This is a genomic window from Mycoplasma sp. Z386, assembly GCF_054343375.1.
The window spans coordinates 1-40,675 of sequence record NZ_JBTGVC010000006.1 but is presented as its reverse complement, the minus strand read 5'-3'; the positions used below and the strand labels follow the sequence as shown (position 1 = coordinate 40,675).

General features: G+C 25.6%; 30 protein-coding genes. 24 read left to right on the top strand and 6 right to left on the bottom strand.

Features of this window, described 5'->3' with window-relative positions; translation table 4 throughout:
• Positions 1 to 107 precede the first annotated feature (107 nt).
• Positions 108 to 260 (bottom strand): hypothetical protein, encoded by a 153-nt coding sequence (locus ACXX85_RS01430; protein ID WP_436358351.1) that lies wholly within the window; start codon positions 258 to 260, stop codon positions 108 to 110.
• A 234-nt stretch (positions 261 to 494) separates the two neighbouring features.
• The gene (locus ACXX85_RS01425; RefSeq protein ID WP_458560435.1) at positions 495 to 2,615 is read right to left on the bottom strand and encodes a hypothetical protein; all 2,121 of its coding nucleotides are present in this window, start codon (positions 2,613 to 2,615) and stop codon (positions 495 to 497) included.
• A gap of 43 nt (positions 2,616 to 2,658) precedes the next feature.
• Between ACXX85_RS01425 and ACXX85_RS01420 the strand changes: the two genes are divergently transcribed.
• From ACXX85_RS01420 to ACXX85_RS01345, 16 genes are all read left to right on the top strand, one after another.
• The gene (locus tag ACXX85_RS01420) at positions 2,659 to 3,471 is read left to right on the top strand and encodes a hypothetical protein (protein ID WP_458560434.1); all 813 of its coding nucleotides are present in this window, start codon (positions 2,659 to 2,661) and stop codon (positions 3,469 to 3,471) included.
• A 67-nt stretch (positions 3,472 to 3,538) separates the two neighbouring features.
• Entirely contained in the window at positions 3,539 to 3,955 is a 417-nt protein-coding gene (locus tag ACXX85_RS01415; RefSeq protein WP_458559656.1) for a hypothetical protein, read from the top strand.
• Positions 3,956 to 4,351 (top strand): hypothetical protein, encoded by a 396-nt coding sequence (locus tag ACXX85_RS01410; RefSeq protein WP_458560433.1) that lies wholly within the window; start codon positions 3,956 to 3,958, stop codon positions 4,349 to 4,351.
• A 1,308-nt stretch (positions 4,352 to 5,659) separates the two neighbouring features.
• Positions 5,660 to 5,953 (top strand): HU family DNA-binding protein, encoded by a 294-nt coding sequence (locus ACXX85_RS01405; protein WP_436358342.1) that lies wholly within the window; start codon positions 5,660 to 5,662, stop codon positions 5,951 to 5,953.
• 231 nt (positions 5,954 to 6,184) lie between these two features.
• Complete coding sequence (glpO, locus tag ACXX85_RS01400) at positions 6,185 to 7,342, top strand: type 2 glycerol-3-phosphate oxidase (RefSeq protein ID WP_458560432.1); 1,158 nt, start codon at positions 6,185 to 6,187, stop codon at positions 7,340 to 7,342.
• 16 nt (positions 7,343 to 7,358) lie between these two features.
• A complete protein-coding gene (locus ACXX85_RS01395; protein ID WP_458560431.1) occupies positions 7,359 to 8,750 on the top strand; it encodes an MFS transporter in 1,392 nt (463 codons plus the stop codon).
• Entirely contained in the window at positions 8,743 to 9,474 is a 732-nt protein-coding gene (locus ACXX85_RS01390) for a glycerophosphodiester phosphodiesterase family protein (RefSeq protein ID WP_458560430.1), read from the top strand. The genes ACXX85_RS01395 and ACXX85_RS01390 overlap by 8 nt, the downstream gene beginning before the upstream one ends.
• An 8-nt stretch (positions 9,475 to 9,482) precedes the next feature.
• Complete coding sequence (glpK, locus tag ACXX85_RS01385) at positions 9,483 to 11,000, top strand: glycerol kinase GlpK (protein ID WP_458560429.1); 1,518 nt, start codon at positions 9,483 to 9,485, stop codon at positions 10,998 to 11,000.
• A 10-nt stretch (positions 11,001 to 11,010) separates the two neighbouring features.
• Positions 11,011 to 11,769 (top strand): MIP/aquaporin family protein, encoded by a 759-nt coding sequence (locus ACXX85_RS01380; protein ID WP_458560428.1) that lies wholly within the window; start codon positions 11,011 to 11,013, stop codon positions 11,767 to 11,769.
• A gap of 50 nt (positions 11,770 to 11,819) precedes the next feature.
• Positions 11,820 to 12,803, top strand: coding sequence for a dihydroxyacetone kinase subunit DhaK (dhaK, locus tag ACXX85_RS01375; protein WP_436359203.1), 984 nt, complete (start codon positions 11,820 to 11,822; stop codon positions 12,801 to 12,803).
• Positions 12,794 to 13,405, top strand: a complete 612-nt coding sequence (gene dhaL / locus ACXX85_RS01370; protein ID WP_458560427.1) for a dihydroxyacetone kinase subunit DhaL — start codon at positions 12,794 to 12,796, stop codon at positions 13,403 to 13,405. The genes dhaK and dhaL overlap by 10 nt, the downstream gene beginning before the upstream one ends.
• The gene (locus ACXX85_RS01365; RefSeq protein WP_436359200.1) at positions 13,405 to 13,794 is read left to right on the top strand and encodes a PTS-dependent dihydroxyacetone kinase phosphotransferase subunit DhaM; all 390 of its coding nucleotides are present in this window, start codon (positions 13,405 to 13,407) and stop codon (positions 13,792 to 13,794) included. The genes dhaL and ACXX85_RS01365 overlap by 1 nt, the downstream gene beginning before the upstream one ends.
• Before the next feature lie 262 nt (positions 13,795 to 14,056).
• A complete protein-coding gene (locus ACXX85_RS01360) occupies positions 14,057 to 15,217 on the top strand; it encodes a DUF4116 domain-containing protein (RefSeq protein ID WP_436359199.1) in 1,161 nt (386 codons plus the stop codon).
• A gap of 7 nt (positions 15,218 to 15,224) precedes the next feature.
• Complete coding sequence (locus ACXX85_RS01355) at positions 15,225 to 16,589, top strand: DUF4116 domain-containing protein (protein ID WP_458560426.1); 1,365 nt, start codon at positions 15,225 to 15,227, stop codon at positions 16,587 to 16,589.
• Between the two features lies 1 nt (position 16,590).
• Positions 16,591 to 17,643 (top strand): DUF4116 domain-containing protein, encoded by a 1,053-nt coding sequence (locus tag ACXX85_RS01350; protein ID WP_458560425.1) that lies wholly within the window; start codon positions 16,591 to 16,593, stop codon positions 17,641 to 17,643.
• Positions 17,644 to 17,646: 3 nt separating this feature from the next.
• Entirely contained in the window at positions 17,647 to 20,430 is a 2,784-nt protein-coding gene (locus ACXX85_RS01345) for a DUF262 domain-containing protein (protein WP_458560424.1), read from the top strand.
• Between the two features lie 28 nt (positions 20,431 to 20,458).
• Here the strand turns inward: ACXX85_RS01345 and ACXX85_RS01340 are convergent, their stop codons facing one another.
• Genes ACXX85_RS01340 through ACXX85_RS01330 form a run of 3 tightly spaced genes read right to left on the bottom strand, consistent with a single transcriptional unit; the run spans position 20,459 to position 23,593 of the window.
• Positions 20,459 to 21,250 (bottom strand): MAGa3780 family membrane protein, encoded by a 792-nt coding sequence (locus ACXX85_RS01340; RefSeq protein ID WP_458560423.1) that lies wholly within the window; start codon positions 21,248 to 21,250, stop codon positions 20,459 to 20,461.
• Positions 21,251 to 21,259: 9 nt separating this feature from the next.
• Positions 21,260 to 21,952, bottom strand: coding sequence for a glycerol-3-phosphate 1-O-acyltransferase PlsY (plsY, locus tag ACXX85_RS01335; RefSeq protein WP_458560422.1), 693 nt, complete (start codon positions 21,950 to 21,952; stop codon positions 21,260 to 21,262).
• 12 nt (positions 21,953 to 21,964) lie between these two features.
• The gene (locus ACXX85_RS01330) at positions 21,965 to 23,593 is read right to left on the bottom strand and encodes a potassium transporter TrkG (RefSeq protein WP_458557548.1); all 1,629 of its coding nucleotides are present in this window, start codon (positions 23,591 to 23,593) and stop codon (positions 21,965 to 21,967) included.
• 74 nt (positions 23,594 to 23,667) lie between these two features.
• Here ACXX85_RS01330 and ACXX85_RS01325 point away from each other — a divergent pair, with 74 nt between their 5' ends.
• A complete protein-coding gene (locus tag ACXX85_RS01325; protein ID WP_458560421.1) occupies positions 23,668 to 24,345 on the top strand; it encodes a potassium channel family protein in 678 nt (225 codons plus the stop codon).
• Between the two features lie 65 nt (positions 24,346 to 24,410).
• Here the strand turns inward: ACXX85_RS01325 and ACXX85_RS01320 are convergent, their stop codons facing one another.
• Positions 24,411 to 25,229, bottom strand: a complete 819-nt coding sequence (locus ACXX85_RS01320; RefSeq protein WP_458560420.1) for a Cof-type HAD-IIB family hydrolase — start codon at positions 25,227 to 25,229, stop codon at positions 24,411 to 24,413.
• Between the two features lie 387 nt (positions 25,230 to 25,616).
• On the opposite strand from ACXX85_RS01320, the gene ACXX85_RS01315 reads away from it, so the two are divergent.
• Genes ACXX85_RS01315 through ACXX85_RS01285 form a run of 7 tightly spaced genes read left to right on the top strand, consistent with a single transcriptional unit; the run spans position 25,617 to position 40,553 of the window.
• A complete protein-coding gene (locus ACXX85_RS01315) occupies positions 25,617 to 30,986 on the top strand; it encodes a PDxFFG protein (protein WP_458560419.1) in 5,370 nt (1,789 codons plus the stop codon).
• Positions 30,987 to 30,998: 12 nt separating this feature from the next.
• Positions 30,999 to 34,052, top strand: coding sequence for an ABC transporter substrate-binding protein (locus tag ACXX85_RS01310; RefSeq protein ID WP_458560418.1), 3,054 nt, complete (start codon positions 30,999 to 31,001; stop codon positions 34,050 to 34,052).
• Positions 34,053 to 34,055: 3 nt separating this feature from the next.
• Entirely contained in the window at positions 34,056 to 35,111 is a 1,056-nt protein-coding gene (locus ACXX85_RS01305; protein ID WP_458559544.1) for an ABC transporter permease, read from the top strand.
• A 1-nt stretch (position 35,112) separates the two neighbouring features.
• On the top strand, positions 35,113 to 36,141 hold the full coding sequence (locus ACXX85_RS01300) for an ABC transporter permease (protein WP_458560417.1): 1,029 nt from the start codon (positions 35,113 to 35,115) through the stop codon (positions 36,139 to 36,141).
• Positions 36,142 to 36,151: 10 nt separating this feature from the next.
• Entirely contained in the window at positions 36,152 to 37,375 is a 1,224-nt protein-coding gene (locus tag ACXX85_RS01295) for an ABC transporter ATP-binding protein (RefSeq protein ID WP_458560416.1), read from the top strand.
• On the top strand, positions 37,353 to 38,693 hold the full coding sequence (locus ACXX85_RS01290; protein WP_458560415.1) for an ABC transporter ATP-binding protein: 1,341 nt from the start codon (positions 37,353 to 37,355) through the stop codon (positions 38,691 to 38,693). Before ACXX85_RS01295 ends, ACXX85_RS01290 begins: the two co-directional genes overlap by 23 nt.
• Before the next feature lie 3 nt (positions 38,694 to 38,696).
• Positions 38,697 to 40,553 (top strand): hypothetical protein, encoded by a 1,857-nt coding sequence (locus tag ACXX85_RS01285; RefSeq protein WP_436359175.1) that lies wholly within the window; start codon positions 38,697 to 38,699, stop codon positions 40,551 to 40,553.
• The last annotated feature ends 122 nt before the right edge of the window (positions 40,554 to 40,675 follow it).

Genomic DNA, 40,675 nt, shown 5'->3' with positions numbered 1-40,675 from the left:
TTAAACTATTATATACATTTTTTGCATACTCTTTTTTGTTTTGCAATTTCATAATAAACATCTCCAATAATTAATTATTGGAGATATTTTCTTTAGTTATAAATAAATTATAATTTAGATAAGTTTTTCATGCATTCTTGCATTCTTTTTCAGGAACCTTTTTCATTTCTTTCCATAATTTGTGGTAATTCATTAATATCTTTATTTTTTAAATTGTCTATTGCTTTTTTTATTAATGAATTTCTTTCTTCTTTACTCATTTTATCACCTAAATATTATATTATTTTATATAATTATAGCATTTTAAATTAAAATATTAGTATATAAATTATTAATACTTATTTTTACTTAAATAAAGATATAAATATTATTACTTATATATTAAACAAAATATTTAAAAACCCCTAGTATAGAAATCTATAACTCTTTAATTATTTAATATTTATTAATATATAAATAAAGAAAAACACAGATTTATTCTGTGTTTTTGGATGTTATTTCAATTCTGTATAATTTTGTCCATCATAGAATCTAATATTTGTATTTTGTGGAAGTGAATTAGGGATAATATTGTCATAAGAATGATTTTTACTCAATCAATCTGTGAAGTCAAATAATGATGTTACTTGACTTAATTCATTGAGTGCAGTGTATTTTCTTTCTATTGTCATATTAGTAGATTGTTTAACAAGTCCTTTTGCTCATTCAATTGCAGGTTCTTGGGCTCATTTATGTCAATCTCTTAATAAATCTTTTCTAAACTCTTCACTTGATTGATTTTCTGGTTTACCTATATTATTATTTTGTCTATAGTTAACATATTTTTTACCAAGTTCATTAATAGATGGTGCTGGTAAAATATCTGTTCTTCAATAACTACGTCAATTATCAACTTGATTGCTACTTAATTTAGCATTAATATCGTTTGTAACTTTATTTTTAAGATGTGTAAGTCTTCTTGTATCAAATACTGAATTAAGTGCATATTCAAGTTCAATAGCATTAGCATCTTGAATTGTTGAAGCTTCTTTAACTCTATTAATATAAGTTTCAATTTCTTGTGGACGTAAAGCATAAGATATTACAGAAGAAGAAGAAGAAGAACCGCTTGGTGGAGTTATTCCTTGAGTATACATTCTGTCTATAATTGCTTGTTTTTCGTTTGTTAAAGGATCGTTTGTTGAATTATATGAATCAACCGCTTTTTCAACACTTATTATTCCTTCAATATCTGTTTTACTATTTAATTCATTATATTTAGCAGTTTTTTGATCTTGACTATAATCATTTTTATTAGTAATTTTTGCTTTAACAGCAATTAATTTATCATTAAAGATTTTTTCTGCTTCAGTTTTAATTCTTTCTATTTCACTACTATCAATTGTTGAATCTAATAGTTTTGTTAATCTATCTTTATCTGCTTCATCTCCATTAAGTTTAGCGATTGCATCTCTTGCTGGTTGTCTTAAAGCAGCATATTGGTTGTTTTCAGTTGTTACATCATTTTTTATATAATTCATTTGTTGTTTCAATGCATTAATATCATATGCATTATTAATTTCATTAATTCTTGACTCTCTTGTAGTAGCATTTTGAATATTTAAAGCTTGAGCAATTGCTTCATCTTTGATAGGATTTCATATTTTTTCTGCATCTTCTTTAATATGTTGTAATTCTTCGAGATTTTTCTCACTTTTTGCTCTTTTTAGTCTTTGCTCTAATGCAACACCTTTATTATAATATGTATAATCAAAATTTCTTTCACTATCTTGAACACTCACTTTTATTTTATTAACAGAATCATTAGCAGCATCATAGGCAGGTTGTATTTTAGCTTGATCTTCCTGTTGTTTTAAAGTTTTTGCTTGTGCTAAAATTTGATTTAATCTTTCAATACTTTCTGCTGGTTGTACAGAACCATCACTATTACCATTTACTTTTTCAGTAATAGTATTTTTATTAGCATCACTTAATTTTTCAGCATATAATAATACTTCTTCTTTTTTAGTATTAAATATTTCATCTGCTTGTGTTTTTTTAGTTTTAATATCAGCTTGACTTAATACATGTCTATCAAGTTCTGCAATTAAAGTTTCTTTTGTTCCACTAGTATCACCAGCTAATTTATTAGTTATATATGTTTGAGCTTCTCTATTTAATCTTTCTAATTCATTAGTTATTTGACCTTTAACATCTCTAACATCTTTTCCTGTTGCAGTTGAATTAGGTTTAATTGCATTATTATAGAATTCGTTGGCATTATTTTTAATAGCATTTCCATCTTGTAACATATCTATATATTGTTTAAGTGAAGGAAGTTCTCTTTCTCTGTCGATTTTGTTAATTACTGCTGTTACTTCAGCATCAATTTCTTTTACCTTAGTAATTGTTTTATCATCAGCAGGTCCATTTAACATTTGTTGTCATTTTCTTACTAAATTGTTTTTGTCTTCACCATCTGGTAATCCATTAATTTTACCTTCAGTAACACTTGCTACAGTGTTAAATTTATGTTCAGCTTCATCTTTAAGTCTATCTAGTTTTAGTTGATTATTACCAGCTTCTGTTAATTTGGTATTGTATCTATCATAAGTTTGATCATTACCTTCATCCAACCCCCTTAGTTTAAGGACTTTAGTTTTTGCTGCTTTTCTAGAATTGTCAATTAAAGTTTGTGCATTTTGTTTTAATGTATTTACTTCTGAAACTGATGTAGCTGCTTCGATATTTTTTAAAACTTGTTCTCTTGTACCACCTTCATTTTGTGGTTTTAAGTTATTAGCTACTCCAAGAGCTGATGCTTTAGCGCTTGCTAATTCTTCTGCTTCTCTGTTTTTAACTTCTGCATTACCAACAATAGTATTAATTGAATTAATATCTGCATTTTCAGTAGCTAAAGTATTAGTAATTTCATTTTTAAAATGATTTTTTCTTTCTTCACTTAAATGACTTAATCCATCAATGGTGTTTTTAGCTGCATCTTGTTTTTCTTTAAATTTATTAGTTGCTTCAGTTACTGTTGTTTCATACTGTTCTTGTGTTCTACCATCAGCAGATTGTCCATTAAAGGTTCCTATTTTGAAAGATTTAAGAAATTATAGAAAGAGAGAAATAAAAATGAACATATGAAAATTAAACGAAGTCTTATTAGAAAGAGCAATTGGTAATTATAGACGTTTAATAAGAGAAAATAAAGTAGTTGCAGAAGAAAATTGAGAAAAAAAAGTAAATAGTGCTTTAAATGAGGTTGACTATTTATGACCAAAAGCAGCAAACGAGAAAATGATTAAAATAATGAAAGAAATAGAAAAAATTAGTTTTTATAAATGACTTAATTGAAATCATAAACAAACAATAAAACTAATGATGCTAGGAGGACTTGGGTGCCCAAGCCTTCAACAAAAAACAATGGAATTATTACCAGCATTAATTGAAGCAGCAGAAACAAACGATATTCAACCTATTATATAAATGTATATTTCAGTTAATTTTGGTGATTTATATATTTTATTAGAAACAGAACAAGGAGAAAAATAAAATGAATATAGACCAATTATATAGATGACTGCTAAACGAAGCAATAAAAGCTTATAAATATTATACAGATAGGGCATTCTATATGACTGCAGACGATGAAGACTGAGAAATAAAATTAATGAAACAAGGAATGGAATATTTATGACAAAAAGCAGCAAGCGAGAAAATGCTTAAAATAATGGAAGAAATAGAAAGTTCAGTTTTAAGCAATAGAAAGTTCGGTTCTGACGAAAGAAGACTAATAAAAGTAATGCTCCTAGCAGGTATGGTTGACGAAGAAAGACAAAAAACAATGGAATTATTACCTACCTTATTTAAGCAAGTAGGGTATGAAAAATTCGACTCCATTATAAGTATGTATGTTGCTGTTAATTTTAACTTAAATATTGTAATAATTAATAATTTTTTAAGAGCATAAATGACTAAACAATTAAAAGAGAAGTACATCAATGAACGGGCATATTTTGCATTTGTTTCCTTGCTTGTAATGTTTAAAAATAAATATATCAAAATCAGCAAAGATACAGAAAAAAGCATAGAGAGAAGAGCAATCAAAGAGGCAAAGCAGGAGTTAAAAGAAAATCAGCAAGAACTAGGAATGGACTTTTTACTAAATGACAAACAAAAAAAGACATTTAGAAAATGAAGCAAGAAATACCACCTTACAGAAGAACAGCAAGAGAGCGTAGCATTTGCTTTGTATTACAAAGTAGCAAAATTTAGAACAATTAAAAAGTTAATTAAAAAAGCACCTAATAAAGACATTTTAGATACTTATTTTATTGACTATTTTAAAAAAATGGAGACAAATTAACAATTACCGGAAACAAAAGAAAGAAACGGAGATAAAGTCCGGAGACAACTTAAAATATCAGAAATAAAGAGCGGAGAGAAAATGAAAAAAATACTGAAAGAAATAATGGACTTTAGACAATATTAAAATTTATTAAAAATCATTAATGACCATAGTGAATTATGAAATTGAGAGTATTCAATCAATTTCAAAAAAAATAAAAAAGATGAAAGTCCTTTCTTTTAAAATTAAAAAATTTCTCGGTGGTAACACCGAGAAAATTATTCCACTTAGTTAAAAAAAGTGGAGAGAATTTTAATTTTAATAATTATAATTCTAATATTAATTAAATTATAAAGTAATGTAATACATTTTCCACCAACCTTATATAAAAACTCCCATTACGCCAAATGGCGTTTTTTCATTAATTAAGTTAATCTTAATTAATTGGGAATCTGAAAATGTATTACACTATTATTGTAGCACTTTTTCCAAAATTTTTATAAAAAATTTGCAAATTATTAATCAAAATGCCATCGTTAGTAATATATAATAATAATTAAAATATTTTTTGTTTCTAATGCCAAAAGTAAATCAGATATTATAACTAAGTTTTAATTCTTTGATGATGAAAAAATATTCTTCTTTATTGAAAATAAAGAGATAAAAAATAATCATAATATTTATAAATTAATTTTAATTAAATGAAATAAAATTTTAGGAAAAACAAACCAAAAATCCCAATTTTTTCCGTATTTTCGTAACAAAATAAATTCTGTGGTAATATTAAAATGTGACTAATATTTTAGTCACATAAGGAGGTGAAAAATGTATTTAAAATAAAGGTTGAAAAGTGGAACGAATTTTAATCTTGTTGATTATAATTTTATTATTAATTAAATTATAGAAAAAATTAATACATTTTCCACTAACCTTATATAAAAACTCCATTACTGCAATTAATGGAGTTTTTTCATTAATTAAGTCAATCTTAATTAATTTGGATTGTGAAAATGTATTTATACTATTATTATAACACTTTTTTGCAATGTGTTCAATTTTTTTGTAGAAATTTTTTTAAATAAAAAACATTATCTTTAAAAACATTATTTAAATTTAAAAAAATAAACTTTATATTAACAAAAGAAGCATAACAAATTTCTTCTGTTTTAATAAAAAAACAATAAAAATTTGATATATTTTTAATTTTTGTATAAAATTAGAATAACTAATTATTAATATTTTTATAAAAATATCTATAAAAATATATTTTTAGTATAAAATTATATATATTTAAATTTTATAAAATAAAGCAAATTAAAGGAAAATATGACAAAAAAAGAATTTATAAACGATGTAGTTGATAGATTAGATGAAAATTTAAAAGTTAGTCCAAAACAACTAGATCATATTTTAGAAACAATGTTATTTGTTTTAAAAGAACAATTATTAGCAGAAGAAAAAGTTACATTAGCTGATTTTGGAATCTTCTCTACTGTTGTTAGATCACAAAGAAAAATCGTAAATAGTTTTACAGGCGAAGAACAAGTTGTTCCACAAAAAAGAGCAATTAAATACAAACCATCAAAATATTTACGTGATTTAGTAGACTTTAAATCATAAAATATATCAATATATTTATTAAATAAGCATAAACTGCATTTGTGGTTTATGTTTTTTATTTTTATCAAAAAATAAAAAACACTTATTTTGCCCATTTTTTTAAGCATTTTTCAAATAAAAAAATTATTTGTTCATTATAAATAATATTTTTTGAACAAATAAAAGAAAAATTTGAATTTTTATCAATTTTTATATATAATATTATTACCACAAAAATTGGGAGGTGGTATTGTGAAAAACGAAAAATACGATGTAATTATTATAGGTGGGGGAATCATAGGTGCTTCGATTGCTTATGAGTTGTCTCAATATAATATGAAAAATCTATTATTAGAAAAAAATCCAGTATTTGCAGATGAAACTTCCAGAGGAAACTCAGGTGCAATACATGGTGGTTTTGATCCTGATCCAGGAAAAATCGAAGCTAAACTAAATGTTCTTGGAAATCAGTTATGAAGAGAGAAAATTTTTAAAGATTTAGATTTTCCAAGAGCACAAGTTGATTCATTAATTTTAGCTTTTAATGAAGAAGAAATGAAGCATGTACATATGTTATATGATAGAGGTTTAACAAATAAAGTTCCAAAAGAATTTTTAAAAGTGCTTTCTAAAGAAGAAGTACTAAAAAAAGAACCAAATGTTAATCCAAAAGTTCATGGAGCACTTTTATGCACAAGTTCATGAGCAATTGATCCAGTAAGAGCGACATATGCTTTTCTTGGAGCAAGCGAACAAAATGGTACAACATTAAAAAACAATTCTGAAGTTACAGATATTAAATATGTAAATGATGAATTTGAAATCACTTTAAAAAGTGGCGAAAAATTACATTCAAAAGTTGTAATTAATGCTGCTGGTCACTATGCAGATGTCCTTGCACAAAAAGCAGGATATGGTGACTTTAAACAAACAACAAGACGTGGAGAATACAGAATTTTAGCACGTAGTGAAGGTGGAATAGTAAACTCAATTTGTTTCAAAGTTCCTACAATTCACGGAAAAGGTGTTATTGTTGCACCAATGCTTGATGGACATGTTTTAGTGGGACCTACTGCTGAAGAAGGTGTACCAAAAGAAGAAACAAGACTTGTTACAAAAGCAAAATTTGACTATATTGGAGAAATTGGAAAAGAAATTATTCCTTCAATTAGACTTGAAAAAACAATTATGACTTTAGCAGGTTCAAGACCTATTGATGTAGAAACAAATGATTTTGTTATTAGATCTGCTAAAGATAACAAAAAATTTATTAACGCAGCTGGAATGCAATCACCAGCTATAGCCTCAGCACCTGCAATTGCTATTGAAATTGAAAAATTAGTTGAAGCATCAGGACTAAAATTAACTAAAAAAGAAAACTTTAATCCTAAATATACAGTTAGATTCTAAATTTTAGGAGGGCAAAATGTTAGCTAAATTAAAAGGTTTAACCTGAAGACAAATTATTGCCTTAATCATTTTAGCGGCTTCTGATGTTTTTGTTATAGCAGCACCCTACTATATTAAAAACATCATTCCAAACTTACACGAATACTTAAACATTAAAGAAGATCAAGTTGCTACTTTAACATCAATTATTGGTTATGTAACACTAATTACTCAACTTCCTGGCGGTTTTTTAGCCAATAAGTTCAGTTCAAGATGGTTGTTGTCTATCGCTGTCTTTTCAACAGGAGCAATAACTTTCTGATTTGGAGCTACAATTTGAAATTCAAAAAGTTTAGATCCAAATTCATTATTTATTCAATACTCAATAATTTGAGCGTTATGAGGTGTTAGTTCTACTCTTGTATTCTGAACACCTTTATGAAAACTTGTTTCACAACAAACAACAAAAGAAAATCAAGGTTTAGCATATGGAATTCAAGGAACAGCAAACGGAATTATCGGTTTATTCTTCGTATTTCTATTAGGACTACTTGTTACTAATGTATGAGTTCCAAGAGCAAATGGAAGTGCAATACCTTTTGCTGTTTATGCTTTCTTAATTGCAACCTTTTTAGTTGCTACATCAATCTTTGTACTAATTCTTGTTCCGGAGAAAAAACAAGAGAGAGATACAGAAAAAGCTTCATGAGCTAGATTGAAAAAAAGTATAATTTCTGTTTTTAAAGCATTAAAAAATTGAAAATTATGAGCATTATCAATTTTTGTAATGGGTATGTATACATTCCAAAGTGTTTTTGCTTACTATTTAATTCAATTAATGCAAAACGGATACTTAGCACCAGCAATTCTTGTGACTATTTTAGGGGGAATTAGAACTTATGGATTAAGAACATTGGTTTCCACCTTCATAGGAAGATGAGCTGATAAATTTAGATCATATGTTCTTTTCTTAATTATTGTTACAGGAATTGGAATTATTCTACTTGGAGCAATTATCTTACTTGGTTTTGTTCCAAAATCAGCAAATGTTTGAGTAATTGTTTTCAGTTCAATTCTCTATCTATTAGCAGGAATTCTTTCATGAGCAATGGTTACTTTAAGATATGCTCAAATTGGTGAAATCCACTTAGAAAAAAATTCTTATGCTTCAAGTGTTGCTGTTCTTTCCTTTATTGGTTTTTCAACAGATGCTTGACTATACCAAATAACCGGAGCAGTTGGTAAATATTACACACCAGCTGGAGCAGATAATACTTCAATAAAAGGTTACCAAATTATTTTAGTTATTACTTTAGCAATCGCACTTCTTGGACTACTTGCAGGACTTGCTGTGCATATTGCTAACACAATTGAACTTAAAAAATTAGGTAAAACAAACTACAGATGGAGAACATTAGAAAATGCATAACAAACAATTAATTTTAGGACACAGAGGATACTCTGCAATTGCCCCAGAAAATACCGAATTAGCCTTTGAAATGGCTTATCAATTCAATTTTGATGGTGTTGAACTTGATGTTCATTTAACTAAAGATAAAAAATTAGTTATTATCCATGATGAAACGACAAACAGAACAGCATTAACTAAAAAAGAAATTGAATTTTGTACTTTGGAAGAACTTAAAAAAGATGATCACAGCCTCTTTTTTAAAAAAAGTACAAGAAAACAAACAATACTCACATTAGAAGAATTTTTAGATAAATACTTAAATTTATTTAAAATTATTAATGTTGAAATTAAAACTGATCAAAAAGAATATAAAGGAATAGAAGAAGAATTACACAAACTTGCAAACAAATATGGACAAGCATATTTTCAAAAAATAGTTTTTTCATCTTTTAACTTTCAAACGCTTAGAAATATGCGCAAGTTAAGTTCAAAATACCAACTTGGATTTCTATTTTGAACAGAAACTCAATTCCAATCAGTTTCTATAGATGAAATGAAACAAGTGTGTCAATTCTTAAATCCTTGAACGGTTTTATATGATAAAGATAAAAAACGTTATCAAAAAATTAACATGCCTTTAATGTTATGAACTCTTAAAGATCAAAAAAAATACAACGAATATTTAAACGATAAAATTGTTTATGCTCAAATTAGTAATTACAAATTTGAAAAAAACAAATAAGGAGAAAAATGAAAGATAAATTTATTATCACATTAGATTCAGGTACCACTTCCTGTAGAACACTAGTGGTAGACCATGATGGAAATATTAAAGCAAGTAGTCAAAGTGAATTTACACAATACTTCCCAAAATCTGGTTGAGTGGAACATGATCCATTAGAAATTTGAAATACACAACTTTCAACAATGCAAAGTGCAAAACACAAAGCAAAAATTAAATCCCACGATATTGTCGCTTTAGGGATTACAAACCAAAGGGAAACAATTGTTTTATGAGATAAAGAAACAGGATTACCTGTATATAACGCGATTGTGTGACAAGATAGAAGAACAACAGATTATTGTGAAACATTAATTGAAAAAGGATTATCAGACTTCTTTAGTGATAAAACTGGATTAATTATTAACCCATATTTTAGTGGAACAAAAATTCGTTGAATTCTTAAAAATGTAGAAGAAGCAAAAACAAAATTAAAAGAAGGAAAATTACTTGCAGGAACAATTGACACTTGATTAATGTGAAAATTAACCGATGGTAAAGTTCATGCAACTGACGTTTCTAACGCTTCAAGAACTATGTTATTTAACATTCACACTTTAGACTGAGATCAAGAAATTTTAGATTTACTTGAAATTCCAAAAGAAATTTTACCAGAAGTAAAATCTTCATCCGGACACTATGGAGTTGTAAGTCCTCATCATTGATCTAATAAAGCAAAAGGACAAGTACCAATTACTGGAGTTGCAGGAGATCAACAATCAGCTCTCTTTGGACAATTATGTACAGAAGTAGGAATGGTTAAAAATACTTACGGAACAGGATGTTTTACACTTGTAAATACAGGACACACTCCAGTTAAAAGCAAAAATAAATTACTAACCACAATTGCTTGAAAACTTGGAGACAACAAAACAGTTTATGCTCTTGAAGGTTCAGTGTTTATTGCTGGAGCAGCAATTCAATGACTAAGAGATTCACTAAGAATTTTATATAACTCAGCAGAATCAGACTTCTTTGCTTCACTTGTAAATGATGACCAAAGAGTATATATGGTTCCATCGTTTACAGGACTTGGAGCTCCTTATTGAGATTCATATTCAAGAGGTGCGATTTTTGGTTTAGAAAGAGGAACCAAAAGAGAACACTTAATTAAAGCAACTCTTGATGCGATTGCTTACCAATCAAACGATTTAATTAAAGCAATGGAAAAAGATTTAGAAAAACCAATTATTTTATTAAAAGTAGATGGAGGAGCATCAAATTCAAATTACTTAATGCAATTCCAATCTTCAATTTCTAATTTAAAAGTAGAAAGACCTTCAAATATCGAAACAACAGCTTTAGGTGCTTCATATCTAGCTGGATTAGCTGTTGGTTACTGAAAAGATCTAGAAGAAATCAAAAAAATAAACAAAATTGACAAAGTATTTAAACCACAATTAGCACAAAATGAAATTGATGCTTTAATCAAAGGTTGAGATACAGCTGTTAAAAAAACTTTAAACTGAACAAAAGATATAGAATAGGAGAAAAACAATGAGATTAGATATTTTATCAGAATTTTTAGGAACTTTAGTTCTAATTCTTCTTGGTAACGGTGTTGGATACAGCGTTTCCATGAAGAGAATGTTTGCGAACCAATCTGGAAAATGGATCGTTATCATTTTAGGATGAGGTTTAGCTGTATTTGCAGGGGTAATAGTTTCATTATCTCTTGGTGGATCAGCTCATTTAAATCCAGCAGTCACATTTTTTGTTGCTGTAAGTAGCAAGTTAAGTGATCCATTAATTTTAACATATATTCCTGTGCAAATTTTAGGTGCAATGACAGGACAAATGCTTTTAAACTTCATTAATTGAAAACACATTCAAGAAACAGATTTAGCTACATTAAGAGGAGTACACTGTACAGGACCTGCTTTTGCAAATAAAGAAAAAGCAACTATTTTTAACTTCTCTTATGAATTAGTAGGAACATTATTACTTGTTGGATTAGTATTAGCATTTGGTAAAGGTGGGAATAAAATAGGATTAGCATCACTTGGTCCAGTTCCAGTAACATTAATTGTTGTAGCAATTGGTGCTTCACTTGGTTCATCAACAGGTTATGCAATTAACCCAGCAAGGGATTTAGGTCCAAGAATGGTTTATGCTTTAATGGAAAAAACATTATTAGCAAATAGAAAAAGCGAACATGTTGGAGGAAACTGATCATACTCATGAATTCCAGTTGTTGCTCCTTCATTAGCTGGTGCAATTATTGGTGCTTTAGCTTTAATTCCAGTTGCAGCTTAATTACCAACTTATAAAAAATAAAATAATTAATCAATAAAGGAATTTATTATATGAAAAAAATATTAAATAAAAAAGAAGATATAGTTTTAGAAATGATTAATGGGATTGTAAAAACTAACAAAAAAGTTAAAAAGGTTGAAAACTTTAATGTTATTTACAATACTGAATTTAATAAAAATAATGTTGCTTTAATTTCAGGTGGTGGTTCAGGACATGAACCAGCACATATGGGATTTGTAGGTAATGGTATGCTTAGTGCTGCTGTTGCAGGAGAAGTATTTACCTCTCCTACACCAGATCAAGTTGAAGCAGCAATAAATGCTTTAGATTCAAAAAATGGTACTTTATTAATTATTAAAAATTACACAGGAGACAAACTAAACTTTGAAATAGCACAACAACTAGCTCAAGCAAATGGTAAAAATGTAGAAACTGTATTAGTTGATGATGATGTTGCAGTAGAAAATTCCACTTGAACTATTGGAAGAAGAGGGATCGCTGGAACAGTATTTGTACACAAAATTGCAGGAGCATTAGCTCAAAAAGGAGCTTCATTACAAGAAGTAAAAAGAGTAGCACAAAAAGTAATTCAAAATGTTAGATCATTTGGAATTTCTTTAAACTCTATTTATATTCCAACAACAGGAAAAGAATCATTTTCATTAGCAGCAGATGAAATTGAATTTGGTCTTGGAATTCATGGTGAACCAGGAATTAAAAGAGAAAAAATTAAATCATCAAAAGAAATTGTTAAAGAAATGTTAGATTTAATTTTAAAAGATTATGATTATAAAAACTCAGAAGTTGCTTTAATGGTGAACGGTTTAGGTGGAACACCTGAAATGGAATTATTTATAGCAACTAACGATATTCATGATTATTTAGCAACTAAAAATGTTTCTATTTATAGTTCTCATGTTGGAAATTTTATGACTTCACTTGAAATGCAAGGATTTTCAATTTCTTTACTAAAACTAGATGATGAGCTTAAATCATTATTAGATGAACCAACAGAGGTGAAAAGTTGAAAATAAGTTATTCTAATTTAACTGATGCAATGAAAAACATTGCCAAAGAGTTAAAAGAAAATGAAGATTATATTTCTACTTTAGATCAAACTATTGGTGATGGTGATCATGGATTTAATATGGTTAGAGGTTTTACTGAAGTTTCTAACATTCATTTTGAACAAGTAGATTTACCTACATATTTAACTTTAGTTGGAAGATCACTAATGTCAAAAGTAGGAGGTGCTTCTGGTCCTTTATATGGAATGGCATTTATGAATTCTGCTAATGCATTAAAAGGACATGAAACTTTTACATTTAGCGAATTTAAAATTTTAGTTTCCAGTTTTACAAAATCACTTGAAATGCTTGGAAAAGTAACTTTAAATGAAAAAACAATGTATGATGTTTGAAAACCACTTGAAACTTATTTAGCTTCAAAAGAAACATTAGATGCAAATGAATTTGATTCAACAATTGATTATGTTTATTCTTTAGTGCAAAATACTAAAGATTTAGTTGCAACCAAAGGAAGAGCATCATACTTAAAAGAAAGATCATCTGGCACAATTGATCCAGGTTCTTATTCAAGTTATATTATTATTAAAAACTTAATTAAAGGATTATAATGAAGAAATTATTTATTATTATTTCTCATTACAATAAATTAGCACAAACAATTAAAGAATACTTAACTAAAATGCTTCCTATTGATGAAAATAATATTAAAATAGAAGCATTAGGTGGAATTAATGATGGAAAAGATTTAGGAACTGAACCTTTAAAACTACTTGAAATCATCGAAGCAAACAACGATATCAAAGAAGTAGTAATATTTTCTGATTTAGGTTCAGCTACTTTAAGTGCACAAGCAATTATCAGTATGGTAAGTGACAAACAAATTCACGTTTCTCACGGTTCTATTGTTGAAAATTGTTTCTCTGCTTATGTGCTTGCAAACTCTGGAGCGAATTTTGACTCCGTAGTATCAGCAAGTGAAGAACAAATTGTAAAATAATCTTACTTTTAAGCCCACTTTATAGTGGGTTTTTCTATTTTTAGAACCAAAAAATGATATAATTAAAAAGTATTAAGGAGAAAAATGAAAAATGAAAAAGGACTATCTCTTAAAATAACTCATATATATATATATATATATCTTAGCAAATTAAAATTTGCTAATTTTTCATTCAAATTTTATAATACAACCAAATTAAATTATATAAAAACCTTATTAAACAAATTAATAGGGTTTTTTACTATTATTAAAGGAGAATAATATGGAAAATATAGATTTTAAAAAAGAAAAAGAAAGATTAAAAGAGTTAGGTATAAAATTAGAAAATGAACAAACTTTAACTGATGAAGAATTCGTTTTTAATGTATTAACTAATAAAAAAATTGGATATAGTGAAAAAGGATTATATTTTTCATTTTTATCAGACCAAGCAAAAGAAAATAAAAATTTCATAAATAATTTATTTCAGATAACTAAAAATAACTTATTTATATTTTATGCTTCAAATAAACTAAAAAATGATAAAAACTTTATGTTGAAAGTTATAAAAAAAGATAGATGAATTTTTGATTATTGTTCAGATGAACTAAAAAACAATAAAGAATTCGTTTTAAAAATTGTTCAACAAAATGGTTTAAATCTTAAATATGTTGCTGATGATCTGAAAAATGATAAAGAAGTAGTTTGAGAAGCTGTTAAACAAATAGATTATGCATTAAATTATGCTTCAGATGAAATAAAAAATGATAAAAAATTTGTTGTAAAAGCACTTAAGCAAAATATAAGAGTTGCTAAATATATTTCCACTAGTTTAAAAAACGACAAAGAATTTGTTTTAGAAGGAATGAAAAAACTTTATTTTATGTTTGAATATGCTTCAGAAAAACTGAGAAATGACGAAGAAGTTGCTTTAGAAGGATTCAGACAAAATGGTTTTGCTTATAGATATATTTCTGATAAGTTAAAAAACGACAAAGAATTTGTTTTAAAAGTAGTTAATGTTGCTAATTTTTATGACTTTCCTGATAACTTAAAAGATAATAAAGAATTTATTTTAGAACTTGTAAAGAAAAAAGGTGAATATTTTGAACATGCTTCTGATAAGTTAAAAAACAATAAAGAATTTGTTGTTGAAGTTATTAAACATAGTTGAGAAGCTTTGGAATATGCATCAAATAAAATTAAAAAAGAATTAAAAAATAATAAAGACTTAGTGATTTTACCATCTATTAAAGATGATGCAAGAAATTTTGAACTAATTGCAAGTGAATTAAAAAACGATAAAGAATTTGTTTTACAAGCATTAGAAGTAAATCCTTATATTTTTGCTTCTATACCAGCAGAATTAAAAAATGATTTAGAAATTAAAGAATTATTTAAACAAAAAATGAAAAATATTGTATTAAATGCTTGAGAAAAATAATAAAAATATGGATAATATAGATTTTACACAAGAAAAACAAAGATTAAAAGAATTCGGTTTAAAATTAGAAAACGAAGGTGCTTTAACTGATGAAGAATTTGTTTTTAATGTCTTAACTAATGAAAAAATAGAATACAGTGAAAAAGGGTTATATTTTTCATTTTTATCTGAAGAAATTAAAGAAAATAAAAATTTCATAAATAAATTAATTAAGAAAACAAAAAATTTTTGATTTTTATTTTATGCTTCAAATAAACTAAAAAACGATAAAGAATTTGTTTTAGATTTAGTTAAATCAAGTTATGAATACAATTCTAATTACTTTAAAAACCAGAAAGAAGTTATTTTAAAAGCAGTTAAAGAAAAAAGTGGTTATTTATTACAATTTATTTTAGGTGATTTAAAAAATAACAAAGAAGTTAGTAGGAATTTAAAATACGCTTCTTATAACTTAAAAAACGACAAAAAATTTGTTTTAGAGGTTGTTAAACAAATTGGTTATGCATTAAAATATGCTTCAGAAGAATTAAAAAATGATAAAGAAGTTGTCTTAGAAGCAGTTAAACAAATTGGTTATGCATTAAAATATGCTTCAGATAATTTAAAAAACGATAAAGAATTTGTTTTAGAAGCGGTTAAAGAATCTGGTATTTCATTAGAATTTGCTTCAGATAGCTTCAAAAATGACAAAGAAATAGTTTTAGAAGCAATTAAAGAATCTGCTTGAGCATTACAATATGTTTCAGGTGAACTAAAAAATGATAGAGAAATAGTTTTAGAAGCAGTTAAAAACGTTGGTAAAAGTTTTCAATATGCCTCACATAATTTAAAGAATAATAGAGAATTTATTTTAAAAATAGTTAAAACATCAGGTCTTGCATTAAAATTTGCTAATAATTTTAATAATGATAAAGAAGTAGTACTAGAAGCAATTAAACAAGATGCTCACGCATTAAAATATGCTTGTGATAACTTCAAAAACGATAAAGAAATAGTTTTAGAAGCTGTTAAAAAAGATGGTCTTGCGTTAAAATATGCTTCTAAAGAATTAAAAGATAATAGAGAAGTTGTTTTAGAAGCTACTAAAGACTATTGAAAAGCTTTTGAATACGCTTCAGAAGAATTGAAAAAAGAATTAAAAAATAATAAAGAGTTAGTGATTTTACCTTCTATTAAAGATAATGCAACAAATTTTGAAACAATTCCAAATGAATTAAAAACCAACAAAGAATTTGTTTTACAAGCATTAGAATTAAATCCTTATATTTTCCCTTCTATACCTGTAGAGTTAAAAAACGATCTAGAAATTAAAAAATTAATTAAACAAAAATTACAAAGTATTTCACTAAATACTTATAAAAAAGAGGACTAATATGAATACTATAGATTTTAAAAAAGAAAAAGAAAGATTAAAAGAATTAGGTATACAATTAAAAAATGAAAATGCTTTAACTGATAAAGAATTTGTTTTAGAAGCAATTAAAACTAATTCCTTTTATTTTTCTTTATTATCTTCTGATATAAAAGACAATGAAGAATTCATTTTATCATCACTAGATGAATATATGGAAGCAATCTTTCTTTTTATTTCAGATAGATTAAAAAATAATAAAGAGTTTATTTTAAATTTATTAAAAAAAGATGTTTTGTCTATTGAAGTAATTCCAAATCATTTTAAAAACAATAAAGAAGTAATGTTACAAGCAGTAAAACTAAATGGAGTCAATTTATATGCTGCTTCACAAGAAATTAAGCATGATAAAGACATAATTTTAGAAGCTATTAAAAATAACGAACAAGCATTTAAATATATACCTTATTGTTTGAGAAACAATAAAGAATTTATGCTTGAATTAGTTTCAAAATATGGTTCTCATGCCTTACAATATACTTCAGATAACTTAAAAAATAATAAAGTATTTATTTTAGAAGAAGTAAAAAAACATTGATTAAATATTAAATATGCCTCAGATAAACTCAAAAATGATAAAGAAGTAATACTAGAAGCTATTAACAATAATTGATTTGCTCTTGAATATGCTTCAGATGAGTTAAAAAATGATGAAGATGTTATCAATGCAGCTATTGATAATGGAATGAAATATTTAAATCTTGCTTCAAAAAGAATAAGAAATAATAAACAAATAATTAAAAAAGCAATTACAAACAAATTCTGAATTGCGCTTGAAAATAAAAACACAATTGAAGAATTATCTAAATTTTATGAATATGCAACCATTATTTATTTTCTAGATTCAGAATTAATACATAATAAAGATTTTATGTTAGAACTAATTACATTAAATCCATTAATTTTTAACTTTGTTTTGCCTCAATTTAAAAATGATGAACATTTTATAAAAGAAGTAAAAAAGATTTGCTCAAAAAGAAAAGATTTATTAATGATTCTATTTGGAGATAATTAAAATATGGAAGAAAATCAAATTAAATTATTAACAAAATGATCTCTTAGTGGTGGAACAAAAACTTTACTAGAAGATCTTTATTTATTTTTTAAAAGACTATGAGAATTACAAGTTACAGAAGAAGATATTTTAGTTACTGAAAAAATAAAAATAGATAAAGCAAACTCAAAAATAAAATTTTATATTGAAAGAATTCCAGATAAACAACTTAAAATAAAAAACAAAAACTTTAATAATAAAAATATTTATTGAGATAATACTTTTCAAAGATATAAAATTCCATTAATTGCTTTAAAAATGATTATTGAATTAGAACAACAAGAAAAAAATGTTTCAAAATATAAAATTAATTCTAAATTATTAAAATCAATTGAAGAAAAAGAATTTAAAAATTATATAAATGATTTAATTGCTCAAAATAATGAACCAAGAGATAAGGATGATTTTTCTTTAAGATTTTGAAATACCATTATTAAAGAGCAAAATGATAAAGGAACAACAATTTTAAAAGACTTTTTAGAACAATTAAAATCTGATGATTCTATAATAAAATCAAATACAAGTGAAAAAATCGAAAAGACAGTTCAAGAAATTGATTGAATAAAAATTAATCCATTAGATGAAAAATATTGAAAATTTTTAAATTCTAAAGAGAATAAACCTAAAGATATAGAATTTAAAGAAATAAATAAAAAAGGAATCATTTCAAATTTTATTAATATAAAAGAATATTTATCATATTATTCAAAACGAAAAATAAGAATACCTATTTTTCAAAGGGATTATTCTTGAGATAAAGACAATATAATAGCACTATTAGAAATGATTTATAAGAGTAATAATTCAGATAATACAGATAAACCAGAGTTCATCAAAATCTTCTTAAATAATATAATATTAACTAGAGATGATGATGATTGTTTGAATATAATTGATGGTCAGCAAAGAAGTATAACTTTTTTCTTAATTTTAATTGCTTTTGCTAAGTTATATTCATATAAAGCAGCTAAATTAGAAAACTCAGATGATGCTAATAAAATAAATCTTTCTTTTTTAAATTTTTCAGATGAAAGTGAAGAAAATCAAAACAATTCACTTTCTGTTTTAGCAAAAATATTAGTAAAATGAACAAAAGATGAAAATAATCATATAAAAAATGCCTTTAGTTGAATTTGTGAATGAATTGAAGATAAATATAAAAATAAAGAAATAAAAGAAATTAAAAAAGTAATTGATTTTTTCCTAACTAAAATAGCATTAAATTTAACACAAATAAAACTTTCAGATTTTTTTGAAACAAGCAATATATTTAAAAATATCAATTTATACACAAAACCTTTAGAGATTTTAGATATTTTCAAAAATGATTTATATTTAAAGTTAGAACCAAAAGAAAAAGAAGAAGATAAATTTGTTGAAGATAGTATAAAAATATATGAAAATACTTGAAATTTATATTTTAGATATGAAAATAAAAAAGAAAATAAAACTATAAAAGAATTATTAGAAAAATTTCTATATTCTTTAAAAGTGTTTTATAAAATAAAATATAAACAAGAAAAAAATTCAAATAGTTTAGTTTATCAAGAAAAAATCTTTTCTGACATTTTAGATAAAATTTTAGAAAATAAAAAAAGTAATGAAAATTATTCTGAACTATTGTTGGAAATTTTATTAAAAGACTTTATCATATTTGAATTTATTATAAATAAAAAATTAGATATAGATATAAAAAAAACAGAAAATAAAAAAATATATATAGATACAATAAAAACAAACTTGCAAAATAACTCTGTTTCAAATGATAATATAAGATATACTAATTTTTTAGATCAATTAAAAGATAGTTTAAAAAATTTAAATTTTATTAGAGAACAAATAAGACATATAACAAGAAAATCAACTAAAGATATTTTTGTTTATCCTATATTCGTTATAATTAAATCTCTAAAAATATTCGATGGTAATACAGAGAATTTAAAATTAGTTAGTCAATTATTATATGAACTTGAAAAGTTATCATTAAATTGAACTTGATTCCATTTTGATAAACATTGAGGTAGAAAATATTTAATAGAATTTGCAGAGAAAATTTTGGAAATATTAGAAAATCAAGATACATCAAAAGAAGACAAAATAGAAAAATTTAAAAACGTTTTAAAAGAATTAAATCAACAGTTGCAATTTTCAGATTTCTCTTCTAAATGAACAAGTATTGTAAAAGACAGTCAAATGGAAAATGAATTCAAAAATAGAGGATGAACAGAAAATAATAATGAAAAATTTATAATTTTAAGAAGAATAATGGCACATTTTTCTAATGGATTAAAAAACACTTACAATAGTGATGCTAACAAAAATAATTTTATTAATTATGATGATGATTATTCTTATGAACACGCAATACCTCAATCTCTTTTAAAAGATAACGAAAATAATAATGATATAAATAAAAATATACAACAGCTTGGTAATGGAATTTTACTAACAAAAGTGGATAACTCTTCTTTACAAAATAATTTACAAAAAAAACAAAAAATAGCAATTAATGACTTTAGAATAAGTGATTCAAATTATAGTTTTAAAGGTTATTCAATCACCGATAAAAATAATAAAGAAGAAACAACACTACTAAGACCAGGTAAGGATATTTATTTAACTTTTTTAAATAAACCAAATGAAACTCAAGAAATTATTGAAGAACGAACCAAACAAATATTTAAAATTTATTTTGATATATTCAATGAAGAAAGTGATAATAAAGAAATAGAAAACTCACTAGATTAGTAGTGAGTTTTCTTTATTGAATTTTTAATTAGTTATTAGTTTTATAACTTTTATCCTTTATTTTTCTTTTTAAATCCTTTAAATAGCAATTATTTTTATTATAGGAAATTCGATATACTGCTTTTCAAAATAAACCTAAAGTCATTGGAATGAATAAAGCAATAATAAACATTAATATATCTAAAAATATTACTACTGCAATATTTCCGCCTTTATAAAAGAAAGGTTTAGTGAAATTTAAGAAAGTATATATAACTACTCCATCATTATATTCTTTTGCATAATATGCATATGAAGCAAAATATAAAATAAAAGCAAATAAGAAGTAACCAAAAACATATAATGAAGTATGGAATAAAAGTTTATTGTCAATAGTTAATGATTTTCTTATTAAAAATAAAGCAATAAAACCAAGAATTGGATTAATTAAATGGGTAATTAATGAAACAATGCTTCCATATACATTAGTTCAATCATTAGTATAGGAAATTAGTGCTCAGTAAATTATAAAAGTAATGGTAATTAAAGTTGTTGCTGCAAATAATCATCTTTTAATTTTAGTACTTTTTCTATTTGCTGCTAAAAGAATTAAAACTACTCCTAATAAGAAATTACTTTGATATGTAAAGTAAATTAAAGAACTTGCATTTTTAAAAATTACTTGCATTTTTATTGCTTTTCCTACCTGTGCAACTGATGGACTAAATTTTGCCATTTCAATAATTAAAAAAATTGTTGAAGTTAATAGAATAAAAAGCCCCATTATTAAAAAGGGTAAACTTTTTGAACTAATCATGTTTTTTAAATAATGTTTTTTCATTATTCTCCTTTATTTTTTAAATTTAAATTTATTTTCGTTTTTGTTAATAAGTCTTTTGATATTAGACTTATGTGAATAAATAACAAAAATATGGGAAATCAAGATTATTAATGGATTTATTCAATATAAATCTGGATATATTTTTCAGTTAAATCAAGATAACTGTCCAAGGGCAAATCAAGGAATAAAAGATAAACCTATTAAAATTAAAGGAACAAAAATTGAACCTACTGAAATATATCTTGTAAAGTATACAACTGTTATAAAAATAATTACACCAATTGCTACAATTACTAAATTATAACCAAAGAATAAACCAAGTAAGCTTGCTGCTCCTTTTCCACCTTTAAATTTAAAAAAGATTGGCCATATATGACCAATAATCACTCCTAAACCCGCTATTTGCGGAATTAAGTATTTAAGTGATGTATCATAAATTGGTGAGCTTTGAATTTGTGAATGTATTATTCAAGCAATTATGACTGTTATATAAGCTTTGAATATGTCAAAAATAAAGATTGGAAGTGCTATTTTAGCTCCATAAACTCTTAAGGCGTTTGTAGAACCTGCATTTTTAGAACCTCTATCGCGAATATCTTCTTTTCTTTTTGTCCTGCTAAAAATAATCGAAATGTTCACAGAACCAATTATATAACCGATAATTAAAGCAATAAAATTAGTTATGATGATGTTAAATGTCATTATACCTCCTTGTTATCCAATTGTAACATCTTCTTCAATATATTCATATTTTGAAAACTTGTGATTGTGACTTCCTCAAATCAAAATTGTGGAAGATATTCCAAGTTGCCCTACAAACATAATGAATATTAAAGCAATTTTACTAATGGAATTTAAATGACTTGTAATTCCTGTAGACAATCCTGTTGTTCCAAAGGCTGAAGTGATTTCAAAAAGAACATTAATAACTCCATATGTTCTTCCTGAACTTTCACTTACAGCAGTACTTATGGTTGTGTTGTCTCATGGAATTTTACCACCAAATGTATTAAATGATGTTGTTAAAAATAAAAAAACTATTAAATTAAGCAAAATTGAAATAATTAATACGACAGAAGATTGATTTACAGTTTCATCTTTTATTTTTCTTTTAAACATATGAGTGGAATTTTTTCCACGCATTTTGGAAATTAAATTTAATAAAATAATTGCAAGTGTTGTTGAACGAATTCCCCCACCTGTTGAAGAAGGTGCAGCTCCAATAAACATCAAGATAGAAAGAATTCCAAGTGATGTATCAGTTAAATTATAAAGATCAAATGTAGCATATCCTGCGCTTCTTGTAGAAAAAGAAGTAAAGATAATTGCAAAGACTTTATCAAAGTGTGTTCCATAACTATAACCTATTGTACTTGTTTTACCTCAATAAGTAGGATCGGATTGACTAAGATTTCAAAAACTAGATTGATCTTTGCTTAGAAGTTCAAAACAAAGCACGAGTGCAACCCCAATAATTGCAACAGCAAAATAAGTTACTAACGAAATTTTTGAAAATAAAGAGAATTTGTGTCTTTTTCTTTTGGTAATAAGACAATAAAAGTATTTATAAAAATCATAAACAACTGGATAACCAATTCCACCAATAATAAATAATAGTAGTAATCATACTTGTAAAAGATGATTGCTATAATAAGGCGCAAGTGAGTTATCACCAATAATATCAAATCCTGCGTTATTTAAAGCGGTTATAGAGTGAAATATCGCAAATCTTAAAGATAAATTAAAGTTATGATAAGGATTATTGAATTCTGTATCTATAGCAAAATCGCCTTTGCTATAGTAAAAAAGAAAAGTTAATCCAAAGGAAGAAATCACTAAAACAGTAAACATTATTGTTACAGAAACTAAAATTACCTTTTTAATATCTCCCATATTATTAGAACTTCTTTCTAAAGCTAGCACATCTCTTGAAAAGATTCCTAGCTTGAGTCCAAAAATATAATTAAAGATATAGACTTTAATAGCAAAAACCCCAATTCCCCCTATTAAAATCAAAATTGCAATTACAGCTTGCCCAAACATCGTTCACGTGCTATGAGTTGCTTTAGTTACAAGTCCTGTATCACTAAAAGCGGATGCTGAAGTAAATAAAGCATCTACATAGGAAACAGAACCTGGTTCTGTTTGCGAAACGTTTCAATACAATAATAATGAACCAGTAATGGTTATTATTATGTAAATAAGAAATAAGTACCTAATTTTTCCAACTTTTTTGTTGAATTTAGATCTTAAATTCCCAAGAGCATTTCACAAATGGATTCATTTAAATTTATTCAATTTTTTTGTTTTTTTTGAAAAAATTCTTTTATTGTTTCTTTTCATATTATTTTATTTTATAATAATAATTACAAAAATAGTAAAATTATTTTAATTTAAAATTACATTTAAGGAGAAAAATGAGAAAAAATAACGGAATTTGTGTAATTGGTGCTGGAAGATTTGGTCAATCTGTTATCACACAACTTTCAAAATTAAATAAAGAAGTTGTTGCAATTGATAGAGAAGAAAGAAATTTAATTTCCATAAAAGATTACACTGTAGCTAACTATGTTGCTGATGCAGCTGATTTAAAAGCTTTAGAAGCTCTTGGAGTTGGAAACATCGATACAGTCATTGTGGCTTTATCAGAAAATATTGAAATAATTGCAGCACTTTTAGAACTAAAAGTAAAAAACATTATTGCAAGAGCTAATAGTCACAGACACGCTCGCGTTTTACAAAAAATTGGTATTCAAATGATTATTAGACCAGAAGAAGAAGCAGGAGTTAGAACAGCTTTATTTGCTACAAATAAAAGCTTTATTAAATATACTAATGACTTGCAAGAATTAGGAGATGGTTATGTTGTTGGTTCTGCTGTTTTAACTGCTGATAGTTATGATGGTTTAACTTTAAAGAAAACTAATTTCACTGCATTAAACGTAATTGCAGTTATGGTTAAAAGAAAAAATAATTCTTATTTACCGGATGGAAATTTTAAATTATTAAAAGAAGATTTAATTACTTTTATTGGTAAAATCGATGATGTCACAAGAGTTTTTGAAATGATTTCAAGTCAGGAAGAAAATAAATAATTCTTAGTAATAAAAAAACCGTTTATCTGCTTAAAATAGGCATAAACGGTTTTTAATCCAAAAAATTAAGAGTTGGAATTATTTTTGGATTTAACTCTATCCATATAATCTCTAAGTGCTAATCCTACTCCATTTTGCATACAAGTTGCTGTGTAAAATTTAGTTTTTTCTCTTGTTTGATCAGTTCCATTTTCCATTGCATAGGAAAAATCACTAATTTCTAACATTGACCAGTCATTAGGGCTATCTCCGATTGTCATTGCATTTTTAACATCTTCATCATAGAGATTTTGACTAAATCATTTAGCTGCATTACCTTTGGAAGAACCAAAATTTGTGATTTCTAAATGATTTTTTCTCATAAATACAACATTAATAGGTAAGTTTTTGATTTCATTATAGATTACTAAAATGTCATTTTCATTTCCAAAAACTTCAATTTTAACAATATTTTTTTCACTTTGAGAACTATTAATAACTCGATCTCTTGAATATAAAGAATAATCATAACTATAGTTATATTCTTCTTTAGAATTAAAACTAAAATAGTTTTTATCGTTTCAAAAATTTACTTGTGCATTATATTTTTTTGCTAAATTGAAAATTTTTTCTTGTATTTCAATAGGAAAAGGATTTAAATAAATATATTTTTTTTCTTTGTTGTCGAAAATTCCTGCTCCATTTGAAGTAATTAAATATCTTATTGATAATTCATCTGCAAGATTTTGATGTCTTTCAAAAGCTGGATTTCCTGTTGAAATAACAAATTCTCCCCCGTTTTTAATAAATTTTAAAATATCATCTTTAGTTTCTGATGAAACTTTAAAGTCTCTTCCATAGATGGTTCCATCTACGTCTGAATAACAAATCATTTTCTTTATCATACTTTTCAATTATATACTTTTTATGCTTTTAAATTCAAGATATATAAAACTTTTTTATTTTTTTGAATTATTAATTATTTTTATTTTATAAGAAATTTTGGCAAAAACTTGGAAAATTGTAAAAAAAGTGTATAATTTAACATATTAATATAAAAGAAAGGAATTTATCATGAATAAACGTTCATTAAAAACTATTGCGATGAAAAAAGTATTTTTTGGCAAAAAAAATACTAATGTTTATTTATATGGTTAATTTCTGTAAAAATATTATTAATGAATTTATAATACACATAATTTTAAATTAAATATTAATAAAATCTTTATTAGAAATTAGGGTTCTGATTTTTAATAAAGATTTTATTTTTGAGAAAAAGAAAGAGAGAAAAAATGTTAAAAAAGAAATTGAGTTTAACTGCTAAAGTATTAATTTCTGCTGGAATTATTATAGGAGGTTCAACGGCTGCAATCGGTGGTGTTTTTCTGCACAGTTATCTTTCAGATGAAGTAAATGGATCTAATTCTAATTTAAGTAAAGAAGATTTAAAAAATGATTATTCAAAAATTTATGATGAAAATAGGAATTTAAAACCTATTTTAGCAATCAAAGATCCTTTAAAGAAAAAAGACATTGCATTTTTAAATGAAAATGGAACAGAATTTTGATTTAAAGAAAATCCAAAAGAAAAATACGATTTTGATACATTTTTTAAAAAATACTATCAAAAATATGAAGAAAGCTTTATTTTAGAAGTTAAATATGGTTCATTTAGTTTTTATGATGAATACGTTTTAGCAGTGCAACCAGAGCAGTTTATTGAATTTACAAAATGATTCTTCAAAAATGTATCTTGAGGGCCTGATTTAGTTACTCTTGAAAGTTTTAGATTAGTTCCGGGAGTAGAGCAAAATGGTAATGCTATTACTTTAGGTTCCCATACTACTTTAAATAAAGAAGTTAGTGAAATTAAATTTTTCCCTGATGCATTTTTCGGTTCAATGCCTTTATATTCAGAACTTTCAGGTTCAGGAAATGCTTCTGATTCTCTAACTTATTTAGCATTTAGAAATCTTGAAAATAAAAAGACAGTTGATACTTTTTTACAAAGCATACCTTTAGCAAGTGCTATTAAAAATTCAATTGCTCATAATGCTAATGATAACGCCTTTCTCTCTTTAAATATTCCTTCTAAATTAAAAGATAAAGAGTTTTTAGCGTATATAAATCGTGAAGAAGGTGAAAACGGAAGAGGAACCTTACTTTTTGATAAAGATATTAGTGAACAGCAATTTAAAGAATTACTTAAAAAGCACTCTTTAGAAAAGGAAAATATTGCTTTTTCAGCTCTTGAAAAAGTTCAAATATTAACTATTTCTTCTGAATTAAATGATAGCAATCCAATTTTAGCTTTAGGTTTAAAAGTGCTAAATTCATCTAAAAATGAAGTTGTAAACTTTAGAATGTCAGAAGGAGAAATTAGCAATAAATGACTTTTAATTTATGAATTATTAAAAGAAACTATTGATTCTCAAATTGTACACTTTTTAGATTTTTATGACGTAAAAGCATATGAAAATAAAAAACTTTATAAATTTATAAATGAAGGAAAAACCTTTTTCTATAAAAATAAAATAGAAGCATTAAATAATAATGATGCACTTAAAAACTATGCTTCTTTAAGTGATGAAATTAAAAGTAACTTAAAAGAATATACAGTTAAAAAATTAGAAGTTATTGATGGAAAATTACACATTACTTTAAGTAATAATAACCAAGATGAAACTTTAATTTATGAATCTAAAAATATGTCAGATGCTGCTCATGAACAATTTATTGAATTTAAAGAAGCAATTGGTTATCAAGGTTCAATTAATCCTATTACCATTTCATACGGTCCAGAAAATTTAGGAATAAAAGATGAAAATGGTAAAGAATTAAAAGGAATGGATTCAAGAAATTACCAAGTTTATTATGAAACTTATAATGGATTAATTGAAAAAGTAACTAAAAAATATCCACACTTATTAAAAAGACAATTTGGACCACATATACAGAAAAAACTGAATGAAAAAGGATATTATGAATATTCTCTTACTGATGGAGAATATTACGGATTACAACACACTGATAGAATCGGTTTACCTTTAGTTTTAGGTGCTACTATAGAAAACTTTAAAGGTATTTCCATTGACTTTTTAAAATACGTAACAGCCCATGAATACGGACACCACTTTACTTTAGAGCAAAATCAAGCTTTAAATAATAATGAAAATGCTTTAATTGTTGGTGGATTATCAACAAGAGGTGGAATTAACATTTCTTCATACTATTCATACAAAGGTTTAGAAAATTACTTACTTGCAAGAACTAATTTATCTATAGAAAGAGTAAACGCATTAGGAAAACCTTCTGCAAAAGGTGAATATGTAAGATTTAAATACTTACAAAAAGATGGTGTAGAACATTTAGAAACTGATGATGAAATTTGAGGAGATGCAAATCCAAAAGCAAGTATTTTTGAAGTAGCAAAAAATACCAAAAGAAGATTTTTACAAACTTTTGAAGGTCTTATGGAAGCTGCTAAAGAAAGAAAAGTTGATCTTAAAGATTTATTTTTAGCTAATTCCTTTGATGAAAATTCAGGAACTTTAAACCCATTTATTACAGGAAACACCAAAGCATTTGCTAAAAAAGAAACTGATGTTAATGGAACTAAAAAACAAGTATATAAATTAGAAGAAATTTCTCTAAAAAATATTCTTAGCGAACTTAAAGATGGTAAAGGGAAAAAACTTTCAGAAATAGTAACTTTAAATGCTGCAGAAACTGATTTTACTTTAGAAGTTGTTAAATTAGAAGAAGTGAAAGAAAACAATCAAACTATCACTTATGCAAGAGAAATTAAAATGTTTAACAATGATGGTTCTCCTGTTATTAATGTTCCTTTAAACGAACCACTTGATAAAGCTACATTAGACTTTATAACAGCAAAAACACAGGAAATTAAAACAGCGATTGAAAATGCAGTAATTAGAAGATTCTCTCAAAGTGGATGAAATGATTTAAGTTCTTCACTTGGTGGAGTTGTTTCTCCAAATCTTAGAAATGTTTTAAATGCATATGATACTGATAATATTGCAAATAACATTATTAACAGAAGTGCAAATGATGAACTAAATCCTGAATACAACGTAGTAACAGCTGAAAATAACCCAAGAAAAGCAAAAGAATACTTTGCTTTAAATAGTTCAGATTCACTTGCAAACCAAATTAAAGACACTTTAAAAGGAGCAAAAGCTTTTGTTGATTTAATTAATTCAAATCGTGGTTATGAAGGACAATTAACCAATGTTTTAAGTTTTGTTACTAAAAATGGAGACAATTATTCCGGTGATGTTCGTTTCACTTTCCCGAATGTAGCAAGAGCAGAATCAAGATTTTTAACAAGTGTTTATACAAGTAATATTGAATCTAACTTAAAAAACACTCTTGAACGATTTGAACTTAATCTTGAAGGAAAATTACAAGTTAATCCTTTAATGGTTTTTGCAAGAGAAGGAACAAGAATTTTAGGTTCAACCAATATATTACAAAGTGCTGATTTTGTCTTTATAAACGATCAAAATAAAGTATCAGATCACGTTGCTATCAATGATGCTTTTACTAAAAATAATGATGCTGAATTAGCTAAATTAATAACAAAAATTGGATTTAATACTAAAGATAACATTTTTGATGACAAAAGAAACGGAATTTCCCTTTATGAAGCATTCAATTCTTCATTAGAAAAACTAAACATTTCTACAACTGCAACTGAATATAATACTGTTGTATTTAATAACTTTAAAAACTTCTTTGAATTTGCTTCATTAGATTATTCCAAAGCAACTTTAGTTTCTGTAACTAAAGATGTTGCAACAGGCAAAGAAAGTGCAGTATTTAACTGAAATATTGATTATGTTAAAACTAAATTTGATCTAAATAAATTTAAAGAAGAATTACTAAAAAGTTCTGCTGAAAGTGCTAAAACAAAAGAAATGATTCAAAATGGCGATGATCAAGTAATTGCTAATGAAATGATGTTTAGATTTAGAAAAAGTCATTACTTTTTAGCAATTAAAGACTTTAATCCACTAACTGAATTAGAACAAAATAAAGCTATTTTTTCAGAAAAATACGGAATTTCCTTTTTAAGTTCTTCATTTAAAACGGGTCTTGTTTATGATTTAAGTAAATATTCAAAAGATGAACAATATATAAAATATGATGCAAATAAATTGCAAACAATTTTAAAAGAATACGTTACTAAAATTTTAGGTAAACAAGAAAATATTGATCAAATATTAGCTAATGTTAATTCTCAAGATTTATATTTACTTGTAGGAAATATTATAACTTGAAATAACAATGGGCTAATCAATCAAATAACTTTAGGTGATGTCATCTTTAATGAATTCAATAGCGGGCAACCAAGTTCTGATGTTCTTAACTATAATCTTTCCAGAGTTGAAGCATCTATTGGTGATAAATTTACAGATTATATTTACAACATTGCTGAAACTTTAACAAGAGATTATGTACAAACAACTTATGTTCCAAGTTTTAAAGATTTTGGTAATCTACCTGGATATTTGAGTAATTTAAATGAAGCAACTACTGGTTTAGACTATATTGTCGATGCAACTAAATTAAAAATTTGAAATGACAGAAAAAATAATTTTAACAACTCTTCTTCAAGTATTACTCAAGCTGGGAGATCATTAAAATTCGAAGAATATTTACCAAAAACAAAAGATACTTATGTTGAAATTTCAAATCAAATAGATAGATTAAAAGATTTGGCTAAGTCTTTTGTAGAACAAATTTTAATAATAGCAACAACTTACACAGGAGATAAAGAAGAAGAAGGTAAAAAATTAATAGAAAAATTAAGAGAACAAATTAACAAAATTAATGAGCAAAATAGTGACTTAACAAATAAAAGATTCAAAAAAGTTATTGACATTAAAAACAAAGTTTATGGTTCATACATTTCTAGAACTACCTTCTCACCAAGAAATGAAGATAGAACTTCTTCTTATTTTGGAAGATTCATTACAAGAAATAATGGATATTTCAAAGATACAGTTGAAAAAGAAAAAATTGGTTTAGAGTTATATGATGAAAATAGAAATGAAATAGTGGATGATTCAATTAGATTAAAAGACTTTGATGGAAATAAAATTAATACAAGAGCAAAAGCATTCTTTGTCTCTCAAATTTTAAACTACGGAGTAGGAAGTAGAAACATTTCAGGATTATTTAGAAATAAAGAAAAAGATGCTGTTGTTCTTTATGGTTTTGTAAAAAATGAAAAAGCAAATAAAATCAAAAAAATTAGATTTACTGATGTTATTACAAAAGAAATTAAATATCTAGATGTTAATTTTAAAGATACAAATAATTTATTTTATTTATCAAAACAAGGAGATGAAAGTTCTAAAGTTACTTTATCTGACTTAGGTTATTCTTCATGAGTTTCAGACTATGCAATTATGGCTAAATATCGTGATACCTTGCTAAAACCAAAACACAAATACTTTGTGGAATTTGTTGATGAAAATAACGAATTTGTCGAAGAATTAGCACTTGGTGATTTAGAAGTAATTTCTGAAAACGGAAAAACCGATACACAATCTTCAATAAAAATTTACAAAGATAAAACAAAAGAAAATAAAGCAATAATAGATATTGACTTCCAGTTCAATATAACAGGATAATAAAGGAGAAATATGAGAAAAAAAATTAAGAAGAACCTATTAATTTCTGGTTTAGTTTTATCATCAACTTTAAGTTTATCTATTATTTCTTGTTCAACAAATAATGAAAATCAACATTCTTCAACAGTAAGTAAGAAAAATTACGACTTTGGTTTAGCAACTGAACCAATTAACAACTTAAACTACATTAGATATAAATCAATGGACAAAATTTTACCTGCTTTAATTGATCCTTTTGTTAAATCAGGGCCCACTTCTAGTTTAAAGTCAATTATTCGTGTTAATGATTTTAATATGGTTATGATTGATACAAGTAATACTAAAGATGCTAATGGTAATGATTCTAATAATTTCAATGATTTCTTTAAAAATAAAGGAGAATTAGAGCAAACTGATGGTTATGGAAGAGTTACTGGATCATTTTTAAGATTAGCTGACTTTGGGTTTGTTGGTGGTCTTGGTAAAGGATCTTTAGGTGATTTAAGAAGAGGAGCATCAATTTATGGTTTTAGAAGTCCTAAAAACTCAAATAACTATTTTGCTTTTACAGGATCTTTAAACAATAAACAAAATTTATGAAGTAATAACGATGTTATAAATGCTCAAGATTTAAGAGATTATCTAGAATATATTTTAGACTTAAACACCGGTTCACAAAGACTAGATCAAGTTAAAAAATATGGTTTTAGAAGTGCTGAAAGATTTATTAATGCTCAAAAAGACTATTTACAAAAGTTTAATGAGAATTATAAAAATCCTTGAGGTCGTAGAAAATACATTTTAAATGATAAAAAAGAGTGAATTCAAGATCCAAATCAAAAAGTTTGAGAATCTCAAATCAAAAACGAAAATGGCGAACCTTTAGATACAAAAGAAATTGAAGAAATTAAAGCAGCAGCTCTTGATTTTGGATTTTACACAGGTCAATTATTTTTAGATTATACTAACGAAGAAATTGAAAAAAACTTAGAACATAATCCTTCTTTCTTTATTCCAAATAAAGATAAAAAAGATAATCAAACTTTTAAAATTTTAGTAGATGCAAATGCAACTAAAGAAGCAGATAAGTTTAAAACAGTGACTTTAGTAGCGAATCCTTTTGTTAATCCTTATCAAGAATTTTCACTTTCAGATAACAAAATAAAAACTAAATATAATCAAATTGCAAATAGTGAAAACAGTTTTACTGCAATTTTTGATGAAAATAAAACTCCCAACTTAAGTTATTTACTTCAAAATATTTTTATGAATTTATATCCAGCAAATAGAAAATATATTGAAACTGTTGCTGGTGGAATTGATAAATTCGGTTCAGATACTAAACAATTTTTAACAAGCGGACCTTTCAATATGAATAAAGATGATATTATTTTAGGACCACAAGGACAAATAGTTTTAGAAAAAAATAAAGACTATTATGATGCTAAAAATACCATTACTAACAAAATAAAAATTTATTTTTCAACCGATAGAAATACTAATGCAACCTTTTTTGAAGATGGTTATGTTTCACAAACATACATTCCAGCTTCCAAAATTAATAAGTATTGATCAAATGAAGAATATAAACAATATTTAAATAAAAATCAAGGTTATGGAACAATCGCTTTTGGATTTAACTTAGATAATGAAACAAATGCATCTAGTTACATTCAAGATCAAGATTTAAGAAATGCAATTTATTATGCTGTAAATAGAGAAGATGCAATTAAATTTGTTGGTTGAGATTTCTCTTTCCCTGTAAATACTTGAACTTCATATGGACAATACAGAACTTTTGATGGAAAAAATATTGAAACCTACTTTAGTGATTTAAATTCAAAAGCTAAAAACAAAAAAGAATTTAACCTTTTAAATTATGACTTTTTAGTGCATTTATCAAAAGGTTACACCTTTGAAAAAACTGTTAGAGGCGATCTTGCTTATGACGTTAATACAGCAAAATACTATATAGAACGTTTCAAAGCAAAACATCCAAATCTACAAAAAGTGTACTTAACATTTTTAAATAACTCATCAGATGAACAGAAAAAAGCAGGTTTATTTTTAAAAGAATCTTTAAACAAAGCTTTCAATGGTTATGTGGATTTAGAAATTAAAAGTCTTCCTGAAAACACCTTTGCTTCCTTTATAGAAGAAGGTAAATATGACATAATTTATCAAAATTATGACAAAATTGGTGGAAGTGGTGCTCAAGATTATGTTTCTGTATTCTTCTTTACTGATGAAATTGATTCTATATCACAAAAAAATATTGCTTTCAAAGACAATCCGGTTGGTTCATATACTTATGCAGAATACATAGCTGATTTAGTGTTAGAAAAATCCGATTATAAAGGAAATAACAGGGAAAAAATTACACAAGCTTTAAATGTATATCTTCAAAAAATTCAACAATATATTAATAATAACATTAGTGAAGAATTTAATAAACTAAACAATAAAGATTCCATTAGCAATTTAGAAATTTCTAGTTTTAGTAATAAATATGCAGAACAAGTTGCTAAAGAGTTAGAAAAATCAGAACATAAAAGTGTTTATAATGTTAAATTTACTAAAAATGCTTTAGAATATTTTTTAACTAGAAACCAAAACATTAAATATGGAAGATTAAAAAGAATGTACATTAATTTAATTACTAATGAAATGACAGTTGAACAAATAGCTAAGTTAACTAACGATACAAAAACTAGACTTGCTTTTAATCAAAGTATTGATATTTCTAAAGTTAAATTTGATTTTTGAAACAAATTTATAGAACTTGCTTTACAAACAAATACAGAAAATAGAAGCACTTATTCAGATAGAATTGCTGCATTCTTTTCAGGAAACTTTACAACCGATGAACTACATCAAGGATGAACACAAGAATATGTTTATGTTTTCATAGGAGAATTAGAAAAAATAATAAGAGATGGTGCTTTTGTAGTTCCGCTAATGGAAGTTGATACTAACTGAGAAATTACCAAAATTGCAGGAGTTAGTTCACTATACACCTTTGCTTTACAATATGCTTATGACTATACTAATCCACCAATTGCTGGATTACCAAGAAAGAGAGACTAAAATATGGAATTTATAAAGAAAAAAGAAAATAATAAAACTGTTTATTATGATGATAATTTAGTTTATTTTACTCACAGTAGAAATAAAAAACTAACATTAAAAGATAAACTTTTAGCAATTGATTCTCCTTTTTTAAAAACTTTATGAAGATTTTTAAAAATCATATTAGAGTTTTTTATCATTGGTTTAATAGTTATAACAATCACTTTCTTTTTAATAAACGCTGTTCCAGGTTCTAATACTTTAACAGCAGGACTTGATGAATCAGCAAGAAAAACAGTTGAAATTAAATATGGACTCAATTTACCAATTTGACAAAGATATTTCAATTATTTAGGTGGAATTTTTAAAGGTGATTTTGGAATTTCACTTTCACTGTTCCCAGGTCAAGAAATAAATTCCTTTATTTGAGAAAGATTCTATAAATCCTTTTTAGTTGGTATTTTTTCAGTCTTTCTAACTGTTTCTATTGGTATTTCTATAGGAATTTGAGTTGGAAAAAATCCAGGAGGAATTTTAGATAATGTTTCAACCATATTAGTAAGTATTTTCTCTTCTGTTCCTTCAATTATCTTTGCATTAATTTTAGTATTTTTAGGAAGACTAGTTCATTTACCTTACATCTTTGATCACAAAGATTTATTAACATACGTCTTACCAGGACTTGCATTATCGCTTGGAAGCATTATTGTTTATATCAAATACATAAGAACTGAACTTAATAGGGAATTAAATTCAGTGCATGCAAAATTTGCTTATTTAAAAGGGTTATCTAAAAGTCGTTTTGTGTGAAAACACGCACTAAAACCTTCTTTATTCCCAATTGCAACATTCTTCCCTGCTGTTATTTTCGGTTCATTTATTGGAAGTGTGTTTATCGAACAAATCTTCTTTATTTCTGGTTCTGGAGCAACTTTACTACAAGCCATTCAAACTAAAGATTATAATGTTATTTTATTCTTGATTATTATTTTCTCTTTCTTAACAATTATTTCTTATGCTACTCGTGATATTTTATACGAAGTAATTGATCCAAGAATAAGAAGAAAGGGAGCGTAGAATGTCGCTTTTTAGTAAAATTAAACAAAAAATCAATAATAAAAATAATAAAGTAAAAGAAATGGATCAAATTGATAGAGAGTCATTAAAAATGGCTCCCAATCCAGTTTTAAAACCATTTGAATATAAAGCTTGAAAACTTATTGGAAAAGCTTTTGAATATCACACAGATTCACAATTAAAACCACAAACTAAAAAATTTAAAGAATTTGTTTATCGTTATTCTAACAACTCATCTGGAGTTTTAGGATTTATGATTATTTTTATCTTAATCATCTTAGCTCTTATTTTACCTTTTACCACATTAGATCCTAATTTTAGTGATGTTAATAATAGATCATTAACCTTTAATCAAACAGATTCAGAAGGAATTTACCACTTTTTTGGAACAGATAATCTTGGAAGAGATTACTGAGCAAGATTATGACATGGTTTAAGATATTCTCTATTATTAGCTCTTGTTGTAACTTTTATTGAAGTTATAATAGGATTAACTTTTGGAATAATGATGGGACAATTTGACAAATTTGATAAGTTTCTAACTTTTGTAATTAAGATTTTATCTGTTGTTCCAACAATCTTAATCTTAATTTTAATTACTATTGTTGCTAAACCTACTTTTTGAGTTATTGCACTTTCACTTTCTTTAACTTCATGAACAGGAATGGCAAACCAAATTAGAGCTCAAGTAAAAAGAGCAAAAAACTTTGAATGAGTTTCAGCTTCTAAAGTTTTAGGAACTCCTACTTATAAAATATTATTAAATTATATACCAGTGATTTTACCAATTTTAATTACACAACTTGTATTTACAATTCCTGGAGTTGTTTTATCAGAAACTTCATTATCATTCATTGGTCTTGCTATTGAAGATATTCCAACACTAGGAAACTTAATATCCGATGGTCAAAAAGATTTCCCTAATTATTTAAGATATGTTTTTGTACCTTCAACATTCTTAATTTTAATTACCACAAGTGTGCAATTAATTGGTTCAAGTATTCAAGACTCTTTAAGAAGACAAAGATAGGAAAAACAGTATGCAAAAGAATTTAAAAATCCTTCGTTCAAGATTAAAAAGAAAGAAAAATAAACTTAAAAGAAAAGTAAAATTATTCTTTAAAAACAAAAAAAATAAGAGTCAATTTGATTTTAATAAAATCTCTAAAAATGTAAAATATCAATCTTTTAAAGATGGTAAACAACTTAAAATTGCTGCTGAAATTAATAATATTCACCTATCATTTTTAAACCCTGCAAGACCCGGAGAAAAAAATAAGGTTTTAAGAGGAACTTCACTAAAAATTTATGAAGGAAAAGTTCATGCAATCATTGGTGAATCTGGTTCTGGTAAATCAGTAATCACATCCTTATTATACGGATTACCAGGAAATAACGCTGTTATTGATTCAGGTGAAATCAAACTATACAACAACAATGTTGAAAAATTCTCTCTTAAAGACTGAGAAAAATCTCACTTTAGAGGCAGAATTGTTTCAGCTGTGTTTCAAAACCCAATGTCTACTTTAAACCCAACTATGAAAGTTGGAGCACAAATTATGGAAGGTATGCTTTTAAATAAAATTGTTAAAAACAAAAAAGAAGCCTACCAAAGAGCTGTCGAGTTCTTAAAATTAACAAAAATTAATGATCCAGAAGCAGTTATGAAATTATATCCACACGAAATGTCAGGTGGAATGGTGCAAAGAGTTGTAATTGCTGCTATTGTTGCACTTGAACCTAAAATTTTAGTAATGGATGAACCAACAACCGCACTGGATCCAACAGTACAAGCGCTTGTGCTTGATGTTATCAAAAACTTACAAGAAAAACTAAAATTAGCAATTGTCTTTATAACTCACGATCTAGGTGTTGTTGCTTCCATTGCTGATTATATTTCTATTATGTATGCAGGTCAAATTATTGAAGAAGGACTTGCCACAGAAATTCTTAAATACCCACAACATCCTTATACTTGAGGATTAATTCTCAGTATGCCTGATTTAAACAAAGGAGAAAGACTTGCTACTATTCGTGGAAGCGTTCCTTCTAATTTAAACAATATTAAAGGAGATGCTTTTGCAATTAGAAATGATTATGCTTTAGCAAGAGACTTTGAAGTAGAACCTGATTTTTACTTTGTTTCTGAAACTCATAGAGTTAAATCAGCACTTTTAGACAAAAATGCTCCAAAATACAATCCACCAAAAACTATTTTAAAAATATGAAAGGATTTTTTAAATGAAAACAAACAACAATCATAGTGAATCAGTATATACCATTAAGAAAAACCCTTTTGTAAAATCTAAAGTAGTTAGAAAGAATTTAAAAGGATTAGAAGATATGTTATCTCCAAAACATAACGAAGAAATCCTTTTAAAAATGCGTAATGTTGACATTACTTACGGAAGTGGTTCTAAAGCATTTCGTGCTGTTTCAGACATAAATTTAAACATTTATAAAGGTGAAGTACTTGGACTTGTAGGTGAATCTGGTTCTGGTAAAAGTACAATCGGAAAATCTTTAGTAGGTCTTGTTCCTTATTCTTTTGGACAAATTACTTTATTAGATAAAGTTTTACCTAAAAAAATGCAAAAAGGATTGAAAGTAGGTAAAGCTTTAAAAAACTATAAAGAAATAGAAAACTTTTTAGTTAATAAAGTACAAATGATCTTTCAAGATCCAGCTAATTCCTTAAATCCCCACGTCACTGTTGAAAAAGTAGTGTCAGAAGGATTAATCAATGCTAAAAACGCTAAAGAAATTTACTTACTTAACTTCGATCAAGATGTTAAAAAAGAAATTTATGCTTTATTAAAATCTAAAAATTCTGCTTCTTTAAAAGAATATTTACTTTTTGAAAAAGAATTAGATTTAAACATTTTAGAAAATTCATCTTTAGCTTTTGATTTTCTTTATAACCAATTAGCTACTAAATTAAATAACAATAACGATCTTGAAGTTTTAGAAAAACTTAATTTTTATAAAACAGAAAGAGAAGAGAAAAACAAAATTTCAGAAAAAGATGCAAGAAGTGAACTTGTTAAAGAAATTTTAAAATCAGTAGGACTTGATGACTCTGTTTTACCAAGATACCCATTAGAGTTTAGTGGTGGACAACAACAAAGAATTGGAATTTCAAGAGCTGTAGTTTTACGACCACAATTACTTGTAGCAGATGAACCAATTTCTGCTTTAGACGTTTCGATTCAAGCACAAGTTGTTAATATCTTTAACGACTTAAAAGATAAATATAATTTAACCATTCTTTTCATTGCTCATGATTTAAGAATGGTAGAGTATATCTCTGACCGTATTGCTGTAATGAATAAAGGTAGAATTCTTGAAATTGGTAAAACCGAAGAAATAATGAATAAATCATTACACCCTTATACCAAAAGTTTATTAGATGCTGTTCCTTCAATTGAAGGTAAAAAAGGAAGTCTAATAGGATATGTATATGATATTAATATGCATAATTATTCTGAAACTAATCAACCAGAATGAATTAAAATAAATGACGATCACTATGTTCTTGGAACAGAAGAAGAGATCGAAAATTGAAAAAAAGGAATATATTAAAATATGAAACAACAACAAAATAAAAAGAAGAAATTACTTTTATTAAGTGCTCTAACAACCATTTCTTCTTTACCTGTTCTTTCTTTTTTATCATGTAATGTTGAAAAAAAAGAACCAGTAAAAGAAAATGAAGAACTATCTAATAAGAAAAATGAAGAAAAGTTAAAATTAGATATTTTATCAGAAGAAGATAAATTAAAATTTACTAAAAAAATAGAAGATTCAAAAACAATTGATGAATTAAATGAAATTTCAAATGAAATTCAAAATAAAATTTCTGAAATCACAGAAGAATTTTATAAAAATCTAAGAACTGATATTGATGAAAAAATTTCTGACATTATAAAGAAAAATGAATTAACAATCAATTCTTTATCCAATAAAGATAATTATTCAAAATTAAAAGAAATTGAAAAAGAAATTAAAGAATACTTGCAAGGTTTAAAATCAGAAATAGAAACAAAATGAATATCCATTTTAAGTGAACAAGAACAAAAAACTAAAAAAGAAGAATTAACTTCTTTAACAAATGAAGAAAAAATAATAGATTTCAGAACAAAACTAATTGCTACAATTGATAAAGAAAACGAAAATACTAAATATCCAGAAAAAAAATCAGAATTTACTAATAAAATTAATTCTTTTAAATTAGAAAAAAGAAAAACTAAATGAAAAGAAGATTTAACTAAAATTAAAAAATATTCAGAAACTTTTGATTTTGAAATTTTATTAAATGAAGAATATGAAAAAGATTTATTAGAATTTAAAGAAAGAAATGAAATTTTATTTAGTTTATTTTTAGATTTTTTACAAAATGATTCAGATAAAGATATCTATAAAGCAAAAATTTCTAATTCTTCAACAGGCGAAGAAATATCTAAAGTAATAGAACAAATTAAATCTTCATTAACAAAAACAGATGAAGCAGTTATTAATAAATTTAAAGAATTAGTTTCTACTTGAATTGAAACAATAGATAAAGAATCTATTAAAAAAACATTAAAAACAGAAAAAGAAAAAGCTACAACTTTTGAAAAATTAGATTTACTCTTAAATAAAGTTATTGAAGAATATCAAATAGAGTTAATTAGTGTAAAAAATACAGTTAATTCTAGATTAAAAACATTAAATAGATATGATTCTGAAAAATCAAAAGAATTTGAAACAGAATCTCAAAAAATAGCAAAAGATAAAAAACAATTAAGTGTTCTGGCTCAAAATATCTTAATTGAATTTAAAAAATATAAACCATATATTGAATTACAAAAATATTCTAACGAAGAAGAAAGTAGCAAATTTCCCGATAAAAAAGAAATTAAAGAATTATTTTACTATAGTGCCAAAAAATATCCAAATGGTTTCTTTTCAATATCTCCAAGACCATCTACTAAAGTCACAACTTCTACAGAATTCAAAAAAGGCGAGTACAAAGTAGAAACATATAGAACTGGAAAAATAAAAGAATATATTAATTCTGGATTACCAGTTATGGATAGAACTTATACATTAACTAGTGAAGATAAAGCAATAAAAAATAAAATTTTTGAATTAAAAAGTAAAATATTAGATGAATTTTATACATTAAATTCTAATTTTTTAGGTTCAAAAGAATACTTTTTAAAAACAGATATATCCATTGGATTGAAGGTAAAAATTTCAAGATTACTTTATACAATAGATAAAGCATTAATTGATGGATATTTTTATTCAGAAGTTTATGAAGCTTTAAGTGGAGAAACATTAGATGGTGAAGTTCTTAAGAAATCAAAAGATAGAAAAGCTGAATTAGAAAAAAATATTCCTGCTGATTTATCAGAATTAAAATCAGAATACGAAGGTACTAAAAAACTAAATCCTTAATAAAAGATAATCGCATTCAATGCGATTATTTTATTTAATTCAATAATTAAACATAAAATTACTATCACTTGAGAACAGGACATTATTCAAAATTTATTAAAATTTGAAAGACCTGACAAGTA